Origin of the sequence: Chromatium okenii, assembly GCF_016583745.1 — a bacterium.
In the GTDB taxonomy this organism is placed as follows: domain Bacteria; phylum Pseudomonadota; class Gammaproteobacteria; order Chromatiales; family Chromatiaceae; genus Chromatium; species Chromatium okenii.
Window position 1 is genome coordinate 1 of sequence record NZ_NRRQ01000013.1, and the last position, 45,000, is coordinate 45,000.

At 52.8% G+C, this 45,000-nt stretch carries 52 protein-coding genes, 1 tRNA gene and 2 rRNA genes (1 of these 55 only partly in view); 39 read left to right on the top strand and 16 right to left on the bottom strand.

What is annotated here, in order from left to right; all coding sequences use genetic code 11:
* The 35 genes from CKO12_RS06630 to CKO12_RS06800 form a co-directional block, all read left to right on the top strand.
* The coding region (locus CKO12_RS06630) for an elongation factor Tu (protein WP_200153962.1) at nt 1–782 on the top strand (782 nt) is incomplete at its 5' end.
* 3 nt (nt 783–785) lie between these two features.
* The gene (gene rpsJ, locus CKO12_RS06635) at nt 786–1,097 is read left to right on the top strand and encodes a 30S ribosomal protein S10 (RefSeq protein ID WP_014780395.1); all 312 of its coding nucleotides are present in this window, start codon (nt 786–788) and stop codon (nt 1,095–1,097) included.
* A 10-nt stretch (nt 1,098–1,107) separates the two neighbouring features.
* Nucleotides 1,108–1,758 (top strand): 50S ribosomal protein L3, encoded by a 651-nt coding sequence (rplC, locus tag CKO12_RS06640; RefSeq protein WP_200153963.1) that lies wholly within the window; start codon nt 1,108–1,110, stop codon nt 1,756–1,758.
* Nucleotides 1,759–1,764: 6 nt separating this feature from the next.
* Nucleotides 1,765–2,376: a 50S ribosomal protein L4 gene (gene rplD, locus CKO12_RS06645; protein ID WP_200153964.1), complete on the top strand. Its 612-nt coding sequence runs from the start codon at nt 1,765–1,767 to the stop codon at nt 2,374–2,376.
* Entirely contained in the window at nt 2,373–2,669 is a 297-nt protein-coding gene (rplW, locus tag CKO12_RS06650) for a 50S ribosomal protein L23 (RefSeq protein ID WP_200153965.1), read from the top strand. Before rplD ends, rplW begins: the two co-directional genes overlap by 4 nt.
* Before the next feature lie 32 nt (nt 2,670–2,701).
* Nucleotides 2,702–3,529 carry a 50S ribosomal protein L2 gene (rplB, locus tag CKO12_RS06655; RefSeq protein WP_200153966.1) on the top strand — a complete coding sequence of 276 codons (828 nt, stop codon included), beginning with the start codon at nt 2,702–2,704 and terminating at the stop codon, nt 3,527–3,529.
* 19 nt (nt 3,530–3,548) lie between these two features.
* On the top strand, nt 3,549–3,827 hold the full coding sequence (gene rpsS / locus CKO12_RS06660; protein WP_014780400.1) for a 30S ribosomal protein S19: 279 nt from the start codon (nt 3,549–3,551) through the stop codon (nt 3,825–3,827).
* A 14-nt stretch (nt 3,828–3,841) separates the two neighbouring features.
* Nucleotides 3,842–4,174: a 50S ribosomal protein L22 gene (rplV, locus tag CKO12_RS06665; RefSeq protein WP_200153967.1), complete on the top strand. Its 333-nt coding sequence runs from the start codon at nt 3,842–3,844 to the stop codon at nt 4,172–4,174.
* Between the two features lie 9 nt (nt 4,175–4,183).
* Nucleotides 4,184–4,861, top strand: a complete 678-nt coding sequence (gene rpsC, locus CKO12_RS06670) for a 30S ribosomal protein S3 (protein ID WP_200153968.1) — start codon at nt 4,184–4,186, stop codon at nt 4,859–4,861.
* Between the two features lie 3 nt (nt 4,862–4,864).
* Nucleotides 4,865–5,278 carry a 50S ribosomal protein L16 gene (rplP, locus tag CKO12_RS06675; protein ID WP_200153969.1) on the top strand — a complete coding sequence of 138 codons (414 nt, stop codon included), beginning with the start codon at nt 4,865–4,867 and terminating at the stop codon, nt 5,276–5,278.
* Nucleotides 5,278–5,478: a 50S ribosomal protein L29 gene (rpmC, locus tag CKO12_RS06680; protein WP_200153970.1), complete on the top strand. Its 201-nt coding sequence runs from the start codon at nt 5,278–5,280 to the stop codon at nt 5,476–5,478. Before rplP ends, rpmC begins: the two co-directional genes overlap by 1 nt.
* Entirely contained in the window at nt 5,475–5,741 is a 267-nt protein-coding gene (gene rpsQ, locus CKO12_RS06685) for a 30S ribosomal protein S17 (protein ID WP_200153971.1), read from the top strand. Before rpmC ends, rpsQ begins: the two co-directional genes overlap by 4 nt.
* Before the next feature lie 115 nt (nt 5,742–5,856).
* Nucleotides 5,857–6,225, top strand: coding sequence for a 50S ribosomal protein L14 (gene rplN / locus CKO12_RS06690; RefSeq protein ID WP_200153972.1), 369 nt, complete (start codon nt 5,857–5,859; stop codon nt 6,223–6,225).
* Between the two features lie 14 nt (nt 6,226–6,239).
* Nucleotides 6,240–6,557: a 50S ribosomal protein L24 gene (rplX, locus tag CKO12_RS06695; protein ID WP_200153973.1), complete on the top strand. Its 318-nt coding sequence runs from the start codon at nt 6,240–6,242 to the stop codon at nt 6,555–6,557.
* 15 nt (nt 6,558–6,572) lie between these two features.
* Entirely contained in the window at nt 6,573–7,112 is a 540-nt protein-coding gene (rplE, locus tag CKO12_RS06700; protein WP_200153974.1) for a 50S ribosomal protein L5, read from the top strand.
* 21 nt (nt 7,113–7,133) lie between these two features.
* Nucleotides 7,134–7,439 carry a 30S ribosomal protein S14 gene (rpsN, locus tag CKO12_RS06705; RefSeq protein WP_200153975.1) on the top strand — a complete coding sequence of 102 codons (306 nt, stop codon included), beginning with the start codon at nt 7,134–7,136 and terminating at the stop codon, nt 7,437–7,439.
* 101 nt (nt 7,440–7,540) lie between these two features.
* Complete coding sequence (gene rpsH, locus CKO12_RS06710) at nt 7,541–7,936, top strand: 30S ribosomal protein S8 (protein ID WP_200153976.1); 396 nt, start codon at nt 7,541–7,543, stop codon at nt 7,934–7,936.
* A gap of 14 nt (nt 7,937–7,950) precedes the next feature.
* A complete protein-coding gene (gene rplF / locus CKO12_RS06715) occupies nt 7,951–8,478 on the top strand; it encodes a 50S ribosomal protein L6 (protein ID WP_200153977.1) in 528 nt (175 codons plus the stop codon).
* A gap of 14 nt (nt 8,479–8,492) precedes the next feature.
* On the top strand, nt 8,493–8,855 hold the full coding sequence (gene rplR, locus CKO12_RS06720; RefSeq protein WP_200153978.1) for a 50S ribosomal protein L18: 363 nt from the start codon (nt 8,493–8,495) through the stop codon (nt 8,853–8,855).
* 10 nt (nt 8,856–8,865) lie between these two features.
* Nucleotides 8,866–9,372 (top strand): 30S ribosomal protein S5, encoded by a 507-nt coding sequence (gene rpsE, locus CKO12_RS06725; protein ID WP_200153979.1) that lies wholly within the window; start codon nt 8,866–8,868, stop codon nt 9,370–9,372.
* A gap of 3 nt (nt 9,373–9,375) precedes the next feature.
* A complete protein-coding gene (gene rpmD, locus CKO12_RS06730; protein ID WP_200153980.1) occupies nt 9,376–9,579 on the top strand; it encodes a 50S ribosomal protein L30 in 204 nt (67 codons plus the stop codon).
* Nucleotides 9,569–10,003: a 50S ribosomal protein L15 gene (gene rplO / locus CKO12_RS06735; protein WP_200153981.1), complete on the top strand. Its 435-nt coding sequence runs from the start codon at nt 9,569–9,571 to the stop codon at nt 10,001–10,003. Before rpmD ends, rplO begins: the two co-directional genes overlap by 11 nt.
* A gap of 18 nt (nt 10,004–10,021) precedes the next feature.
* Nucleotides 10,022–11,374, top strand: a complete 1,353-nt coding sequence (gene secY / locus CKO12_RS06740; protein WP_200153982.1) for a preprotein translocase subunit SecY — start codon at nt 10,022–10,024, stop codon at nt 11,372–11,374.
* 28 nt (nt 11,375–11,402) lie between these two features.
* Nucleotides 11,403–11,516: a 50S ribosomal protein L36 gene (rpmJ, locus tag CKO12_RS06745; RefSeq protein WP_200153983.1), complete on the top strand. Its 114-nt coding sequence runs from the start codon at nt 11,403–11,405 to the stop codon at nt 11,514–11,516.
* Between the two features lie 84 nt (nt 11,517–11,600).
* The gene (gene rpsM / locus CKO12_RS06750) at nt 11,601–11,957 is read left to right on the top strand and encodes a 30S ribosomal protein S13 (RefSeq protein WP_200153984.1); all 357 of its coding nucleotides are present in this window, start codon (nt 11,601–11,603) and stop codon (nt 11,955–11,957) included.
* A 38-nt stretch (nt 11,958–11,995) separates the two neighbouring features.
* Nucleotides 11,996–12,385, top strand: a complete 390-nt coding sequence (gene rpsK, locus CKO12_RS06755; protein WP_200153985.1) for a 30S ribosomal protein S11 — start codon at nt 11,996–11,998, stop codon at nt 12,383–12,385.
* 30 nt (nt 12,386–12,415) lie between these two features.
* Nucleotides 12,416–13,036, top strand: coding sequence for a 30S ribosomal protein S4 (gene rpsD, locus CKO12_RS06760; RefSeq protein WP_200153986.1), 621 nt, complete (start codon nt 12,416–12,418; stop codon nt 13,034–13,036).
* 31 nt (nt 13,037–13,067) lie between these two features.
* Entirely contained in the window at nt 13,068–14,078 is a 1,011-nt protein-coding gene (locus CKO12_RS06765) for a DNA-directed RNA polymerase subunit alpha (RefSeq protein ID WP_200153987.1), read from the top strand.
* A gap of 77 nt (nt 14,079–14,155) precedes the next feature.
* Nucleotides 14,156–14,545, top strand: a complete 390-nt coding sequence (rplQ, locus tag CKO12_RS06770; RefSeq protein WP_200153988.1) for a 50S ribosomal protein L17 — start codon at nt 14,156–14,158, stop codon at nt 14,543–14,545.
* A gap of 303 nt (nt 14,546–14,848) precedes the next feature.
* Entirely contained in the window at nt 14,849–16,033 is a 1,185-nt protein-coding gene (locus tag CKO12_RS06775; RefSeq protein WP_200153989.1) for an aspartate aminotransferase family protein, read from the top strand.
* A gap of 23 nt (nt 16,034–16,056) precedes the next feature.
* Nucleotides 16,057–16,983: an ornithine carbamoyltransferase gene (gene argF / locus CKO12_RS06780; RefSeq protein WP_200153990.1), complete on the top strand. Its 927-nt coding sequence runs from the start codon at nt 16,057–16,059 to the stop codon at nt 16,981–16,983.
* A 17-nt stretch (nt 16,984–17,000) separates the two neighbouring features.
* Nucleotides 17,001–17,672, top strand: coding sequence for a TIGR04211 family SH3 domain-containing protein (locus CKO12_RS06785; protein ID WP_200153991.1), 672 nt, complete (start codon nt 17,001–17,003; stop codon nt 17,670–17,672).
* Nucleotides 17,673–17,855: 183 nt separating this feature from the next.
* Nucleotides 17,856–18,458: a hypothetical protein gene (locus CKO12_RS06790; RefSeq protein ID WP_200153992.1), complete on the top strand. Its 603-nt coding sequence runs from the start codon at nt 17,856–17,858 to the stop codon at nt 18,456–18,458.
* A gap of 95 nt (nt 18,459–18,553) precedes the next feature.
* A complete protein-coding gene (locus CKO12_RS06795; protein ID WP_200153993.1) occupies nt 18,554–18,964 on the top strand; it encodes an acyl-CoA thioesterase in 411 nt (136 codons plus the stop codon).
* A 70-nt stretch (nt 18,965–19,034) separates the two neighbouring features.
* Nucleotides 19,035–20,720: an ATP-binding protein gene (locus CKO12_RS06800; RefSeq protein WP_200153994.1), complete on the top strand. Its 1,686-nt coding sequence runs from the start codon at nt 19,035–19,037 to the stop codon at nt 20,718–20,720.
* Nucleotides 20,721–20,779: 59 nt separating this feature from the next.
* Here CKO12_RS06800 and pth read toward each other — a convergent pair whose 3' ends face one another.
* From pth to CKO12_RS06830, 6 genes are all read right to left on the bottom strand, one after another.
* On the bottom strand, nt 20,780–21,364 hold the full coding sequence (pth, locus tag CKO12_RS06805; RefSeq protein WP_200153995.1) for an aminoacyl-tRNA hydrolase: 585 nt from the start codon (nt 21,362–21,364) through the stop codon (nt 20,780–20,782).
* Between the two features lie 84 nt (nt 21,365–21,448).
* Nucleotides 21,449–22,051, bottom strand: coding sequence for a 50S ribosomal protein L25/general stress protein Ctc (locus tag CKO12_RS06810; protein ID WP_200153996.1), 603 nt, complete (start codon nt 22,049–22,051; stop codon nt 21,449–21,451).
* A gap of 109 nt (nt 22,052–22,160) precedes the next feature.
* Nucleotides 22,161–23,114: a ribose-phosphate diphosphokinase gene (locus tag CKO12_RS06815; protein ID WP_338032709.1), complete on the bottom strand. Its 954-nt coding sequence runs from the start codon at nt 23,112–23,114 to the stop codon at nt 22,161–22,163.
* A gap of 40 nt (nt 23,115–23,154) precedes the next feature.
* Nucleotides 23,155–23,230: transfer RNA gene (locus tag CKO12_RS06820), tRNA-Gln, on the bottom strand.
* A 33-nt stretch (nt 23,231–23,263) separates the two neighbouring features.
* Complete coding sequence (gene ispE / locus CKO12_RS06825; RefSeq protein ID WP_200153997.1) at nt 23,264–24,121, bottom strand: 4-(cytidine 5'-diphospho)-2-C-methyl-D-erythritol kinase; 858 nt, start codon at nt 24,119–24,121, stop codon at nt 23,264–23,266.
* Nucleotides 24,118–25,908 carry a tetratricopeptide repeat protein gene (locus tag CKO12_RS06830; RefSeq protein ID WP_200153998.1) on the bottom strand — a complete coding sequence of 597 codons (1,791 nt, stop codon included), beginning with the start codon at nt 25,906–25,908 and terminating at the stop codon, nt 24,118–24,120. The genes ispE and CKO12_RS06830 overlap by 4 nt, the downstream gene beginning before the upstream one ends.
* A 211-nt stretch (nt 25,909–26,119) precedes the next feature.
* On the opposite strand from CKO12_RS06830, the gene hemA reads away from it, so the two are divergent.
* Both hemA and prfA read left to right on the top strand, forming a co-directional pair.
* On the top strand, nt 26,120–27,397 hold the full coding sequence (gene hemA, locus CKO12_RS06835) for a glutamyl-tRNA reductase (protein ID WP_200153999.1): 1,278 nt from the start codon (nt 26,120–26,122) through the stop codon (nt 27,395–27,397).
* Nucleotides 27,394–28,476 (top strand): peptide chain release factor 1, encoded by a 1,083-nt coding sequence (prfA, locus tag CKO12_RS06840; RefSeq protein ID WP_200154000.1) that lies wholly within the window; start codon nt 27,394–27,396, stop codon nt 28,474–28,476. The genes hemA and prfA overlap by 4 nt, the downstream gene beginning before the upstream one ends.
* A 25-nt stretch (nt 28,477–28,501) precedes the next feature.
* On the opposite strand, the gene CKO12_RS06845 is transcribed toward prfA, so the two are convergent.
* Nucleotides 28,502–31,393, bottom strand: coding sequence for a PAS domain-containing protein (locus tag CKO12_RS06845; protein ID WP_200154001.1), 2,892 nt, complete (start codon nt 31,391–31,393; stop codon nt 28,502–28,504).
* Between the two features lie 84 nt (nt 31,394–31,477).
* Nucleotides 31,478–34,909: a sensor domain-containing diguanylate cyclase gene (locus CKO12_RS06850; RefSeq protein WP_200154002.1), complete on the bottom strand. Its 3,432-nt coding sequence runs from the start codon at nt 34,907–34,909 to the stop codon at nt 31,478–31,480.
* Between the two features lie 338 nt (nt 34,910–35,247).
* Here CKO12_RS06850 and CKO12_RS06855 point away from each other — a divergent pair, with 338 nt between their 5' ends.
* Both CKO12_RS06855 and CKO12_RS06860 read left to right on the top strand, forming a co-directional pair.
* The gene (locus CKO12_RS06855; RefSeq protein ID WP_200154003.1) at nt 35,248–38,547 is read left to right on the top strand and encodes a GH36-type glycosyl hydrolase domain-containing protein; all 3,300 of its coding nucleotides are present in this window, start codon (nt 35,248–35,250) and stop codon (nt 38,545–38,547) included.
* A 3-nt stretch (nt 38,548–38,550) separates the two neighbouring features.
* On the top strand, nt 38,551–38,880 hold the full coding sequence (locus CKO12_RS06860; protein WP_200154004.1) for a S24 family peptidase: 330 nt from the start codon (nt 38,551–38,553) through the stop codon (nt 38,878–38,880).
* 16 nt (nt 38,881–38,896) lie between these two features.
* Here the strand turns inward: CKO12_RS06860 and folC are convergent, their stop codons facing one another.
* From folC to CKO12_RS06900, 8 genes are all read right to left on the bottom strand, one after another.
* Nucleotides 38,897–40,204, bottom strand: a complete 1,308-nt coding sequence (gene folC / locus CKO12_RS06865; protein ID WP_200154005.1) for a bifunctional tetrahydrofolate synthase/dihydrofolate synthase — start codon at nt 40,202–40,204, stop codon at nt 38,897–38,899.
* Nucleotides 40,205–40,215: 11 nt separating this feature from the next.
* A complete protein-coding gene (locus tag CKO12_RS06870) occupies nt 40,216–40,506 on the bottom strand; it encodes a hypothetical protein (RefSeq protein WP_200154006.1) in 291 nt (96 codons plus the stop codon).
* A 258-nt stretch (nt 40,507–40,764) separates the two neighbouring features.
* On the bottom strand, nt 40,765–41,040 hold the full coding sequence (locus CKO12_RS06875; protein WP_200154007.1) for a hypothetical protein: 276 nt from the start codon (nt 41,038–41,040) through the stop codon (nt 40,765–40,767).
* A 1-nt stretch (nt 41,041) separates the two neighbouring features.
* Entirely contained in the window at nt 41,042–41,320 is a 279-nt protein-coding gene (locus tag CKO12_RS06880) for a BrnT family toxin (RefSeq protein ID WP_200154008.1), read from the bottom strand.
* A 188-nt stretch (nt 41,321–41,508) separates the two neighbouring features.
* Entirely contained in the window at nt 41,509–41,961 is a 453-nt protein-coding gene (locus tag CKO12_RS06885; protein ID WP_200154009.1) for a hypothetical protein, read from the bottom strand.
* Nucleotides 41,962–42,044: 83 nt separating this feature from the next.
* Nucleotides 42,045–42,638 (bottom strand): YolA family protein, encoded by a 594-nt coding sequence (locus CKO12_RS06890; RefSeq protein WP_200154010.1) that lies wholly within the window; start codon nt 42,636–42,638, stop codon nt 42,045–42,047.
* 211 nt (nt 42,639–42,849) lie between these two features.
* Nucleotides 42,850–42,965 (bottom strand): 5S ribosomal RNA (rrf, locus tag CKO12_RS06895).
* An 88-nt stretch (nt 42,966–43,053) separates the two neighbouring features.
* Nucleotides 43,054–45,000: ribosomal RNA gene (locus CKO12_RS06900) — 23S ribosomal RNA — on the bottom strand; it runs 944 nt beyond the window's last position.

The window sequence follows — 45,000 nt, forward strand, 5'->3', positions numbered from 1 at the left end:
AGGCGGACATGCTCGACGATCCTGAGCTGCTCGAATTGGTTGAAATGGAAGTGCGCGAACTGCTCTCCAAATATGATTTCCCCGGCGATGACACGCCAATCGTGACGGGTTCGGCGAAGTTGGCGCTCGAAGGCGTTGATTCTGAAATTGGCACCCAGTCCATTGACAGATTGATGGAAGCACTTGATAGCTACATTCCGCAGCCGGAACGGGCAATTGATGGCGCATTCTTGATGCCGATTGAGGACGTGTTCTCTATTTCTGGACGCGGCACCGTCGTTACTGGTCGTATTGAGCGCGGCATCGTCAAAGTTGGTGAAGAAGTTGAAATTGTTGGTATTAAAAACACCATCAAGACAACCTGCACCGGCGTGGAGATGTTCCGCAAGTTGCTTGATCAAGGGCAAGCTGGTGATAACGTTGGCGTGTTGCTGCGTGGTACCAAGCGGGAAGATGTAGAGCGCGGTCAAGTACTTGCGAAGCCAAAGTCGATCAATCCGCACACGCATTTTGAAGCGGAAGTGTACGTTTTGGGCAAGGATGAAGGCGGGCGTCACACGCCTTTCTTTAACGGCTATCGTCCGCAGTTTTATTTCCGCACTACTGACGTGACTGGCGCTTGCGAATTACCTGAAGGCGTTGAGATGGTGATGCCCGGTGATAACTTGAAGATGACCATCAAGTTGATTGCGCCGATTGCGATGGAAGAGGGGCTGCGGTTTGCGGTGCGCGAAGGCGGACGTACAGTCGGTGCCGGCGTTGTAGCGAAGATCATCGAGTAACACATGAGCAGCCAAAGAATTCGTATTCGTTTGAAAGCGTTTGATCATCGTTTGATTGATCAGTCTGCGCGTGAAATCGTTGATACCGCCAAGCGTACTGGTGCGCAAGTGCGGGGACCAGTGCCGCTGCCGTCTAAAAAAGAGCGGTTTACGATCCTGATTTCGCCGCATGTGAATAAAGATGCCCGTGATCAATACGAGCTGCGAACCCATAAGCGGTTGATGGATATTGTTGATCCTACGGATAAAACGGTCGATGCGCTGATGAAACTCGATCTGGCCGCTGGCGTCGACGTCCAGATTAAGTTGAGTTGAGGATAAAACGATGACAATCGGAGTTATCGGGCGTAAAGCCGGCATGACCCGTCTTTTTCAAGAAGATGGTGAGAGTATTCCGGTCACTGTGATTGAAGTGACGCCAAACCGCATTAGCCAAGTGAAATCGACGGAAGTTGATGGTTATCGTGCTGTGCAGGTTGCATTTGGAACTCGTCGCGCCTCGCGTGTCACCAAGCCAATGGCGGGGCACTATGCGAAAGCTGGTGTGGAAGCGGGTGAAGTTCTGCGTGAGTTCCGTTTAGACGCCGATGAAGGCGTTGATTTGGAAGTCGGGCAAGAACTGTCGGTGTCCATTTTCGCAGCCGGGCAAAAAGTCGATGTGCGCGGTGTGACCAAGGGGCGCGGGTTTTCCGGTGCCATCCGCCGTCATCACTTTGCAGCGCAGGATATGACGCACGGCAACTCGCGTTCTCACCGTTCAGCCGGTTCTATCGGACAAAACCAGACTCCAGGACGGGTTTGGAAAGGTAAGAAGATGGCTGGTCAGCATGGTGCAGTGAATCGCTGCCAGCAGAGTCTTGAGGTGGTGCGCGTTGATTCTGACCGTAACCTGCTGCTGGTGCGCGGCGGAGTGCCGGGACCAACTGGTGGGCGATTGATCGTGCTGCCATCCGTGAAGCAGAAAAACAAGGGTTAAGCACACATGGAACTCGCCATTAGAAACCACGCTGGAGTAACCAGTTTGGAGGTTTCAGACGCCGTATTCGGTGTTGAGTATAAGCCTGGTCTCGTGCATCAAGTTGTTACCGCGTATATGGCGGCGGCACGGTCGGGCACTAAAGCACAGAAAACCCGCGCTGAGGTGTCTGGCGGTGGTGCCAAACCTTGGCGGCAAAAAGGAACAGGTCGGGCGCGGGCTGGTAGTTCACGGAGTCCCATCTGGCGTTCAGGTGGTGTGACTTTCGCGGCGAAACCACGCGACTATAGCCAGAAGGTGAACCGCAAGATGTATCGCGGTGCCGTGCGGTCGATTCTGTCTGAGTTGGTACGCAATGAGCGGCTTATTATCGTGCCTGAGTTGGCGTTGCCAGCGGCAAAGACAAAAGAGCTGGTTGCGCTGCTGAAAACATTTGAAGTGCGCGATGTGTTGATTTTGACTGATGGTTTGGATGAAACGCTGTATTTGGCAGCCCGCAACCTGTATGGGGTGGCAGTGTTGACAGCGCAAGAAGTAGACCCCGTCAGTATGGTTGCCTTCGAGACGGTGTTAGCCACCGAAGCGGCGGTGAAGAAGCTCGAGGAGCGGCTGGCATGAATAACGAACGTTTGATGAAGGTGTTGCTTGCACCGATTCTTTCTGAAAAATCAACGAGAATCACTGAGGCGTCGCGTCATGTTGCGTTTCGAGTGGCGACAGATGCCACAAAACGTGAAATTGCGGGAGCCGTTGAACTGTTGTTCTCAGTGAAGGTTGATGCGGTTCAGGTGTTGAATGTGAAGGGCAAGCAGAAGCGGGTTGGTCAACGTTTAGGACGACGCCAAGATTGGCGGAAGGCCTATGTTCACCTGCAACCCGGCCACGATATTGACTTCGGCGGTGGCGCGTAAGCGCGGCAGCGGAACGCAGCGGATAGATCAAGATGCCAATCGTAAAAACTAAACCGACGTCTGCCGGACGTCGTTTTGTCGTCAAGGTGACGACGCCAGAATTGCATAAAGGAGCGCCATTTAAGGCGCTGGTTGAGAAAAAAACGAAGCATGGTGGTCGCAATAATCTCGGTCGCATTACGGTGCGGCATCAAGGTGGCGGTCATAAACAGCGTTATCGTTTGGTGGATTTCAAACGCAACAAAGAAGGTGTTCCGGCGACGGTCGAGCGTCTTGAATATGATCCGAATCGCTCGGCGCATTTAGCATTGCTGAAATACGCGGACGGCGAACGGACTTACATCATTGCGCCGAAAGGATTGACGACGGGTGATTCTGTGCAATCCGGTGAGGCAGCACCAATTGCTGTCGGTAACTGTATGCCGCTGCGTAATATCCCAGTTGGTACGCAAGTTCACTGTATCGAAATGCGACCCGGTAAGGGCGCACAAATGGCGCGGGCTGCGGGCGCTTCGGCGCAGTTGATTGCACGCGATGCGTCATCAGCAACGCTGCGGTTACGTTCTGGCGAGATGCGCAAGGTGCATGTCGATTGCCGCGCTGTCATCGGTGAGGTAGGCAACATCGAGCATAGCTTGCAAAAGCTCGGTAAGGCGGGAGCAACACGCTGGCGGGGAGTGCGTCCGACAGTGCGCGGTGTGGTGATGAATCCAGTGGATCACCCACACGGCGGCGGTGAAGGTCGTACCTCTGGCGGACGTCACCCAGTCACTCCTTGGGGTGTGCCGACTAAGGGGCATAAGACGCGCAAGAACAAGCGTACCGACGGCATGATTGTGCGTCGTCGCGGTCGCAAATAAATAAGGCGAGGTTGAGCAAGTGCCACGTTCGATTAGAAAAGGCCCCTTTGTGGATCACCACCTGATTAAAAAGGTGGAAGAAGCGGTTGCCCAAAATAGTAAGCGCCCAATTAAAACTTGGTCGCGCCGTTCAATGGTATTGCCGGAGATGGTTGGGTTAACCATTGCGGTTCACAATGGGCGTCAGCACGTGCCGGTGCTCGTCAATGAAAACATGATTGGCCACAAACTCGGTGAGTTTTCGATGACCCGTACTTATCGTGGTCATGCGGCTGATCGCAAGGCGAAGAAGCGCTAGTCGGAGATCCGTCAATGCAAGCAGAAGCAACATTAAAATATGCGCGGATTTCAGCTCAGAAAGCACGGCTGGTCGCTGATCTGATTCGCGGTCGTCACGTCGAAGAAGCATTGAACACCTTGGCTTTCAGTACGCAGAAAGGCGCTGGAATTATTAAGGTTATTCTTGAGTCCGCGATTGCGAATGCCGAACACAACGAGGGCGCGGATATTGATGAACTGAAGGTCGCGGCCATTCAGGTCAATGAAGGCCCGACCATGAAGCGAATTCGTCCCCGTGCTAAAGGGCGGGCGAATCGAATCAAAAAACGCACCAGTCACATCAGTTTGATTGTGGCTGAAGCCTAGGGGATCTGCATGGGACAAAAAGTTCATCCGAATGGTATCCGGCTTGGCATTGTCAAGGATTGGACATCAAAGTGGTACGCAAGCACGAAAGATTATGCGAATTTGCTGAACACTGACCTTGAAGTGCGTGCTTTTTTACGCAAAGAGCTTGCCAAGGCTTCAGTGAGCCGAATTCAGATTGATCGACCGGCGAAGAATGCGCACATTACTGTTCACACTGCCCGCCCGGGTGTAGTGATTGGTAAAAAAGGCGAAGACATTGATAAACTTCGCGCTAAAGTTTCCGCAATGATGGGAATTCCGGTTCACATCAGTATCGAAGAGATTCGTAAGCCGGAACTGGATGCCCAGCTGGTTGCTGAAGGAATTGCCCAGCAGTTAGAACGCCGTATTATGTTTCGACGGGCGATGAAACGTTCGATTCAGAATACGATGCGCTTGGGTGCTGAGGGAATTCGTATCAACGTTGCGGGACGTCTGAATGGCGCTGAAATTGCGCGGAGTGAATGGGCACGTGAAGGGCGAGTGCCATTGCATACGCTGCGTGCGGATATTGACTATGGATTTGCCGAAGCGAAGACCACTTATGGCATTCTTGGCGTCAAAGTTTGGATTTTTAAGGGCGAGGTGTTCGGCGATCAGCTCCCCGAAGAATCGGCACCGAAAGTAGCCGGGAAGAAGGGTTAAGTTATGCTGCAACCGAAACGTACCAAGTTCCGTAAGCAACACAAGGGGCGCAATCGTGGGCTTGCCCAAAGTGGCAACCGGGTGAGCTTCGGCGAATTTGGCTTGAAAGCGACTGAGCGTGGGCGACTGACAGCGCGTCAGATTGAAGCGGCGCGGCGTGCGATTCAGCGAAGCGTCAAGCGCGGCGGCAAGTTGTGGATTCGTGTGTTCCCAGACAAGCCGGTCTCGAAAAAGCCTCTCGAAGTGCGTATGGGCAAGGGCAAAGGCAACGTTGAATACTGGGTCGCATTGGTTCAGCCCGGTTTTGTGTTGTATGAGATTGAGGGCGTCAGTGAAGAACTGGCTCGTGAGGCATTTGCGCTGGCGGCAGCAAAATTGCCGGTACAAACCACCTTTGAGAAGCGGACGATTCTGTGATGAAGGCGAGCGAGTTGAGAAAAAGCAGTCTTGATGAATTGCAGAAGCAACTGATGGATTTGCTGCGTGAGCAATTTAATCTGCGGATGCAGCGCGGCACTGGTCAGTTGTCGAAACCTTCACAGATGAAAGCTGGCAGACGGGATATTGCGCGCATCAAGACGGTCATGGCGGAATTGACGAAGGGCGCAACATCATGAATGACAAGGTTGAGAATACGACGAATCGAACCCTTGAAGGGCGTGTGACCAGCAGTGCGATGGATAAGACGGTGACGGTTCTGATTGAGCGCCGAGTGAAACATCCGCTTTACGGTAAGTTTATGCGGCGTTCAACTAAGATTCATGCACATGATGAAACCAACATCTGTAATGAAGGTGATCTAGTACGCGTTGAGCAGTGTCGTCCACTGTCGAAAACGAAGACTTGGCGGCTGTTAGAAGTGATTGAAAAAGCGCGCTAGAACAGTTGGTTTTCGGTGTGTTCAGTGCTCAAAATCATCCGCAGTGCGGGTAATGTTTGACTAATAGAACAGCCGAATTCAATTCAGGATCAGTCAATAGTTTTAGGTAATCATCATGATTCAGATGCAGACCAATCTGGGCGTCGCCGATAATAGTGGCGCAAAGAAGGTGCAATGCATCAAAGTGCTCGGCGGGTCGCATCGGCGCTACGCGGGCATCGGCGATGTCATTAAGGTCAGTGTTAAAGATGCGATTCCGCGTGGCAAGGTCAAGAAGGGTGACGTGTATAACGCAGTTGTCGTGAGGACGCGCAAAGGTGTGCGGCGCATGGATGGCTCGTTAATTCGTTTTGATGGTAATGCAGCAGTGCTGCTGAATAACCAACTTCAGCCGATTGGCACGCGTATCTTCGGACCTGTTACTCGTGAATTGCGCGGTGATCGTTTTATGAAGATCATTTCGCTGGCACCAGAAGTGTTGTAAGGAGAGTCATCACCATGCGTAAGATAAAAAAAGGTGATGACGTTATTGTTATTGCCGGTAAAGATAAGGGCAGACGCGGTACAGTGTTGCGTGTCGTCGATGATGCCCGTGTTCTGGTTGAGAACATCAATATCGCCCGTAAACACCTTAAAGCAAATCCACAAGTTGGTGAGCCCGGTGGCATTGTTGATAAGGCGATGCCAATTCAAGTTTCCAATGTTGCTCTTTACAATCCTCAAAAGGATGGTCCTGATCGGGTTGGATTCAAGATTCTGGAAGACGGTCGCAAGGTTCGGGTGTTTAAGTCGAACGGCGAAGTCGTTGACGTATGACCTGAGAGAGTTGCAATGACCAGATTACAGACCGAATACCAAGAACAAATCGTTAGCCAATTGAAAGATCGTTTTGGCTTTAAGAGTGTGATGCAGGTGCCGCGTATTGAGAAAATCACGCTTAATATGGGTGTTGGTGAGGCGATTGCAGATAAAAAAGTAATGGATCATGCCGTCGCTGATTTGCGCGCAATTGCTGGTCAACAGCCAATTGTGACCTATGCGCGGAAATCGGTTGCAGGATTTAAAATTCGTGAAGGCTGGCCAATTGGTTGCAAGGTGACGCTGCGCCGTGAGCGGATGTATGAATTTTTAGATCGTCTCGTCAACATTGCTATTCCGCGTATTCGTGACTTTCGCGGTTTGAGTGCTAAGGCTTTTGATGGACGCGGTAATTATTCAATGGGTGTGCGTGAGCAAATCATGTTCCCTGAGATTGATTATGACAAAATTGATGTCATTCGCGGACTTGATATTACGATCACCACATCGGCGCGAACGGACGAAGAAGGACGTGCGCTGCTTGAGGCGTTTAAGTTTCCTTTCCGTACCTAACTAGCGTACCGAGATAGCATTATGGCGAAGAAAAGCATGATTGCGCGTGATCGTCAGCGCACCGAGATTGCAGCGCAGTTCAGTGCCAAGCGGACGGCTCTGAAAGCGATTATTAATGATCGAAGCGCGAGTGCTGAACAGATTGATGCTGCGGTGCAAAAGCTGCAAAAACTTCCACGCGATGCCAGCCCAACGCGGCAGCAACGTCGTTGTCGGGTGAGCGGTCGTCCTCACGCGGTCTATCGCAAGTTTGGTTTGGCGCGGATGAAGCTGCGTGAAGCAGTGATGCGCGGGGATGTTCCCGGCGTGGTAAAGGCAAGCTGGTAAGCTCGCCTCTTATTTGCATCTGCTCATTATGTGGCAGATGTGACCTCAGTTAATCTGACGGGTATCGCGCCAGTGCGGCGGTTTGACCCAAGGAGATCCCCATGAGTATGTCTGATCCGATTGCGGATATGCTGACGCGTATTCGTAACGGCCAACAGCGGGGCAAGATCACGATCGTGATGCCATCGTCTAAACAAAAAGTTGCCATTGCGAACTTGTTGAAAGAAGAAGGCTATATCACTGATGTGTCGGTTGAGCCGAATGATGGCAAGCCTGAGTTGGTGCTGAAGCTCAAATATTTTCGTGGTAAACCCGTGATCGAGGTGATTAAACGTGTCTCGCGTCCCGGTCTGCGTATCTATCGCAACAAGAACCAGCTTCCCAAAGTGTGGGCTGGACTTGGCATTGCCATTGTCTCCACCTCGCAAGGCTTGATGACTGATCGCGCCGCCCGCCAAGCGGGACACGGCGGCGAAATCATCGCCTACGTTGCTTAAAGGGGTATTTGGAGATGTCACGAGTTGCAAAGGCACCCATTACGGTGCCAAAAGGTATCACCGTTGCCATCAGCGGGCAGGATGTCACCATCACGGGCGCAAAAGGCACCCTCGGTTGGTCAGTGCATCCGACGGTGACGGTACATCAGGAAGCAGACGAGATTCGCGTTGCACCTGCTGAAGACAACGCTTGGGCAATGGCGGGAACAACGCGTGCGTTGCTGAACAATATGGTCGTCGGCTGTAGTGAGGGATTTACCCGCAAACTGACTTTGATCGGCGTGGGTTATCGGGCACAAGCAAAGGGCGATGTACTCAATTTGACCCTTGGTTTTTCGCATCCAATTGACTATCCAGTGCCAGCCGGCATCACGATTGAGACTCCCAGTCAGACCGAAATCCTTGTGATGGGTGCTGATAAACAACGGGTTGGACAGGTTGCTTCGGAAATTCGAGGATTCCGTCCGCCAGAGCCTTATAAAGGCAAGGGTGTTCGTTATGCAGATGAAAATGTTCTGCGTAAAGAAGCCAAGAAAAAATAAGGGGTTTCAATCACATGGATAAGAAACAAGCGCGGTTGCGTCGGGCGACACGGGCGCGGGCTAAAATTCGTGAACTCGGCATACATCGTTTGTGTGTACACCGGACACCGCAACATACCTATGCGCAGATCATTGAGCCAACTACTGCGGGTGATCGCATTGTAGCCAGTGCTTCTACGCTCGATAAGGATTTGCGGGCGACGATCGAGGGTCACAAGGGCAATATCACTGCCGCTACCGTCATCGGTAAAGCAATTGCTGAACGTGCTCTGTCAGCTGGCATCGAGCGCGTGGCATTTGACCGTTCCGGCTTCCGTTATCACGGGCGTCTCAAGGCGCTTGCTGATGCAGCGCGTGAGCATGGACTGAAATTCTGAGGATTCGATCATGGCGAATTTCAATGCGAAACCGGAAGGCGATGATCTTCTGGAAAAGTTGGTGGCGGTGAATCGTGTCGCTAAGGTCGTGAAAGGTGGACGGCAATTTGGTTTTGCAGCCTTGACAGTCGTTGGCGATGGTAAAGGGCGCGTTGGTTTTGGACGCGGCAAGGCACGAGAAGTGCCGATTGCGATCCAGAAAGCGATGGAAAGTGCCCGCAAGAACATGATCGAAGTCAAGCTCAATGGCACCACGTTGCAGTATCCGTTGCAGGGTGAACACGGCGCAGCAAAGGTGTTTATGCAGCCTGCTTCCGAAGGTACCGGCATTATTGCGGGCGGAGCGATGCGCGCTGTTTTTGAAGTGTTGGGCGTTCAAAACGTACTCGCTAAGTGCATTGGCACGAATAATCCGATCAATGTCGTGCGGGCGACGGTTCAGGGGTTGCGCGCCATGAATGATGCGCAGACGATCGCTGCCAAGCGCGGCAAAACCGTCGAGCAGATTTTGGGGTGAGCAATGTCCGATAAAAAGATGATGAAGGTTAAACTCGTGCGTAGCTTCCATGGTCGCTTAGATAAGCATAAAGCCTGTGTGCGTGGGCTGGGCTTGCGGCGGATGCACCAAGTGGTTGAAGTTGAAGATACGCCGTGTACGCGTGGCATGGTGAATACCGTGTACTACATGGTCAAGATCGTTGAGGAATCTCACAATGCGGCTTAATGATCTCAAGCCCGATGAAGGAAGCCGACCTTCTGCGAAACGGGTTGGTCGTGGCATTGGCAGCGGTCTTGGCAAAACTTGCGGACGCGGTCATAAAGGCCAAAAGTCGCGCAAAGGTGGCTTTCATAAGGTTGGCTTTGAAGGCGGTCAGATGCCATTGCAACGACGCTTGCCCAAGGTCGGATTTCGCTCACATAAAGCACTGGTTGCGGCTGAAGTGCGGTTGAATGAGCTGAATCGCGTGGATGGCGACGTGGTTGATCTGGCGGCGTTGATGCTGGCGGGAGTCGTCAATCGTTCGATCCGCACTGCCAAAATCATTGCTTCTGGTGAAGTGACACGAGCGTTAACGATTCGTGGTCTCGGCGTAACCAAGGGAGCGCGTGCTGCCATTGAAGCAGCCGGCGGCTCGGTCGAAGACTAATCAACGGACGCGAAACGGATGGCTAAACACGCGGCAACTGTCGGCAAAGCACTGGGCGGCATGGGGCAATTGACGGAATTAAAACAACGTCTTTTGTTCTTAGTTGGTGCCTTATTGGTCTACCGCATTGGTACTTTTATACCAGTTCCTGGAGTGAATCCCGAAGCGTTAGCCATCCTATTCAATCAAAATCAAGGCTCTATCTTGGACATGTTTAACATGTTTTCTGGTGGTGCTTTGGAACGCGCAAGTTTATTTGCGCTAGGCGTAATGCCTTACATTTCGGCGTCAATCATTATTCAATTGATGACTTCTGTTGTTCCGCAATTAGAACAATTGAAAAAAGAAGGCGAATCTGGACGACGGAAGATTACGCAATACACGCGCTACGGCACGGTGTTCTTGGCAACTTTTCAAGCCATTGGCATTTCAATGGCATTGCAAGGACAAACCGCCGGCGGTTCGGCACTTGTCACTCATGCAGGTGCTGGCTTTGTATTCACTGCCGCTGTTTCTTTAGTCACGGGAACGATGTTTTTAATGTGGCTAGGTGAGCAAATTACTGAGCGCGGTATTGGTAATGGTATTTCCATGATTATCTTTGCCGGCATTGTGGCTGGCTTGCCGTCGGCACTTGGCGGAATGCTCGAATTAGCGCGTAATGGCGAAATGAATGCACTGGCAGTGTTGGCGTTACTCGTAATGGCATTGGCTGTCACTGCATTTGTGATCTTCGTTGAACGTGGGCAGCGCCGGATTACTGTGAACTACGCGCGGCGGCAGCAAGGTCGAAAAGTAATGCAGGCGCAAAGCACGCATTTACCGCTGAAATTAAATATGGCGGGCGTCATTCCACCGATTTTTGCGTCGAGTATTCTGTTGTTTCCCGGAACACTTGGGCAATTTTTTGGTGCAAATGAAGATTTGCGTTGGATTGCAACGCTAACATCAAAGCTGGCTCCGGGCGAACCGCTGTATGTGTTGTTTTATACGGTCGCAATTGTGTTCTTTTGCTTTTTCTATACCGCCTTGGTATTCAACGCAAAAGAAACTGCTGACAATCTAAAACGTTCTGGTGCGTTTATTCCAGGCATTCGTCCGGGCGAGCAAACAGCACGTTATATTGATGAAGTGATGACACGCCTAACAGTTGCTGGTGCCATTTACATCACTGCGGTTTGTTTGTTGCCGGAGTTTTTGATTGTTGGCTACAACGTTCCATTTTACTTTGGTGGAACGTCATTACTCATTGTTGTCGTCGTTGTTATGGATTTCATGGCTCAGGTTCAGGCACATTTGGTCTCACATCAGTACGAAGGTTTGATGAAAAAAGCCAACTTGAAGTCACCTAGCGCCGGTCTACTGCGATGATTGCATCTCGAATTTTAGGAGTTGGCATATGAAAGTACGTGCATCAGTTAAAAGACTATGTAGAAACTGTAAGATCATTCGGCGGCATGGCACTGTGCGCGTGATTTGCACAGATCCTCGTCACAAGCAACGTCAAGGTTAGAGTCTGTTTGATTGACCTTACAAAAACGTTTGTTATACTGCGCGGTTTACCCGCTGAGCTATTAGGACTAAGGGGTTCGTCAATATGGCCCGTATCGCCGGCGTCAACATCCCAGATAAAAAACATGCTGTGATTGCATTAACTGCAATCTATGGCATTGGCCGCGTGACTGCGGGCAAAATTTGCGACGCGGCTGGCATCCCGCGTGAAACAAAGATGCAAAAGTTGACTGAAGAAGAAGTCGATCGGCTGCGCAATGAGGTTGCAAAGTTCACTGTTGAAGGTGATCTGCGCCGTGAAGTATCGATGAACATCAAGCGCTTGATGGATCTCGGTTGTTATCGTGGGATTCGTCACCGGCGTGGGTTGCCGTTGCGTGGTCAACGAACCCGTACCAATGCTCGGACCCGTAAGGGACCGCGCCGTCCGATCAAACGCTAACCGATTTTGGTTGTTGCAGACAGGCTGGATAATGACGAATGGCTAAACCAATTCGCAACACGAAAAAGAAAGTTAAAAAGCAGGTCGCCGACGGGGTTGCTCACGTTCACGCCTCTTTTAATAACACGATCATTACAATTACTGATCGGCAAGGTAATACCCTCTCTTGGGCAACATCTGGTGGCTCTGGCTTTCGTGGTTCGCGTAAGAGCACGCCTTTTGCGGCGCAGGTTGCAGCGGATAAGGCTGGTCAAGCAGTGAAAGAATACGGATTGCGCAACCTCGATGTGAATGTCAAGGGACCGGGACCAGGACGTGAATCTGCGGTGCGCGCACTGAATAATGCTGGATTTAAAATCACCAGCATCACCGATGTGACGCCAATCCCTCACAATGGCTGTCGTCCGCCCAAAAAGCGGCGCGTCTGAGTTCTGACCGTTCGTTCAACAGGAAAAGACATGGCACGTTACACAGGCCCAACCTGCAAATTGGCACGACGCGAAGGCACAGATCTCTCACTGAAGAGCCGTGCTCGTGCTTTGGATACCAAATGCAATTTGGAAAAACAACCGGGGCAGACGACTGATCGGCGGCGACGTCTTTCTGACTACGGAGTGCAGTTGCGCGAAAAGCAAAAGGTGCGGCGCATTTATAGTGTGTTGGAAAAACAATTCAGCAATTACTATAAAAAAGCTGCGCAGAGCAAGGGTGCAACTGGCGAAAACTTGTTGCAATTGCTTGAGCGTCGTTTAGACAACGTCGTGTTTCGGATGGGATTTGGTGCCACGCGTGCGGAAGCGCGTCAGTTGGTAAGCCACAAGAGCATTTTGGTGAATGGACGTATTGTCAATATCGCATCCTATCAAGTGAGCATAGAAGATCATATTGAAGTGCGTGAGATTGCTAAAAAGCAATTGCGCGTTCAAAACGCGCTGGCACTCGCTGAACAATATGGATTCCCTGATTGGGTAGAAGTAGATACTAAGGGGCTGAAAGGCGTTTTTAAGCGTGTTCCAGACCGTTCAGATTTGCCAGCTGACATCAATGAATCACTGATTGTCGAGCTGTACTCCAAATAAGGAGTTTTAGGAGTTTCCTGAGAGGCACTGAATGAATGACGCTATTGGCGAATTTCTAAAACCGCGCATCATCAGGGTTGAGCACGTTTCCGGCAACCCGCATCATGCCAAAATTTCTTTGGAACCACTCGAACGCGGTTTCGGGCATACGCTTGGCAACGCATTGCGCCGGGTTTTGCTGTCTTCAATGGATGGTTGTGCCGTAACGGAAGTCGAAATACAGGGTGTGCTCCACGAATACACAACTGTTCCTGGAGTACAGGAAGATGTGCTTGAAATTCTATTGAATCTTAAGCAATTGGCGATTTCGTTGAAAGGTAAGGATGAAGCAACCTTTACGCTGAATAAGCGTGGTCCTGGGGTTGTTACAGCGGCAGATATTGTTCTCGATCATACGGCTGAGATTGCAAACCCGAGTTTGGTTATTGCGCATCTTTCAGAAGGCGACCTGAGTATGGCGCTGACTGTGCGGCGGGGTATTGGTTATGAACCAACCACCCAACGTGAGCTTGATGCTTCCGAAGACCGTCCGATTGGTAAGTTGCCGATTGATGCTTCATTTAGCCCAATTCGGCGCGTTGCTATTGAAGTGCAATCTGCGCGTGTAGAACAGCGTACTGATTTGGATCGGCTGGTGATTGATTTAGAAACCAATGGCACCATCGATCCGCGTGAAGCCATTCAACGATCTGCAATTATTTTGCGGGATCAGTTATCAAGTTTCGTTGCGCTTGAGGGCATGGGACCTTCTGAGATTGAAATTCCCGAAATTCGAGATGAATCGCCTTATGATCCTGTGCTATTGCGCCCAGTAGATGATTTAGAGTTGACAGTGCGTTCGGCAAATTGTCTCAAAGCAGAGAATATCTATTTGATCGGCGATTTGATTCAACGTACTGAAGTTGAGCTTCTCAAAACTCCAAACTTAGGTAAGAAGTCTTTGACCGAAATTAAGGATGTTTTGGCGACGCGTGGTCTGTCATTGGGAATGCGTCTTGAGAATTGGCCACCCGAAAACATTGCTGAACTGAGTATCCGATAGTCACTGGCACTGGTCGCATCGTGATGCGCTGTGCCATTAAATAAAACTGACGATTAAAAACATTTGGAATTAAGACCATGCGTCACCGTAAAGCCGGAAGGCAACTTAATCGCACCAGCTCCCACCGTGAAGCAATGTTTCGTAATATGTCAGCGTCGTTGTTTCGCCATGAACTGATTAAAACGACGCTCCCGAAAGCGAAAGAGTTGCGACGGATTGCGGAGCCGTTAATCACCTTGGCGAAGGTCGATTCTGTACACACGCGACGGTTGGCTTTTGCGCGGCTGCGCGATAAGGAGATTATCGGTAAGCTGTTTGTTGAATTAGGACCGCGTTATCAGAATCGCCCCGGTGGTTATTTGCGCATCCTTAAATGCGGTTATCGCGCCAGTGATGCTGCGCCAATGGCGTATGTTGAATTGGTAGATCGACCTGCAAATGCTGTTGCTGTTGAAGACGATGATTAAATAGCGTTGTATACGGTTTTGCGCTGGCGCAGTCTACTAATGGCTGCGCTTTTTTGTTAAACGGGGATATTAAATCAATGACACAAAGTCACATGATGCGCTGACTTTCAAGCGTCGTTGATACCAATACGCGCCGTTTGACAATGTGCCCTGAATTGATTACTTAAATGTTGCCCAATTCTTGTATCAAGCGCAGTGTTCACGTTATATTCTCAGCCTCGCCGTTACGACTAAGGCGGTTTCCCGCGTGGAGGAACCGCCTTTTTGTTTTTTTGACTGATCGCTAAATCGGGCACTATCGCCATGATTGAATCCTTGATGGCTACCTACAACCGCTTGCCAGTGACGTTTACGCATGGCGAGGGAGTTTGGCTTTGGGATACCACCGGTAAGCGTTATTTAGATGCGCTGGCGGGAATTGCTGTATGTGGACTTGGTCACGCGCATCCGGCGGTGCAGGAGGCGATTTGTACGCAAGCGGCGCAATTGATCCACACGTCAAATTTGTATGGCATCGCTGAACAGGAACGACTTGGCGCGTTGCTGACTGAACGTGCGGGCATGGAACGGGTGTTTTTTGCCAATTCCGGCGCTGAAGCGAATGAGGCGGCGCTCAAACTGGCGCGGTTGTACGCGCATCGGCGGGGCGTGGAAAATCCAGCCATTTTGGTAATGGAAGGTAGTTTTCACGGGCGTACCTTGGCGACGCTGTCGGCAACTGGCAATCGCAAGGTGCAAGCTGGTTTTGAACCGCTGGTGCAAGGTTTTGTGCGCGTTCCTTACGATGACATCGAGGCGATTGAAATTGCGGCAACCAATCGCCCAAACATCGTCGCTATTTTGGTCGAACCCATTCAAGGCGAAGGTGGCATTCGTATTCCGGCACCGGAGTATCTGCCACGCTTGCGCACTCTCTGCGATCAAGAAGGTTGGCTGCTGATTTGCGATGAAATCCAAACGGGCATGGGGCGCAGCGGTCAGTGGTTTGCGCATGAACACGCTCACATCAAGCCAGATGTGATGACGTTGGCGAAGGCGCTGGGCAACGGCGTTCCGATTGGCGCTTGCCTCGCTCGCGGTGCAGCAGCGGAAGTGTTCACGCCCGGTTCACATGGCTCGACCTTCGGTGGCAATCCGCTTGCTTGTCGCGTTGGACGCGCTGTAATGGAGACCACAGCAGCGGCGGGATTGGTGGCAAATGCTGCCCAGCAGGGTGAATTTTTATTAAATGCGTTTCGCAGCGCACTGGCGCAACGGCAAGGTGTCGTTGCTATTCGTGGACGGGGGCTGATGCTCGGCATCGAACTGAATCGCCCCTGCGGTGAACTGGTCGGCTTGGCGCTTGAGGCTGGCCTTCTCATTAACGTGACTGCCGAGCGGGTGATTCGGTTGTTGCCGCCGTTGATTTTGGCGCAACCCGAAGCAGAACAACTCGTGCAAAAACTCTCTCACCTGATCGATGGTTTTTTGGGCACAACTCGCGCCTAACCTCGTCGGAGCGACCTGATCTCATGGCTGCTAATCCCACCGCTTGTCGGCATTTTTTAACCCTCTTTGACCTCACCTCCGCCGAAGCGCGTCAGCTCATTGCCCGCGCCAGCGAATTGAAACAACTGTTACGACGTGGACAAGACTACCGTCCGTTTCCGCAGCGCACCTTGGCGATGATTTTCGAGAAGGCTTCCACCAGAACTCGGGTCTCTTTTGAAACGGGGATGGTGCAACTCGGCGGTCATGCGCTGTTTTTATCGCCACGCGATACCCAATTGGGGCGCGGGGAGCCGATTGAAGATAGCGCCCGGGTGCTGTCGCGGATGGTGGATGCGGTGATGATTCGCACCTTTGAGCAGGAGACCGTTGAACGTTTTGCGGCACATTCCAGCGTTCCGGTGATTAACGGTTTGACAGATCGCTGTCATCCCTGCCAATTGCTGGCGGATATGCAAACGTATCACGAGCATCGCGGCGACATTCGCGGCAAGCGCGTGGCGTGGATTGGCGACGGCAATAACATGTGTTATTCGTTCATGGAAGCAGCGCAACTCTTTGATTTTGAGCTGCAAATTGCCTGCCCGGTTGGATTTGAACCGGATGCAGCTTTGCTGGCAGCAACGAGCGACCGTTGCCGCGTGGTTCACGATCCGGCGGTAGCGGCGGCGGGTGCGCATTTGGTCGCAACCGATGTGTGGGCAAGCATGGGACAGGAAGAAGAACAGGCGCATCGAGAAACGCTCTTTGCGCCGTTTCAAGTCACGGCGGAGGTGATGGCGCAAGCGGCTCCAGAGGCGCTGTTTATGCACTGTTTACCGGCACATCGCGGCGAGGAAGTGGCGGCGGCGGTGATTGATGGTCCGCAGTCGGTGGTGTGGGATGAGGCGGAAAATCGGCTTCATGCGCAAAAAGCGTTATTAGAATTTTTGCTCAGGTCAGCGTCGTGATATTCGGAGGATTCCTCGTGAGACGCTTCCCGTTGTTTATATTGCTTTTTATTGGTGTCGGAGCGGGCGCACAAGCCGATACCCAATATGTGACCGATCAATTGCAGGTACCACTGCGAGCGGGTGAAAGTGCCCGTTATAAAATCGTGCGGATGTTGGGAAGTGGCACGCCGTTGGAAGTGCTCGGTATCAATCAAGAAACCGAATATGCCCGGGTGCGCACTGAAAATGGTGCGCAAGGTTATGTGTTGGCAAATCAACTGCAAACTGAACCGGCAGCGCGGACGCAATTGGCGGACATGCAAGCGCGGTTGACTGAGTTGCAACAGGCTCCAGAAGCGTTGGCAGCAAAACTGTCTGCGTTGCAGACCGAACACACCACTTTGACGGAAACGGCGCAGGAGCTGAAAGAGAAAAAACAGTCTTTAGAGCAAGAGTTGGCAACCATTCGCCATTCGTCGTCAAACGTGTTGGATATTACCAACGAGCGGGATCGGCTGCGGATTCAAGTGACTGAATTGACGCGGGAACGTGAGGAATTGGTGCAGAAACAAAGCGACGCCACGCATCAGATTCAACAACGCTGGTTTTTAATCGGCTCGGGTGTGTTGACCGGCGGAGTGTTGATTGGGCTACTGTTTCCGCATTTTTCGCTGCGCCGCCGTAAAAGCAGTTGGGGCAGTTTTTAGCGCCCGGTCAGCACCTTAACGCGAATCGGCATCCTTTTGAGTGCCGCACATTTTCCCTAACACGTTATTTCGGTACAGGTTAATATCCGCAGGCTTGACAACGCAGACCATCTGACCGGTGTCGCAGGGACAGATGATCAGATTTTCATTGCCATTTCAAAAACCCATTTAGGAGGGTTTATTGTGTCTAAAGCCGTAAAACAAAGCTCGTTAATGACTGCGCTGTTGCCGTCATTCATTCTCTACACCAGCACCATTATTCTCGTGGCACTGACTCGCGGCGACCTCGGCGCGACCGTCAAGTATTGGGAATTCATGGTGCCGCTCACCGCCGTGATCTCGCTGATTTCCGGTTGGGGCGTCGCGTATTCCCGCAATGCTTCACGCTTCACCTATCTCATCAAGCAAATTTTGCACTGGGGCGTGTTGATGGGATTGCTGTGGTTGCTGCAAACCCAAGGGATTGCCACTGCTCTCAGCGGTAAATACACCTTGGTGCTGCTGTATCTGTTGAGCATGACGGTGATTTTTGCCGCGTTTTATTTGGATACGAAACAACTGTTTTTCGGTGCGTTTCTCGCATTCTGCGCCTACTTGATGGCAGCGCCCGCAAACGTCGCCATCCTCAAGCCGATTGGCGAGATGTTGCGCATTGCTGATGCCCAAAGTCAGCCGCTGACCATGATTGCGGTGGTTGGTTTAATCGCCTTTGCGCTCAACGCTGTATTCGTCATGGGTACGCGCAGTGCGGTCATCGCTAAACGCGCTCGGTTAGCTGCCGCTTAATCACGCAGTACCGTCATCCCCAGCCGCCCGCCGACGTCGCACCAGCGATCAACCTTCGGCGCGGCGGCATCGCAAGTCAGCCCCTTGCAGCACTCATGTCCACTCCGTTTGCACATCCCATCACGGTACGTTTGCACGATACTGACGCTGCCGGACGCTTATTTTTTGCCCATCTGTTTCGCCATGCCCATGACGCCTTTGAAGCGTTTATGGACGCGCTGGAGCTGCCGGTAGACACCATGATCCGCTCCGGTCAACTGCTGCTGCCGATCACGCACGCGCAAGCCGATTACCATCTCCCCCTGCGCCACGGCGACCGCGTACTGGTGCAGGTGAGCGTTGCCGACCTCCGCCGCCGTTCCTTTGCCATTCAGTACGCTTTCCGCACCAATCAGGACGCACTCGCCGCGACCGCGCTGACGGTTCATTGTCAAATCAATGTTGACGGAACCGCCGTTGCTGCCCTCGCCCCAGAATTAAAAACTGCTTTACAATCATTTACTTAGGTACTGCGCTGCCTGCCAACGTCCAGCTTTGACGCGCTCACTTTTTCGCATTGACCGGAGGCATATTGTGATGACCACGCTGGCATCGACGCTGATTGGACGCATCACCGAGCTGCACGGCAATCGCCTCATCGCCAGCCTGTTGCCAAGCAAAGAAGGCTTTGCGTCGGTTCTCAAACTTGAACACGAAACGCTGCCGATTGGGCAATTGGGCAGCGTGGTGGAAGTGCGGGATCGTACCGGGCAGGTGCTCGCTGAGGTTGTGCGCTGCACCGAAGAGGCGCTTGACCGCCCGCTGGCGCTTGAATCTGAAGCGACACCAGCGCGGCGACCTGCGGGGCGGGTGCGATGGTTGGAACTGATCGCGGTCGGCGAAATAAGCACCGATGAGCGGCTTCACGCGGGAGTCAGTCGCTTTCCGCTGCTGGGCGCGACCGTTCACCTGATTCCGAGTGCGCGGTTGGCAACATTGCTGCACAGCGACCTCGCCTCACTGCCGCTGGGTCAGCTCGCCACCCGTCCGACGTTGACTGCCAGCCTCAATCCATCGGCGTTATTTGGGCGACATCTGGCGATTTTGGGGCAAAGCGGCGCGGGGAAATCGTGGACAGTGACCAGTCTATTGCAGCGCGTGGTAATGACGATGCCCCACGCGCATTTAATTCTCTTGGATTTACATGGCGAATACGGCTGGCGCACCACTCCCGCTGCACCATATCAAGGCGTATTTGCTCCTGACGCAGCGCATTATGTGGATGCGCAAGCATTAGAAATTCCATATTGGTTATTAACGTATGCGGAATTGGTTGATTTATTAATTGATCGCAGCGACAGCAACGCCACCGTGCAGATTGCGTTTTTACGCGATGCGGTTTACAACCTGCGCTGCCAAGCCAATGCGCATTTAGGTTTAGAGCGGTTATCGGTAGATTCGCCGGTCTATTTTTCACTGGAAGAACTGTATCAACAATTCAAAAAAGCCAATGAAGAAAAGAAAGACTTTGGCAAAGTAAAAGGATCGTTATACGGCGCATTTGATGATTTTTTAGTGCGCTTCCAATCCATGTATAACGATGCGCGTTACGACTTCTTTTTACAGCCTAAACGACATAATCATTCAGAAAATTTAGAACCCTTATTGCGGCAATTTGTGGGTTTAGGTACCCCAAAACGGCAGGTAACAGTCATTGACCTGAGCGCCGTTCCGCTGGATTTACGTCCAATTGTTTCTGCGCAAATTGGGCGACTGGCGTTTGAATTCAGTTATTGGAATCCGCGCCGTCACGAATTCCCATTGGTATTAGTGTGTGAAGAAGCGCATCAATACATTCCGCGTGATAATGACGCCCGTTATATTGGCACGCGGCGGGCAATGGAACGCATTGCTAAAGAAGGACGCAAATATGGCATCACGCTGTGCATTGTAAGTCAGCGCCCAACTGAATTATCGGAAACCGTATTATCGCAATGCAGCAACTATTTATGTTTGCGCATTTCTAATGCGGATGACCAAGAATATGTGCGGCGTTTATTACCAGAAGGCGCAAAAAATCTTGCTGAAAAGCTGGCGTCATTACGGCGCGGCGAAGTATTAGCGGTGGGAGATGCGTCAGTATTACCAGCGCGGATTTTAGTGTTTCCGCCTCATCCTGCGCCAATGAGCCAAGATGCGCCATTAGCACAAAGTTGGTGTACCGAAGCGGCTGATTTAGATGTGGCGGATATTATTAACCGCTGGTGGCGGCAATTGCGCTAACGGCAATAGAAATTGTAGTTTTGATTAAATCACTGCGGTGAGTTGTTGATAACGCTGAATTAACCTGCGCTGTGCAGACGATTCATTGCTGCTTGAAAATTAGCGTTGATTAAATCTCCAAGAACGCATTCAGCATCATTTAATGCAGTAGTAATACCATCAGCATCAGCAGATGACGGACGACCGAGCACATAACCAGTGACAAGCGTGCGGTCGCCGGGGTGAGCAATGCCAATGCGCAAGCGCCAAAAATCGCGGGTGCCGAGCACAGAAATGGTATCGCGCAAACCGTTATGCCCAGCGTGACCACCGCCTTGTTTGAGGCGCAGCGTTCCCACCGGCAAATCCAATTCATCGTGGGCAATTAAAAGCTGTTCGGGAGCGAGATCAAAATAGCGCAGCACGGCGGCAATTGATTGACCGCTGCGATTCATATAAGTGGTGGGTTTGAGTAAGCGAAGATCAGCGCCAACGCAAGTGAGGCGACATAAATCGCCATAAAATTTTGGTTCGGCGCGAAATGGTGTGGAGGCGGTGCGAGCAATTATATCGACAAACCAAAAACCGACATTGTGGCGCGTCATTTCATATTGCGCACCGGGGTTGCCAAGACCGACAATTAAACGGATTCCGGTGCTATTCATTACAATAAATCCACTAAAAAACCGCTATTCACAAATGGTGCTGGCGCACTCAAATGATATGCTGCGCCAGCTCAAAAACGCAGTTTAAGCAGCGTCACCTTCGGCATCATCGCTGCCGCCACGCGCACCGTGAATAACCACCACCGGCTCATCAGAATCAGGCTGATGCGCCAAGGTCACGCCGGCAGGCATGGTCAATTCCGACAAGTGAATGAGATCGCCAATTTCCATATCAATCAAATCGACGGCAATGAACTCGGGTAAATCTGCTGGCAAACACATAATTTCCACTTCGGTAATTTTGTGTGATGCCTGCCCGCCGATTTTAACGCCCTTGCACTTTTCTTCATTCAAAAAGTGAATTGGAACGACCATCCGCAGCTTCTCATCTTGCGAGACGCGCATGAAATCAACGTGCAAAATGAACGGTTTAGCAGGATGGCGCTGCATATCTTTCAATACCACTTTGGTGACGGTCTCACCGAGCGTTAAATCAAGAACGTGCGAATAAAACGCCTCATGCTCCAAATGCTTGAGCAATTCATTGTGGGAGACGGCAATCATCTCCGGGTCTAAATGTGCGCCATACACGATGGCAGGCACCAACCCCGTGCGCCGCAGGCGGCGGCTCGCACCCTTTCCTGCATCTACACGCGGTTGGGCAATAACATTAAAACTGACGCTCATGGGCGTTCTCCACTGTAATTGAAAAGAAGACGCCGGGAATCCCGCGACCAGGACCCCGGCGTTCATAGTGCAACCATTGTTTGCTTGCACCATGTTGGGTGAATAACGGCTAGTTAATGAATAATGAACTCACCGATTCTTCATTGGATACGCGGCGCATCGTCTCCGCTAATAATTCACCAATACTTAATTGCCGAATTTTGCTACAGGCTTGCGCCTCAGCATTTAATGGAATGGTATTGGTGACTACCAATTCATCGAGTTGCGATGTTGCAATGTTGGTGACGGCGGGACCGGATAACACCGGATGCGTGCAATACGCAGTCACCATCCGCGCTCCGTGTTCTTTTAATGCTTCCGCCGCACGACATAACGTCCCTGCGGTGTCCACTAAATCATCAATCAATACACAAGAACGTCCGCGCACATCGCCAATGATATTCATCACTTTCGCTTCATTAGCGCGGGGGCGACGCTTGTCAATAATTGCTAAATCCGCATCATCAAGTTGTTTTGCCAATGCGCGGGCGCGTACCACGCCGCCAACGTCGGGCGAAACGACCATCAAATTCTCGTATTTCTGCCGCCACGCATCGCCGAGCAAAATGGGCGAGGCGTAAACATTATCGACCGGAATATCAAAGAATCCTTGAATCTGGTCAGCGTGCAAATCAACCGTCAAAACCCGATCTGCGCCGGATTCTCCGATCATTTTCGCTACCAATCGCGCCGTGATCGGCACTCGCGCCGAGCGGGTGCGACGGTCTTGGCGGGCATAACCGAAATAAGGAATCACCGCAGTGATGCGTTTCGCGGATGCCCAGCGCAGCGCGTCGATCATTACCAACAATTCCATCAAGTTATCGTTGGTTGGCGCACAAGTTGACTGCACCACAAACACGTCGCGCCCGCGCACATTTTCTTGAATTTCGCTCATCACCTCGCCGTCGCTGAACTGACCAACGATAGCTTTACCTAAAGGGAGACTGAGACGACCGGCAATTTCAGTGGCGAGTTCTGGATTAGCGTTTCCAGAGAAGACCATCAAGTGGTTGGCAGGCACGGGCAATTTCCTGTCTGCGCGATGTTGAGGAAGTAAAAGTTGGCAGGGGTGCCAGGATTCGAACCTGGGGAATGCCGGGATCAAAACCCGGTGCCTTACCGCTTGGCTACACCCCTTCATTATTCATCTTAATCTTGTGCTGGATTGAATTAACCAGCGGTTTTCATTAGCGCCAGCGGCGATTGATTTAATCCTTTGGCAATAAAACTTTGCCAAGCTGCGGGACATTGTTGATAAACCGTTAATGCTTGCTGCTGCGTTGCAAATTCTGCAAAAACACAACAACCCGTTCCAGTTAATCGACCATTTCCCCGCTGATGTAACCAATCTAATGCCACAGCAACCGGCGGATATTCATGACGCACAACGCTTAAACAATCGTTGGCGATGTCCCCGCGTAGAAAGTCGGCAAGTTTGATGGGATTAGAATCGCGTGTCAATTGCGGATGTGAAAAAACTGCGCCCGTCGCCACATGACATTTCGGCACAATCACTAAATACCAAGGTTCTGGCAGCTCAATTGGCGTCAACTGCTCGCCCACACCTTCCGCCCACGCCGCCCGTCCGCGCACAAATACCGGCACATCCGCGCCCAGCGGCAGCGCCAGCCGCGCCAGCGCCTCCTCATCCAAACCAGTGCGCCACAAATGATTGAGCGCCACCAACGTCGTCGCCGCATCCGAACTGCCGCCGCCCAAACCGCCGCCCATCGGCAAAATCTTCTCGTAGCGAATATCCGCGCCGAGCGTGCAGCCAGTCGCCCGTTGCAGCGCCAGCGCCGCCCGCACCGTCAAATCATTGTCCGCCGCAACGTCCGCCACCTCGGTCACACGCCGAATCACGCCATCGTCGCGCACGTCAAACCACAGCCGGTCGCAGCGGTCGATAAATTGAAACACCGTTTGCAGCGCGTGATAGCCGTTGGGACGCCGCCCCACAACGCGCAGCATCAAATTCAACTTAGCGGGAGCCGGCCACGCCATCGCATCTAAATCAAGCGCCGTCATTGCGTCACCTGCGCCTTGCCAGTTTTCGGCGCGACTTCCGTTTTGAGCACACGATGCCGCTGCACCGTCGCCTGCAAATAAACATGATCGGGATGTGTCTTGAGCGCCTCCGCCCACAACGCCTCCGCCTCCGCCCGCTGATTCAGCGCCCACAACACCTCACCAAGATGCGCTGCGACTTCACCGTCATTGAACGCCGCAAACGCCTGCTGCAAATACTTCCGCGCCAGCGCCAACTGCCCCAGCCGATAATTCACCCAGCCCAAACTGTCGAGAATCGCCGGTTGATTCGGCGTCAGCGCGTTGGCTTGCTCAATGTAGCCCCGCGCTTCGGCATAGCGCGTCGTGTGTTCAGTTAAGATATAACCCAACGCATTCAACGCATTCGCGTGTTCAGCATTCGCAGCGAGAATCCGGCGCAAATCCTGCTCCGCCAGCGCCACCTGCTCCAGCTCCGCCGCCAACAGCGCCCGCCCATACAGCAAATCCTGATCATCTGGAGCCAGCGCCAGCGCCGCATTAAAAACCCGCAGCGCCTCCTCTTTTTGTCCGTCATCTTCAAGCAGTTCCGCCTCCAACAGCGTCAGCTTGATCGCGTCAATCGCATCATCAGGCAACGCCCGCCGCAACCGCTGCAAAATTTCCCGCGCTGGCGCGATCTCACCGCGATCCGCTCGCAGCACCGCCATCCGCATTTGCGCCTCCACCACATGCGCGTCCTCCACTTCCGCGTACCAACGCAGCGCCGCCGTCGCATCTTTCGTCTGTTCTGCGGTTTGCCCCAGATAAAACGCCGCCTCATCCCGTCGCTCGCCGGTTTCAAACAAGCGCGTGAAATACTGCTTGGCTCCCTCCAAATCATCGAGCTGTAACGACAAAATCGCCGCTGCAAACAGCGCATCAGCGTGTTGCGGCTGCGTCGTCAACAGTTGCACAAACATCGCCCGCGCCGTGCTGAACTCCTTTTCCTCCACCAAAAACTGCCCATACAACATCCGCAGCGCCTGATCGTCCGGGCTGCGCTGAATAAACTGCTCCAACAATTGCCGCGCCTCAGCACGACGCTGTTGTGACAGCAACACCCGCACTAAAAACAAGCGCGATTTATTCCAATCCGGGCGCAGCTCCAGCGCCCGCCGTGTCGCCCGTTCTGCTGCCGCAAAATCGGAATTCTTCGCCGCCAAGGTCGCCAAGGCTTGATAAGCATCGGCGCTGGTGGCAAAGCGATCCACCAGTGCTCGCATCAACCGCAGTTGCAATTCTGGCGTCGTCGCCCGCCCCGCCACTGCCGCTGCCGCGTCATACACCGACTCATCCGCACCTTCTGTCAATTCCACCATCCGCACCAGATGCAATAACGCACCCTCCTGATCGTTGGCATGAACCCGCAGCAACGCCGCAATCTGCTGCGCCGCACGCGAGTTTGGCGTGATGTCTAACCACAGTTGCATCGCCGTAGCGGCCGCTGCGTAATCGTCATCATTGATCGCCGTTTGCACCGCCAACTCCGCCATCTTGGGTACCCGCGTGAGCTGGGCTGCTTGCAAATAATGGGTGAACGCAATCGGCAGCACCCCGCGCCGACGGGCGATTTCACCGACCAAAATGGCGTACACCTGCTCGGCATTCAGACCGGCGTTGGCGACCGGTGCTGGCGGTGGTGCCGCTGGCGTTGGTGCAGGCGGAGCTGGCGCGACTGGCGGCTGCGGACGCGCCAGCACGGTGCCGGACACGCACAGCGCAGCGGTTAATGCCGTGCGCGAGAAAAAAGGAGCTAAAAAGTGCATGACTGTGAATCCGCAAAACGTGTCGGAAAAAAGATGGTGACGGCAGCGTCGCTGCGAACACCGCTGCGCTATTTTGACACTGCGCCCGCTGCAACCGGATAATTTTTTAAGCGCAAAAGTTGTTAGCATTACGGCGCTTTTTCCCAATTTTCACCGCGCATTTTGCGGCGCATTCCTTCAATTTCCATTTTTGCTGAGACAGATATTCACCATGAAGCTGCTCGTTCTCGGACTCAACCATAAAACTGCTCCCATTGACATTCGGGAGCGCATCGCCTTTGGCCCCGACATCATCGCTGGCGCACTGCGCGATCTGACCAAGTGCGCGGGCGTCCGCGAGGGCGTGATCCTGTCCACTTGCAACCGCACCGAGCTGTATTGCGCGACGGATGACGGCGTAGAAGACAGCATTCGCCACTGGTTGAGCGGTTTTCATGGCGTGGAATTTGAGCGCATGAACCCGTTTTTGTACGCCCACACCGACCGGGATGCCGTCGTGCATCTGCTGCGCGTGTCGAGCGGGCTGGATTCGCTGGTGCTCGGCGAGCCGCAGATTCTCGGTCAAGTCAAAACCGCGTATCAGACCGCGACCGATTGCACCGCCACCGGCAAATTACTGGGGCGGCTGTTTCAACACGCCTTCTCGGTCGCCAAAACCGTGCGCACCGAGACGGCGATTGGCAACAGTCCCGTGTCGGTCGCGTTTGCAGCGGTCAATTTAGCGCGGCAGATTTTCAGTGATTTGTCGCAGCAGACGGCGTTGCTGATCGGTGCGGGCGAGACCATCGAATTGGCGGCGCGGCATCTGCACCACAACGGCGTGGGGCGGATCATCGTCGCCAATCGCACGGTGGAACGCGCCCACGATCTCGCCGCGCAATTCGATGGTTTTGCCATTTCATTGGCGGAAATCGGCAATCACCTGCCGGAGGCTGACATCGTGATCGCCTCCACCGCCAGCCCGCTGCCGGTGCTCGGCAAGGGCACGGTGGAGCGGGCGCTGAAGAAGCGCAAACATCGCCCGATTTTTATGGTGGACATCGCCGTCCCGCGTGACATTGAGCCGGAAGTGGGCGAGTTGGCGGACGTGTATCTGTACACCATCGACGATTTGCAGGGCGTGATTGACGAAGGTCTGCGCTCGCGGCAAGCGGCTGCCGCGCAAGCTGAGGAAATCATCGCCTTTCATTCGGGCGAATTTATGGCATGGCTGCGCTCGCTCGACGCGGCTGGCTTGATTCAGGATTACCGCCAACGCGCTGAGGATTTGCGCGACGAAGTGCTGTCTCGCGCCCAGCGCCAGCTCGACGCCGGCAAAGCGCCAGCGGAAGTGTTGAGTTTTCTCGCCCACACGCTCACCAACAAACTGCTCCACGCGCCGAGTTCGCGTCTGCGGCAGGCAGCGCGGGATGGCGACGCGGACATCCTCGAAGCCGCCAATGAGCTGTTCCAACTTGATTTGACGCGCAGCACGTCGCCCGCGCCATGAATCCATCGATTCGGAACAAGCTGGAGCGGATCGCCGAGCGATTCAGTGAGGTGATGGCGCTGTTGGCGGAAGCCGACACGCTGGCGGATCAAAATCGCTATCGGGATTTGGGGCGCGAATACGCGCAGCTTGAGCCGTTGATGGACTGCTATCACCGCTATTTGGACACCGAGCGCGAGCTGGCGGCTGCCGAGGAGATGTTGAGCGATCCTGAACTGGCGGCGCTGGCGCGGGAGGAAATGGCGGCGGCGGAGGCGCAGCGCTCGGCGTTAGAACCGGAATTGCAGCAGTTGCTGATCCCGCCTGATCCCAATGACCAATGCAACAGCTTTTTGGAAATCCGCGCTGGCACCGGCGGCGCTGAAGCGGCGTTGTTTGCGGCGGATTTGCTGCGGATGTACGTCCGTTATGCCGAACTGGTGGGCTGGCGCACCGAGCAGGTTTCAGAAAGTCTTGGCGAATTAGGCGGTTATAAAGAGGTCGTGATCCGCATCAGCGGCAGCGGCGTGTTTTCGCGCTTGAAATTCGAGCCGGGAGCGCATCGGGTGCAGCGGGTGCCGGAAACCGAGGCACAAGGGCGCGTCCACACCTCGGCGTGTACCGTCGCCGTATTGCCAGAAGTCGATGCAATTGATGCGATTGACATCAATCCCAATGATTTGCGCATTGATACTTATCGCGCTTCTGGTGCGGGCGGTCAGCATGTGAATAAAACCGATTCGGCAATTCGCATTACGCATCTGCCATCGGGAATGGTGGTGGAATGTCAAGATGAACGCTCGCAACATAAAAATCGAGCGCGGGCGATGTCATTACTTCATGCCAAGTTATTAGCGAGCGCCCGCGATAGTGCGGCATCAGAACAATCGGAATCGCGCCGCTTGCAAGTCGGCAGCGGCGACCGTTCCGAGCGGATTCGGACGTATAACTTTCCGCAAAATCGTTTAACCGATCATCGGATTAACTTGACGTTATACAAGCTCGATGAAGTGATGACGGGGCAACTGGATCAAGTGATTGAACCGCTGTTGGCAGAATACCGCAGTGCGCAATTAGCGGCGGTGATGGGAACGAATTAAAGCGAATACGCCAGCGCAAATGCGGCTATTCATTCTGCGCTTTTGGCAAATTGCGCAGCGTTTCTTGGAATTGCAAATTGGACAGCGCCAGCTTGATTGATTCACTCACGGCAATGGCGAGGGTGCGCAATTCTCGAAACCGGTTGGCATCCAGCGCCGTGTGACTGCCGATGTGCAGCAAACCCAGCGTCGTGCCGCGCACGGTCAGCGGCACACAGAAAAACGTTGGCGGCGTTTGATCGAGGAAATGCTGACAGGCCAGCGCATCGCCGTCGGCGGAGACTTCGTGCAATTTGCCGCGCCGCAGCGCCCAGCATTCGTGCGGCGAAAAAGTTGACGGCAACCAGTCTGCGGCATTGCCCCACACGGCAACGCAGCGCAAATCCTCTTTGGCTGCGTCGTCATCAGCGATCACCGCCAGCGTTCCGAACATGTCGGCAAACAGCGCCGCTGCGCCCTGCGCGATAATCGGATATGCCTCTTCACGGGTCAGGCACGACAGCAGCAGATCGTTCATGTGATTGAGGGCGCTCATCTGCGCGTCGTGACGCTTCAACTCGGCGAGACTGACGTTCAGTTGCTCTTCCATCACGCGCCGTACGGTGATGTCGGTGTGCGTGCCCGCCATCCACGTCGGTTGTCCTTTCGCATCCCGCGCCGTCACTCGTCCCCGCGCCAGAATCCAGCACCAGCCGCCGTCTTTGCTGCGCAAGCGATGTTCACTTTGGTAATAAGGCGTTACGCCAGAAAAATGCGCCTGCACTGCCGCCAAACAGGCAGGCAAATCATCAGGATGCACGCGCTGTTCCCAGCTTGTTACCGACGGCGCAATTTCGTCCAGCGCATAGCCCAGCATTTCCGCCCAGCGCCGATTGACCTGCTGCTCGCCGGTGGCGACATTCCAATCCCAAAAACCATCGTTGGCACCATCCAACACCCGCTGCAAGCGTTGTTCACTCGCCTGCAACGCCCGTTGCGCCAGCATTCGCGTCGTGATGTCTTCATGCGCAATCACCGCGCCCAATTGCTGACCACTCAGCGGCAGCACCCGCATTTCAAACCAGCGTTGCTCGGTCGGCGAATCACAGGGATAAATCAGATTAAAGGTGTCCTGCATCCGCGCCATCACCTGCTGGATACCGTGCAGCGCCGCCTGCGCTTCCACGCCGTCCTGACCAGACACCACGCGATTGCAGACCGTCAGATAATTCGTGCCGGGCTGGCAGCTCACATCGCCGCCATTTTCATCCGCAAACCGCTGCCAATTGGCGTTGACCAACACAATCACGCCACGGTGGTCAAGCACGGCAATGTGCGCCGTTAATGAATTCAACACATCTTTGAGCAACCCTTCCTGCGCCCGCTGCGCCTCTTCCGCCACGCGCCGCCATTCAATATCAAGCAGAGCGCCGAGTTCTCGCGCCGACTCCAATTCGATCCGACTCCAGCGCCGACTGTGGGCTTTGACGGTTTGACGCCATGCCGCAAACGATTGGCGCGGACTGATGCGCCCATCGGGTTCGACGTTTATCGCCTTGTCGGGATTGCCGCCCCAAGTGATATGCCGCAGTTGCTCATCCCGAAACCACATCAATTTGAGCGGCTGCGCAGCGTCCAACGGCAATATCACCACGCCAGCGGCGCTATCGACGAGCTGCTCGACGCCGTCCAGCTCGGCGCTCAGGCAAGCGGTCGCAAACAACGGATCGGCTGCCGTGCCGTGCTGGGCAGTCAAACGGTTGACGAGATCGAGAATCTGCGCCGGCGCTGGCGTGACGCCGCCGGTGCTGACCTTGCCATTGTGAATTACCGCCACTCCATCGGCAGCCACCGCGCCTAAAACCATCGTTAAATCCGGCGCTTGCAGCAATTCCGCCAACCGCCGCCCATCGCGCATCGCGCCAATAATGTGATCGCGGCAGTGCTTGAGTTGCGCAGTGTGCCGCTGGCGCTGCTGTTCTTCTAACAGCATGATTTGGTGAGATAAATCTCGCGCCATCCACGCCACAACTTCGCGCACATCGCCCGATAATTGGCGCGGCGTCATGTGATGACAGGCGATCAAACCCCACAGTTGCCCCGCGTTTAACAGCGATGCCGTCAGCGTCGCCCGCACGCCCATGTTGCGCAGATATTCCAGATGCACCGGCGAGACGCTGCGCAACTGACTCAGCGATAAATCCAGCGGCTGCGCGGTGATTGGATTCAGCACCGGCACCAGCGGCGAAGCCATGTAATCAATATCCACAATCACCCGCGTGGGGCTGCGCAAATACAGTTCTCGCGCCTGCGCCGGAATGTCGGAAGCGGGAAAATGCAAACCCAGATACGGCTCAAGATCGGCGCGTCGCGCTTCCGCCAGCACCTCGCCGTGCCAATCGTCGGCGTCGAGGCGATAAATCATCACGCGGTCATAGCCGGTGAGTTGGCGAAATAACGCGGCAGCGGTTTGGAGACGAACGGGCAAATCCGCTTTTTGTTGCAGCGCCTCAAATCCGCGCACCGCATGAATCAAAATGTCGCGCAGACACTGCGCCTCCGCCAATACCGGTTCTAATTCCAAAATCGTCAACGCATCCGCGTGATGAATATGTCCATTAAACAGTTGTATTCCAGACGGCGCTTGCCAATGAAATGCTGCTGGCGCAGCGGGTTGTTCGTGATCCCGCACCAATGCGAAATGCACCGCATTTGCCAACGCTTCACCCAATACCGTCGCCAATTCCTGTTCCAATAATGCACTTGGCGCGATGCCCAGCCATGTTTGGCAATTATCCGACACCTGCGTAATGCGCAGCGTTGCGCCATATAACGCCAATAAAACGCCGTGTGGTTGAATAGAACCGGGGATTTGAATCGGCTCCGCCTCGCATTGATTCAAATCGGGCAGCGCGGGATTTATAAAATAATCAGTCATGGTTTCATGCGCTCTACTAAAGTTAAAAATAACAATTGCCGTTATTCAATACACATCGACAAATAGTTGCAATACAATCTAATGCTATCCCGCAGCCACCACCCGATTTCGCCCCCCTTCTTTCGCCCGATACAACGCTGCATCCGCTTGTTTTAACAACGCAGTCGCGCCAACGCCCAATTCATTGGTCACAGCAACACCAATAGAAACCGTAATCGCCGGTAATTCCCCGCCGTCGTGAAATACCCGCAACTGCATAATTGCACAGCGCAGTTTTTCTAAGCGGTGCTGCGCATGTTCAAGCGTCGTGTTGGGCAATACCAACGTCAATTCTTCGCCGCCATAGCGACACGCCAGATCACTCGCTCGCACCGTGTCCCGCAATAATTGACCAATGGCTTGCAATACTGCATCTCCCGCATCGTGACCATAACTATCATTAAAGCGTTTGAAATGATCGACATCAAGCATTGCTGCTGCTAATGATTCGCCGCGTCGCTGGCAGCGATTGAGTTCACGCGGCAAGGTTTCATCCAAATAACGGCGATTAAATAATCCCGTCAAACGATCACGCATCGCCTGCTCGCGCAGCCGTTCCTGTAATTGGATATTTGCCAACGACAATTTAATTGCTTCACTCACCGTCATCAATAAAGTTTGTAATTCACGACACTGCGCAGTTGTGAGCGTTTCCATCGTATTGAGATGTAATAAGCCGAGCGTTTCACCGCGTACACTAAGCGATGCACAAAAATAACTGCGCGGTGGCGAATGCGTAAAATGATGACACTGCGTGACAGAAGAATCATCAATGACTGCGTGGCATTCACCGCGTCGCACTGCCCAACAATCGTCAAATAAAAATTGGGATGGCAATCCATGATTTTCACCCCAAGTAGCGACGCAATTTAATTGCGTAGGTTGATGATCATCGCGGATTGCCAATCCGCCGTTATAACCCACAAACAATTGGCGAGCGCCGCGTTCAACCACTGCATACGCCTCACTGCGCTTCTCGCATGACATCAGCCATTCATTTAAGCGATTTAACGTCATCATTTGCGCATCATGGCGTTGGATTTCTTCCAAACTCAGCCGCAATGCTGCTTCCGCCTGTCGCCGGTCAGTAATATCGTGAATGACGGAATGGAGCAATAAACGATCTTCCAAATGTAATGGGCTGGAATGCACTTCCACTTCGCGCACTTCGCCATTAGCGAGGCGATGTTGAAAATGAAATACTGACCGCTGTTCCTGTTGTGCTAACAGCATTTCTTGCGCAAGCTGTTCTGGAGAAAGTATATTGATGTCATAAATTTTCATGCGATGCAGTTGCGCAATTGAATAGCCGTAATAATCGCTGGCAGCATTATTGGCATCAACGATTTCGCCGCTAAGAGGATCAATTAACAGCTTGATGACTTTTGACTTGGTAAAGAGAATACGAAACCGCGCTTCACTGTGCGCAAGTGCCGCTTCATTGCGTTTGCGTTCAGTAATATCCGCAAAAGAAACCGCGACGGCTTGCACTGCTCCACTTTCCGTATTACGAATGGGTTCGCTGCTCACCAATAACCAAGTAATGTCGTGATTTGGTTTAACAATGCCCATTTCTATATCGCGCTGCGCCATACCAGTCCGCAGCGTCACCACTGAAGGCCATTCCGTGCTGCGAAAGGCGCTGCCATCCGCCCGAATAATTCGCCATTGCCCATCATCAATAGCGCGTTCCTGATATTCCGTTGGGAATAAACCCAGAATACGAGCAGCCGCCGGATTGCTTGTAATGAGAGTGCCTTCGCAGTTATACACTGCTACCCCTTCTGCTAATGCTGCTAATGCAGAACGGTGACGTTCTTCACTATCGCGCAGCGCCGTTTCAGCGGCTTTGCGGTCGGTCAAATCAAGGACGGTGGCTAATAATAAATGCTGATGAGTGCGAATCAGTTGGTCAATATGAATTTCTACTTCACACAATTCGCCATTAGCGCGGCGATGCCACGCAGTTTTAGTGGTGATGAGTGCCGTTGGTTCGGTACTAATCGTGGCAAATAATTTCTGCAATACTTCACGCGGAGTAACGCTAAAATCCCAAGCATAGCTTTGTCGCAACATGGCGCGAGATTGACCATAAAACTCGGCGGCAGCTTGATTCGCATCGAGAATACGTCCGTTATTAGGATCAATTAAAATTTTGATTAAATGCCGACTCTCGAAAATTGCGCGATACAGTCCAGCAGCATCTTCTAATGCTTGGCGCGTTGCGCGGCGCTCAGTGGCATCTTCTATAATCCAAATGGAGCCTTCTCCTATTTGATTGGGTATGAGTGCCTGAGCACGCATCAAACCCCAAAAACAAGTGCCATCCTTGCGTTTCAGTTCTACTTCGCCATTAAAAAGTTCACCGCGATTAATCGTTGAATATGCCCGCTGACCCAATGCTAAAAACTCGGCATAATTCGGATAAATAATCTCAGTCGAAACATCATTCATTTCACCGTGTGCGTAACCAAATAACAGTTCAGCACCACGATTAACGCGAATAAAGCGGCGATCTTTTACAAAAAAGATGCCCACAAAAGCGTTATCCAGTAATATCCGATTTTCTTGTAGCAGTGTTTTGGTCTGCGCTTCGCTGGCGGTCAATTGTTGCTCGGATTGACGCAGCCGCTCGTAAGGTTCAGTCATGGCTTCAGCATATACCGCCCAAAACACCAAACCTGTGCCCCAAGTTTTATAAATATGACCGAGTAAATTATTCAAATCAGCAAAGATAAAGTGCTGCATTAAGCTGAATTCACCCAGCAGCAAAATCAATAATCCGCTTATCAATAAAGCATGAAAGCCATCGCGTTTGCGCCGCCAATTTCTGATTAGCAATGCCAATGCCATACCCTGAAATAGCATCACCAAACTTTCAGCGCCGAGCTTAAATGCTGTAATTTCGGGAACATTTAATGTATTTGTCGTAAAACTTTGAGGCGCAGTTTCTGGAAATACAAATCCCATCAATAGCAATATGCCAATGAACAGCATCGTTGTAATGAGTAACGCAGCGCGTTGACGATGCGTTAATATGATTTGTGCAGGCAATCCCGCTGCGGTTAAGAGTGCCAATGCGGCAATAAAACGGGCGGGTAGCCAGAAATTCATTGCTTGCATTAAGTCGTTGGTAGCAATGACATCTGGCATTCCGGGATAAGAGAGCGTTTGTGCAAAATCGAGAGTCGCCGCAGCAAAAAAAGCACAGGCAATAAGCTGTACATGGGCGCTGCGAATATGCCCAAAGGAAAACCAACCAACGGTAAAAATCATCAAGGCGGCGGCAATAGATAGCGCCTCCAGCAAATTATGTAACGGCAAATAACTGTGGAGGTCTTCAATAATAAATACCGGCAATAGCATGACCAGTAGGAATACTCCAACTGCCAGCCCCAGTTGTATCCGCAAGGGCAGTGGTAAAAACAGGTGGCGAGTTGGTTTATTATCAGTCGGTGAAGCAGACGACCAGATCATCTGTTTTTGCTCCTAAAACTGTGCGCGAAACTGAGCTGATCTTTCAAGTCAGATATTTCCCTTTGATAATGCTGAATCAATGGCAACACTCTAAATAAACAGTTACAATCATTCAGCCAGTGCAGCATCAATGATACTCCCTGAATCGTGTTCGGTGTATGGATAACTTGCTGGCTGCTGCGCTATAGTTGCCGTCAGCGAATGCGCTTGTTCAAACCGTTGGCGCCGAGGTGCTATTCAAACAGAGTAACAACAGCGTCGATACCAAAATAACAGCGTGACAATTTGCTGTGTCCGGTTCATCATTTATTGATAAATTTAATCACTGGTTGCCGCCCATGACTGATACCACTGCTTTACATATCCTGACCAATGGTCATTATCGCGTGGCAATCACTGCCAGCGGCGCGGGTTATTCCGCATTGGATTGGATTGCGCTCACGCGCTGGCGTAATGATGCCATTCAAGATGATCTCGGCAGCATCATTTATCTGCGCGATCTTGATTTGGGTGATGTGTGGTCGCTGGGTTATCAACCAATCCGCATGACTCCCGCGCACTATTCCACTGGCTGCACTGATGACGCATTCCGCTTGGAGCGCGAAGATTTCGGAATTGCCGCACAAATGACATTGACCGTTGATTCCGCAGTCAATCGGGAATTGCGCCAACTCACGCTCATCAATCGCACCTCGCGCCCGCGTCGAATTGAATTAACCAGTTATTTAGAAGTGGTGTTATTTCATCCTGATGGCGATGCGGCGCATCCGGCATTTGCAAAGTTATTTATTCAAACTGAGCGCGATCCCATGACGGGCGCATTATTCGCGCGGCGGCGACCTCGCGCTGCGCATGAGCAATGGCCTTGGTTGGTGCATGGATTAGTTGGTGCGGTGGCGAGTGAATGGGAAACCGACCGCATGGCATTTATTGGACGCGGGCGCACGGTTGCCAATCCATTGGCATTAACTGACGCTGCGCCATTAACAGGAACGCTGGGCAATGTACTTGATCCGATCTTGGCACTGCGCACGGTGGTTGAATTAGCGCCGGGCGCAACGGTTGAATTAACCTTTATCACTGGCGCAGCAATGGAACGCGACACTGCGCTGGCATATATTCCTTTTTCTGCGCAAAATCCTCCCGATTGTGCTGTTAATAAAAGTGAAAATGTTGCTAATCATTGTGGACAATTTAGTCCCGATGGCACTGAATACAGCATTGAATTACTTTGGAATGGCAGCGAATTACAGCGCCCGCCGTTGCCGTGGATTAACGTGATTGCAAATCCGCAGTTTGGGCTATTGATTAGCGAAACCGGCGCTGGCTATACCTGGTCGCGCAATAGCCAAGCCAATCGCTTGACGCCGTGGGCAAATGATCCGGTTAGCGACCCGCCCAGCGAGGCGTTTTATTTGCGCGATGCGGCGAGCGGCGCGGCGTGGTCGCCGTTGCCTGCACCGTGCCCAGCGCCAGCGGCGTATCACACCCGGCACGGCTTCGGTTATTCCACTTTTCACTGTGATTTCAACGCGCTGGCGCAGGAGGCGACCGTTTTTGTGCTCCGCGACGCGCCGCTGCGCGTGCTCCGACTCCAGCTCACCAACACCGGCGACGTGCCGCGCCAGCTCTCGGCGTTCAGTTATCAGCGGCTGGTCATGGGCAATCAGCCGCAAACCGACAGCGCCATCGTCACTGCGCACGACGCCGAGCGCGACGTTTTGACTGCCGTCAATCTGCAAGCTGGTGATTTTGCGGGCGGCATTGTGTTTGCGGCAGCGCGGCTGTTTGGCGCGGAAATTGAAGCGCAGGCGCACAGCGGCGACCGGCTCACGTTTATCGGGCGTCACCGTGATTTGACTGCGCCAGCCGCGCTGGAGCCGAACGCGCAGCTCGATAACCGCACCGGCAGCGGGCTTGATCCGTGTTTGGCGCAGCAGCTCAGTTTCACCCTCGCGCCTGCGCAGACGGCGACGGTGGTCTGGTTATTCGGCGAGGTGATGAGTGAGGCGGAGTTGACGGCGGTGCTGGCGCAGTGTCTGGACGCGCCAGCAATCGCGGCGGCGCTCGCCTCGGCGCAGGAGTTTTGGCGCGATATGGTGACGCGGATTCAGGTGCAAACGCCGGAGCCAGCCATTGATTTGATGCTCAACGGCTGGATCACTTATCAAAATCTCGGCTGCCGGATTTGGGCGCGGTCGGCGCTGTATCAGTCCGGCGGTGCATTCGGTTATCGGGATCAGTTGCAGGACGCAGCGGCGCTGGTTGCCATGCGTCCCGAATTGACGCGCCAGCAGATTTTGCTGCACGCCGCGCAGCAATTCGTGGAGGGCGATGTGCTGCATTGGTGGCATCCCGCGCCGATTGGACGCGGGCTGCGCACGCGGTTTGCGGATGATCTGCTGTGGCTGCCATTCGTCACTGCGCACTATGTCCGCGTCACCGGCGATGCCGCGATTCTCGACGAGATGATCCCATTTCTGACTGCGCCGCTGCTCGCGCCCGGTGAAGATGAAGCCTATTTGCAGCCGCAGCCGAGCGGTGAAGTCGCTGATTTATATGAGCATTGCTGCCGGACGCTGGAGCGGTCGCTGGCGGTCGGCGCTCACGGTTTGCCATTGATGGGCACCGGCGATTGGAATGACGGGATGAACCGGATCGGGCGCGAGGGACGCGGCGAAAGCGTGTGGATGGGCTTTTTTCTGTGTCGCATCCTCGGCGATTTCATCCCGCTGTGCGCAGCGCGAGGCGATCAGGCGGCAGTGGCGCGTTATTCCGCGCATCAAACCGCGTTGGCCGCAGCTCTCGCAACCAGCGGCTGGGATGGCGCTTGGTATCGCCGCGCTTATGACGATGATGGGCTGGCGCTGGGTTCGGCGGACAATGCCGAATGTCGGATTGATGCGCTGGCGCAGGCGTGGGCGGTGATTTCGGGCGCAGTTCCGGCGGATCGCGCCGAGCTGGCGCTGGATGCGCTGGAGACGCAGTTGGTTGATGAGGACAATGGCTTGATTCGTTTGCTCACGCCGCCGTTTATCGACACGCCGCAAGACCCCGGCTACATCAAAGGTTATGTCGCTGGCGTGCGCGAAAACGGCGGGCAATACACTCATGCCGCATGTTGGGCGGTGCTGGCGCTGGCAAAATTGGGACGGCGCGAGCGGGCTGCGCGATTGTTGGCAATGCTCAGTCCGGTCAGCCACACCGCGACGCCGGCAGCGGTGGCGCGGTATCGGCTCGAACCGTATGCGCTGGCGGCGGATGTTTACGGCGCAGAGCCGCACATCGGGCGCGGCGGCTGGAGTTGGTACACCGGCTCGGCGGGGTGGTGGGCGCGAGTGGCGCTGGAGGCAGTGCTGGGAATCACGATTGAAAATGGGCGGACGCTGGTGATTGCGCCCTGTATTCCGACGGAATGGTCGGGTTATCGCGTCATTTATCGGCTGCCGGATAATCAAACGATTTGTACGATTGAAATCAAGAATGGCGCTGGCGCGGGGCGCGTGATTGGGGCGTGGTTAAATCCCCCCAACCCCCCTTTTCCCAAGGGGGGCTTTATTGCGGTGAATGATGGAGTGGCGCGAGTGCAATTGCCGGCGAGTAGCGGTGAATATCAAATTACAATTCAATTGGGTTAAATAATGACCGACCAGAATTCAGATTTTGCGGATTGCAGTTTGCATGAACCCTATGCGTTGCAGGTGTTGGGGAATGAGATGGAGCCGGAATTTCCCGATCAGTGCATTGTGATTATTCGCCCGACGGATGTATGCAAACATCAAGATTATGTGTTTGCTGAAGTGGAGAATGTGCGCTGGTTTCGCCAATACAGCAAAGATGAAAACGGCAATGAGCGGTTAATTGCGCTCAATCCGCTCTATCCTGCAATTGCGCTAACTGGTGTGAAATGGGCGGTGCTGGGCGTTATTATTCAGCGCAATATCCGGCGGCAGATTAAGCATTATCAATAATTGATTATTGCCTTGTTCAACTCAATGCTGCCAATTGTTTGCTCACCGTTGTGAATGAACCCACAACTAAAATCGCATCTTGCGCCTGATCTGCCGCTGCCGTCGCAGCGGCTAAGGCGCTGTCCAAATCAGGGAAACAACCGGCTGCCGGTCGCGCCAGCACACCACTCACCCGCGCTGCCAATTCAGTCACCGGCAGCGCCCGCGCATCGTCGCTCTGCGCTAAAAACCACTGCGCCACATACGGCACCAGCGGGGCGACGATTGCCTCCGGTTCCTTGTCCGCCAAGACCGCCAGCACGGCATACAGCCGTCCGCCGCAGTGAAAGTCCCGCAGATTGTTTGCCAACGCTGCTGCCGCAGCGCCGTTGTGCGCCACGTCGAGAATCCAGGTCGGCGTGCCGGGAAACACTTGAAAGCGCCCCGGCAATTGTGCGCGTTGCAAACCGAGCCGAATCGCGTTGAGTGGGATCGGCAGCCGCTCGCGCAGACTGGTCAAGGCGGCGACGGCGGCGGCGGCGTTATCGCGTTGAAACAAGCCGCGCAGCGTCGGTACCGGCAAGGACAAGCGGTCGCCGTTGCTACAGCGCCAGCACCAATTGTTGTCGGCGGGCAGGTGGTCAAATTCGCGCCCCAATTGCTGCACCACTGCGCCCAACCGTTCTGCCGTTTCCCGCAAGCCGGCTGGTGCATTGCGCTGACCGATGATCGCTGGGCGACCGGCGCGGAAAATGCCCGCTTTTTCCAGCGCGATCTCGTCCAGCGATTCGCCAAGCCACGCAGTGTGATCGCGTCCGATGGAGGTAACGACGGCGACATCGGCATCAATCACATTGACTGCGTCAAGCCGTCCGCCGAGTCCGACTTCCAAAATTGCCAGATCGGGCGCTGTGGTCGCGGCGAGCACGAGCGCCGCCAACGTGCCAAATTCAAAATAGGTCAACGGAATGTCGCCGCGAGCGTGGTCAATCTGCGCAAACGCTGCGCACAGCGCGGCATCGCTGACCGCTGCGCCATCGCGGCGGATGCGCTCGTTGTAATGCAGCAAATGCGGCGAGGTGTAACTGAGGGTGCGATACCCGGCGGCTTGCGCGATGGCTTCGAGCATCGCCACACACGAGCCTTTGCCGTTGGTGCCGCCAACGACGATGACCGGAAATGGCAGCGGCAGCGGATGTAAGCGCGTCCACACTGCCGCCACTCGCGTCAAACCGAGCGCGATGGCGCTAGGAAATAGCGTGGTTTGCCACTCCAACCACGCCGCGAGCGTGTCAAAGCGAGGTACATGTTCACTGCTGAATAACTGATAACTGACAACTGACAACTGATAACTCCTCAAATCACCGCCAACCGTTCAATAATCGTTCCGGTTGTTTTAATCACTGCTTGATTAGAGGGTAACTGAATTTGTTGGCGCTGTCTCATGCGTTGTTCTATCAAAGGCGCTAAAACAGAGCGGGCGAATTCCAATTGAAGAACCTGATTAAGCGTTGCGCCGTTTAGGTGGTTGATTGCTGATGTTGGGTTCCTGACACATAAGCAATAGTTTTTTCTAGCAACTTGCTTGACTCGCTCTGGAAAACTACGGAACTTCTGCAAAAACTCTGGATTAAGTTCAGATTTCATCGAAACCCTTTATCAATGTTTCTCCTCGCGCCGACTGGGATAAAGCGTTCTGCGCTAATTTCAACAAAAATTTGTTTTCTTGTGATGTTTGTAAGGTTTTTTGCCAGCTCAACTCACTTTCAATATCTTTTAACCATACGAGTATTAAACCAGTTGATTAAATGTTGGGTTGCGCTAAAAGCAGCTCAGGCTTTATGCCTAACGTAAAAATTCACCTGCAAAACCGCTGGCTTTGTGGTTTGCAGGTGCAACGGAAAATTACACCTCATTTACATCTACAAGTTTTCCTGTAACGTACTTATGTAGAACGCTTGCAATTAGTGTTTCATAAGGTATGCCTTCTTCTAAAGCTCTGACTTGAATGTCTTTCAAATCGCCTAAAGAAAGTCTAATGTTTACACGTTGATCTTTAATTGCAGTTGCGCGTGCAGCCGCTTTAAATTTTTCTAATTCTATTTTACTGACAACTGATTGAAACTCTCCTTTTTCAAAGGATTTTAGAATTTCTGCTTCAACAATATCAATGTTTTCCATGTCAGTCACCTTTACTGAGATAATCTCTTGTTGCTTTCCTGCTTGGTATCACTGTTTTTAAAAAGTAATATTCATCTTCCTCAACGAAAGGAACCAAGTAAACGTAGCCATCATGTTCAACAACTAAAATTTTTTGGTTTGGATATTTTTCTGTATTTGGATGTTTGAGAACATCCAGTAAACCGCCATTTTCTATTGATATAGTTATATGTTCAAAGCTAATTCCTCTTTCTTCCTTGAGTAACTTGTTTTTTTCTGTGTTCCAGCGAAATGGCTTCATGTATTATTGTGTGCCTTTTTTCAGCACATCAAATCTGATGCTGTGTTTTATATCGTTGGTTTTGGTTCGGAAATGATAGGTATAACGAAAAGGTTAAGAGATGCCGTTGGTACGATGTTGCAGAATGAGTGCGTGGTTCAATGTTGCTAGTTGTTGGGTTGCCAAAAGCGGCAACCCAACCTACGCTGCTACATTGCTTGGTGAAAACGTAATAAGGCGTTGCCAGCTATCCGTAGACCTTCTGCGCCTTGCCTATCATTGCGTGATAGAGTTTCTTTGATTGCATATTGAATTTTAGCCAAGAAATCAACTGGTTGATCGAAACCTGCAGGTAAAGTGCCGTCACAATTTACCTTGGACAGCGGAAAAGGCATCATTCCGATCAGCGGTGTGGTCTCATCAAGATCCATTTGCCCTCTACTGATTAGAACATTGATAGTTTCTCGAAACTTTATCGGGGTCATATTCGAAAAATCGTACTTTTCGATCGGGGCGGAGCTAACATCTCTAGTACTAGTAGCTTCCAGAAGTTTCTCATTTAGAGTAGTGGCGAACGATGCTGAATAATTAGTGCGGGCAGATGCATTTGTAGTTTGTGCGCGATCACTGACTAGAGGACTCATTCTACTATCAATCTTCATAAAAATAATCTCGTTTGTAGAGTAGTGTCCAAATTAACAGGATGAAAATATACTAGTTCTTTTAACTAAAAGGTAAAAGCCCACTACTGTATGTAGATTTGTGTGAACATGGTGTTCCAGGGCGAATTGAGTGACGTATTCTGATATTTAAACGTGCCACTCTGGTAGCCATCGAGGTTGTAATACTTCATCCACCCAACAATTGTGTATCCGGCGGGACAAGGAAAAACATAAGAGCCGCCCACAACACAAATGGATTGAGTAAAGTATTTGGCTGAACTGGGTAGCAGGTTCCCATTCATCCAAGCAATTCCAGCACCACCATAGCCAATTTCTTGAACTACGACTCTGAGCTGTACTCCGCCGTGATTGCAGACGGTCGAGTTTTGACCAACGCTGGTCATGTATTCCCAATCGCAATTGGAGGATCCGACCGCTGGGATGTACACTTGGGTCAACGGTGGTGCTGGTGCTCGTTGCGAGTCAGTCTGCGTGAGAGAATCCGTTACTTCGGCTGGTAATAGATCGCTGTTGCCGCCTTCAAGTGGTGCAAACTGGATTTCGCTCAATACCACCGGTGGTCCTTGTTTATCGCTTTCACTCTGTTGCGCATAAACATGCACGCTGAAAAGCACCGCCAGTGACAAAAATAGCGACTCTCTAAATTTCTTGTTCATAAAAACTCCAAAAGTTCGTTGTCACATGTACCCAAATAAAATTGTGGATACGCTCTCAAGTGTTTGTTAAGCATACGCTGATTTTACTAGCAATCACACTGATCGAATAAATCAGCATTTTCTTTAGCGCAAAATACACCCAAATACTAATCCCAACCACCACAAAAGAAAACCCCCGCTTCAATAAAGAAGCGGGGGTTTTGGATTAAGACCCTGGCAGTAACCTACATTCACATGGGGAGACCCCACACTAGCATCGGCGAGTCACCGTTTCACGACTGAGTTCGGGATGGGATCAGGTGGTTCCAGTGATCTATAGCCGCCAGGGAAAGCGGGTGATAGCGGATTAAAAGCTATCGAAATTTGGCGTAATCGTTTCATTAAACAGACAAAAAACAACGCACTTGGGTGTTATATGGTCAAGCCGCACGGTCAATTAGTATCGGTTAGCTGCATCCATTACTGGACTTCCACACCCGACCTATCAACGTTGTAGTCTTCAACGAACCTTCAGGGGCATCAAGTGCCCAGGGAGACCTCATCTTGGGAGGGGCTTCCCGCTTAGATGCTTTCAGCGGTTATCCCGTCCGTACATAGCTACCCGGCAATGCTTCTGGCGAAACAACCGGAACACCAGGGGTACGTCCACTCCGGTCCTCTCGTACTAGGAGCAGCTTCCCTCAAGTCTCCAACGCCCACGGCAGATAGGGACCGAACTGTCTCACGACGTTCTAAACCCAGCTCGCGTACCACTTTAAATGGCGAACAGCCATACCCTTGGGACCGACTTCAGCCCCAGGATGTGATGAGCCGACATCGAGGTGCCAAACACCGCCGTCGATATGAACTCTTGGGCGGTATCAGCCTGTTATCCCCGGAGTACCTTTTATCCGTTGAGCGATGGCCCTTCCATACAGAACCACCGGATCACTAAGACCTACTTTCGTACCTGCTCGACGTGTCTGTCTCGCAGTCAAGCACCCTTATGCCTTTGCACTCAATGCGCGATTTCCGACCGCGCTGAGGGTACCTTCGTGCTCCTCCGTTACGCTTTGGGAGGAGACCGCCCCAGTCAAACTACCCACCATGCACGGTCCCTACTCCAGATCATGGAGCGAGGTTAGAACGTCAAACAAACCAGGGTGGTATTTCAAGGATGGCTCCACGCGAACTGGCGTCCACGCTTCACAGCCTCCCACCTATCCTACACAAGTCGGTTCAACGTCCAGTGCAAAGCTATAGTAAAGGTTCACGGGGTCTTTCCGTCTAGCCGCGGGAACTCGGCATCTTAACCGAGAATTCAATTTCACTGAGTCTCGGGTGGAGACAGTGCCGCCATCGTTACGCCATTCGTGCAGGTCGGAACTTACCCGACAAGGAATTTCGCTACCTTAGGACCGTTATAGTTACGGCCGCCGTTTACCGGGGCTTCGATCAAGAGCTTCACCTCGCGGCTAACCCCATCAATTAACCTTCCGGCACCGGGCAGGCGTCACACCCTATACGTCCGCTTACGCGTTGGCAGAGTGCTGTGTTTTTAATAAACAGTCGCAGCGGCCATTTTATTGCAACCCTGTTCAGCTCCATCCGCGAGGGATTTCACTTACTTAGGGCGTACCTTCTCCCGAAGTTACGGTACCATTTTGCCTAGTTCCTTCACCCGAGTTCTCTCAAGCGCCTTGGGATTCTCACCCAGCCCACCTGTGTCGGTTTGGGGTACGGTCACATCAGACCTGATGCTGAGAGGCTTTTCTTGGAAGCGTGGCATCAATCACTTCATGTCCGTAGACACTCGTCATCACATCTCGGCATTGAATCCCCGGATTTGCCTAAGGATTCTGCCTACCTGCTTGGACCGGGACAACCAACGCCCGGCTGATCTAGCCTTCTCCGTCACCCCATCGCAGTCTGACCTGGTACAGGAATATTAACCTGTTTCCCATCGATTACGCTTTTCAGCCTCACCTTAGGGGCCGACTCACCCTGCGCCGATGAACGTTGCGCAGGAAACCTTGGGCTTTCGGCGGGGGGGACTCTCACCCCCCTTGTCGTTACTTATGTCAGCATTCGCACTTCTGATACCTCCAGCACACTTTACAATGCACCTTCAACGGCTTACAGAACGCTCCCCTACCATGCGTGTAAACACGCATCCGCAGCTTCGGTACATGGCTTGAGCCCCGTTACATCTTCCGCGCAGGCCGACTCGACCAGTGAGCTATTACGCTTTCTTTAAAGGATGGCTGCTTCTAAGCCAACCTCCTGGCTGTCTGAGCCTTCCCACATCGTTTCCCACTGAGCCATGATTTAGGGACCTTAGCTGGCGGTCTGGGTTGTTGCCCTTTTGACGACGGACGTTAGC

Bases quoted from the DNA above. Each gene is read 5' to 3' on its own strand.
- CKO12_RS06860 (WP_200154004.1), top strand. From the start codon at position 38,551: ATGACCGACCAGAATTCAGATTTTGCGGATTGCAGTTTGCATGAACCC.
- rplR (WP_200153978.1), top strand. From the start codon at position 8,493: ATGGATAAGAAACAAGCGCGGTTGCGTCGGGCGACACGGGCGCGGGCT.
- CKO12_RS06885 (WP_200154009.1), bottom strand. From the start codon at position 41,961: ATGAAGATTGATAGTAGAATGAGTCCTCTAGTCAGTGATCGCGCACAA.
- rpmD (WP_200153980.1), top strand. From the start codon at position 9,376: ATGTCCGATAAAAAGATGATGAAGGTTAAACTCGTGCGTAGCTTCCAT.
- CKO12_RS06765 (WP_200153987.1), top strand. From the start codon at position 13,068: ATGAATGACGCTATTGGCGAATTTCTAAAACCGCGCATCATCAGGGTT.
- rplF (WP_200153977.1), top strand. From the start codon at position 7,951: ATGTCACGAGTTGCAAAGGCACCCATTACGGTGCCAAAAGGTATCACC.
- CKO12_RS06880 (WP_200154008.1), bottom strand. From the start codon at position 41,320: ATGAAGCCATTTCGCTGGAACACAGAAAAAAACAAGTTACTCAAGGAA.
- rpsQ (WP_200153971.1), top strand. From the start codon at position 5,475: ATGAATGACAAGGTTGAGAATACGACGAATCGAACCCTTGAAGGGCGT.
- pth (WP_200153995.1), bottom strand. From the start codon at position 21,364: ATGAATAGCACCGGAATCCGTTTAATTGTCGGTCTTGGCAACCCCGGT.
- hemA (WP_200153999.1), top strand. From the start codon at position 26,120: ATGAAGCTGCTCGTTCTCGGACTCAACCATAAAACTGCTCCCATTGAC.
- secY (WP_200153982.1), top strand. From the start codon at position 10,022: ATGGCTAAACACGCGGCAACTGTCGGCAAAGCACTGGGCGGCATGGGG.
- rpsC (WP_200153968.1), top strand. From the start codon at position 4,184: ATGGGACAAAAAGTTCATCCGAATGGTATCCGGCTTGGCATTGTCAAG.
- CKO12_RS06875 (WP_200154007.1), bottom strand. From the start codon at position 41,040: ATGGAAAACATTGATATTGTTGAAGCAGAAATTCTAAAATCCTTTGAA.
- rpsD (WP_200153986.1), top strand. From the start codon at position 12,416: ATGGCACGTTACACAGGCCCAACCTGCAAATTGGCACGACGCGAAGGC.
- rpsH (WP_200153976.1), top strand. From the start codon at position 7,541: ATGAGTATGTCTGATCCGATTGCGGATATGCTGACGCGTATTCGTAAC.
- argF (WP_200153990.1), top strand. From the start codon at position 16,057: ATGGCTGCTAATCCCACCGCTTGTCGGCATTTTTTAACCCTCTTTGAC.
- rpmC (WP_200153970.1), top strand. From the start codon at position 5,278: ATGAAGGCGAGCGAGTTGAGAAAAAGCAGTCTTGATGAATTGCAGAAG.
- rplE (WP_200153974.1), top strand. From the start codon at position 6,573: ATGACCAGATTACAGACCGAATACCAAGAACAAATCGTTAGCCAATTG.
- rplB (WP_200153966.1), top strand. From the start codon at position 2,702: ATGCCAATCGTAAAAACTAAACCGACGTCTGCCGGACGTCGTTTTGTC.
- rplO (WP_200153981.1), top strand. From the start codon at position 9,569: ATGCGGCTTAATGATCTCAAGCCCGATGAAGGAAGCCGACCTTCTGCG.
- rplQ (WP_200153988.1), top strand. From the start codon at position 14,156: ATGCGTCACCGTAAAGCCGGAAGGCAACTTAATCGCACCAGCTCCCAC.
- rplP (WP_200153969.1), top strand. From the start codon at position 4,865: ATGCTGCAACCGAAACGTACCAAGTTCCGTAAGCAACACAAGGGGCGC.
- rpsJ (WP_014780395.1), top strand. From the start codon at position 786: ATGAGCAGCCAAAGAATTCGTATTCGTTTGAAAGCGTTTGATCATCGT.
- rplW (WP_200153965.1), top strand. From the start codon at position 2,373: ATGAATAACGAACGTTTGATGAAGGTGTTGCTTGCACCGATTCTTTCT.
- rplV (WP_200153967.1), top strand. From the start codon at position 3,842: ATGCAAGCAGAAGCAACATTAAAATATGCGCGGATTTCAGCTCAGAAA.
- rplD (WP_200153964.1), top strand. From the start codon at position 1,765: ATGGAACTCGCCATTAGAAACCACGCTGGAGTAACCAGTTTGGAGGTT.
- rpsE (WP_200153979.1), top strand. From the start codon at position 8,866: ATGGCGAATTTCAATGCGAAACCGGAAGGCGATGATCTTCTGGAAAAG.
- rpmJ (WP_200153983.1), top strand. From the start codon at position 11,403: ATGAAAGTACGTGCATCAGTTAAAAGACTATGTAGAAACTGTAAGATC.
- CKO12_RS06795 (WP_200153993.1), top strand. From the start codon at position 18,554: ATGTCCACTCCGTTTGCACATCCCATCACGGTACGTTTGCACGATACT.
- CKO12_RS06890 (WP_200154010.1), bottom strand. From the start codon at position 42,638: ATGAACAAGAAATTTAGAGAGTCGCTATTTTTGTCACTGGCGGTGCTT.
- rplX (WP_200153973.1), top strand. From the start codon at position 6,240: ATGCGTAAGATAAAAAAAGGTGATGACGTTATTGTTATTGCCGGTAAA.
- rpsM (WP_200153984.1), top strand. From the start codon at position 11,601: ATGGCCCGTATCGCCGGCGTCAACATCCCAGATAAAAAACATGCTGTG.
- CKO12_RS06845 (WP_200154001.1), bottom strand. From the start codon at position 31,393: ATGACTGATTATTTTATAAATCCCGCGCTGCCCGATTTGAATCAATGC.
- rplC (WP_200153963.1), top strand. From the start codon at position 1,108: ATGACAATCGGAGTTATCGGGCGTAAAGCCGGCATGACCCGTCTTTTT.
- CKO12_RS06870 (WP_200154006.1), bottom strand. From the start codon at position 40,506: ATGAAATCTGAACTTAATCCAGAGTTTTTGCAGAAGTTCCGTAGTTTT.
- rplN (WP_200153972.1), top strand. From the start codon at position 5,857: ATGATTCAGATGCAGACCAATCTGGGCGTCGCCGATAATAGTGGCGCA.
- rpsK (WP_200153985.1), top strand. From the start codon at position 11,996: ATGGCTAAACCAATTCGCAACACGAAAAAGAAAGTTAAAAAGCAGGTC.
- CKO12_RS06810 (WP_200153996.1), bottom strand. From the start codon at position 22,051: ATGAGCGTCAGTTTTAATGTTATTGCCCAACCGCGTGTAGATGCAGGA.
- rpsN (WP_200153975.1), top strand. From the start codon at position 7,134: ATGGCGAAGAAAAGCATGATTGCGCGTGATCGTCAGCGCACCGAGATT.
- prfA (WP_200154000.1), top strand. From the start codon at position 27,394: ATGAATCCATCGATTCGGAACAAGCTGGAGCGGATCGCCGAGCGATTC.
- CKO12_RS06850 (WP_200154002.1), bottom strand. From the start codon at position 34,909: ATGATCTGGTCGTCTGCTTCACCGACTGATAATAAACCAACTCGCCAC.
- CKO12_RS06800 (WP_200153994.1), top strand. From the start codon at position 19,035: ATGACCACGCTGGCATCGACGCTGATTGGACGCATCACCGAGCTGCAC.
- ispE (WP_200153997.1), bottom strand. From the start codon at position 24,121: ATGACGGCGCTTGATTTAGATGCGATGGCGTGGCCGGCTCCCGCTAAG.
- CKO12_RS06855 (WP_200154003.1), top strand. From the start codon at position 35,248: ATGACTGATACCACTGCTTTACATATCCTGACCAATGGTCATTATCGC.
- CKO12_RS06830 (WP_200153998.1), bottom strand. From the start codon at position 25,908: ATGCACTTTTTAGCTCCTTTTTTCTCGCGCACGGCATTAACCGCTGCG.
- CKO12_RS06775 (WP_200153989.1), top strand. From the start codon at position 14,849: ATGATTGAATCCTTGATGGCTACCTACAACCGCTTGCCAGTGACGTTT.